Raw genomic sequence first — 57439 nt, 5'->3', positions numbered from 1 at the left:
CGTACTCGCCGGCGCCGGTGGTGACGCCGGAAGTGCACGAACGGGTGATGCGCGAGGTGGTCGATCCGACCGTGCAAGGCATGATCGCCGACGGCGTTCCGTTCACCGGCTTTCTGTATGCCGGCCTGATGATCGACGCCGACGGCGCGCCCAAGGTGATCGAGTTCAATGTGCGTTTCGGCGACCCGGAAACCCAGCCGGTGATGATGCGCCTGCAATCGGACCTGCTGGATCTGATCGAAGCCGCGCTGGACGGGAAACTGCATGCGGCCTCCGCGCAGTGGGACCCGCGGCCCGCGCTGGGCGTGGTGATGGCGGCCGAACGCTACCCGGACACTCCGCGCCTGGGCGATGTGGTCAACAGCTGGGACGTGCCCGATGTGGACGACACCAAGGTCTTCCATGCCGGCACCCGCCTGGATGGCGACCATGCGGTCACTTCGGGCGGCCGCGTGCTGTGCGTGTGCGCATTGGGCGACAGCATCGCCGAGGCCCAACGCAAGGCCTACGCGGAGGTGGCGGGCATCTCCTGGCCCGGCGAATTCCATCGCCACGACATCGGCTGGCGCGCCATCGCGCGCGAGCAGGGCTGAGCCGGTTGCCGAGCGGCGGTACCCAGGCCGCTTGGACGCACCATAGCCAGAACGGAAAACGGATCTGCTAGGCTGCGCCGAACCCACGGAGGGCGCATGTCCAGCTACAGCCAGTTTTCGCTGCTGAAACAACGGCGGTTCCTGCCTTATTTCACCGTCCAGTCGCTGGGCGCCTTCAACGACAACGTCTACCGGCAGGCCATCATCGGGCTGCTGATCTTCCTGGGCGCCAGCACCGAGGAACGCTCGCTGTACGCGATGCTGGCGCCTGCGATCTTCATCCTGCCGTACTTCCTGTTTTCGGCCATTGCCGGCCAGATTGCCGAGAAGCTGGAAAAGCAGCGGCTGATCGTCATCACCACGGCAATGGAAATCGCCATCATGTCGCTGGCGGCGGTCGGCTTCCTGCTGCAGAACATGCCGGTGCTGCTGATCGCGCTGTTCTGCACCGGCGTGCAGTCCACGCTGTTCGGCCCGGTGAAATACTCGGTACTGCCCTCCATCCTCAAACCCGAGGAGCTCACCGGCGGCAACGGCCTGGTCGAGATGGGCACATCGATTTCCATCCTGTGCGGCATGATCGCCGGCGGCATGATCTTCCAGATCGCCGGCCAGCACGGCCCGCAGACGGCCGCCATCGCCATCGTGCTGCTGGCCGTGGCCGGCAACCTGATGGCGCGGCTGATTCCGCGCATGGAAGCCGGCGCGCCGGAACTGAAAATCCGCTGGAATCCGCTGCCCGAATCGCTGGCGGTGCTGCGCATGGCCAAGCGCCAGCTGGCGGTGCGCAACGCCATCCTGGGCGTGTCGTGGTTCTGGTTCTTCGGCACGCTGCTGACCTCGCAGCTGCCGGCCTATGCCGAACTGCACCTGGGCGGGCTGTCCGATTCGGCCGCGCTGTACGTGTTCGCGCTGGCGCTGTTCTCGGTCGGCACCGGCGTTGGCTCGCTGCTGTGCGAAAAGCTGTCGGCGCGCACGGTCGAAATCGGCCTGGTGCCGATGGGCGCCTTCGGCATGAGCGCATTCCTGCTGGACCTGTACTTCGCCCGGCCCGGCCTGGCGCCGGTAGGCGGGCTGGAGCTGGCCGCGTTCCTGCAGCAGCCCGGCAGCATCCGCCTGATCGTCGACCTGCTGGGCATCGGCCTGTTCACCGGCATCTTCGTGGTGCCGCTGTTCGCGTTGATCCAGAGCCGCAGCCCGAATTCGGAGATGTCGCGCGTGTTCGCCGCGCTCAACATCCAGAACTCCGGCTTCATCGTGCTGGCGGCCATCGTCGGCATCGCGCTGCAGCGCGGGCTGGGCTGGACGATTCCGCAGGTGTTGCTGGCGTTGGCCATCGCCAATGCCGTCGTCGCGCTGTACATCTTCACCATCGTGCCCGAATTCCTGATGCGCTTTCTCAGCTGGCTGCTGGTGCGCACGCTGTACCGGCTGCGCCTGCACGGCATCGAGAAGAACGTGCCGGATGAAGGGCCCGCGCTGCTGGTGTGCAACCACGTCAGCTACATGGACGCGCTGATCCTGGCGGCCAGCATTCCTCGGCCGGTGCGCTTTGTCATGTACTACAAGATCTTCAACATCCCGGTGATGAGCTGGATCTTCCGTACCGCCAAGGCCATCCCGATTGCCGGCGCCCGCGAAAACCCGGAGCTGATGCAGCGCGCCTTCGATGAGATCGACGCGGCGCTGGCCAATGGCGAGATCGTCGGCATCTTCCCGGAAGGCGCATTGACCCGGGACGGCGCCATCGCACCGTTCAAGTCCGGGGTCGAGAAGATCCTCGAGCGCCGCCCGGTGCCGGTGGTGCCGATGGCGCTGCGCGGCATGTGGGCCAGCATGTGGAGCCGCCGCAGCGCGCGCGCCGAAGGCGGCCGCCTGGATCGCATGCGGGTACCGCGGCGCTTCCGCGCGCTGGTGGAAGTGGCCGCCGCCGAGCCGGTCGACGGCGCCGGCGCAACCGCGGAGCAACTGGAAGCCAGCGTGCGCGAATTGCGCGGCGATGCGGCCTGACGCTTTGCCTGCGCGGCGGCGTCGGTTAGGCTAACGGCTGGGGAAAGCCATCAACATATCCGTCCGGGGCCGCTCGCCGGCACCGGATCCGAACGCACCTGGATCATCGTCTTGAGCTCTGTACCGCCGCTGCCGCCGCAAGCCACTGCGCCCTATATCCCCAACCATCTGGTCTGGGCCATCCTGACCACGCTGTTCTGCTGTCTGCCGATGGGCATCGTTTCGATCGTCTACGCCGCCCAGGTCGACGGCAAGCGCGCGGCCGGCGATATCGCCGGCGCGCTGGAAACCTCGCGCAAGGCCAAGTTCTGGGCCGTCCTGTCGGCCTGCGTTGCCATCGTTCCGCTGACCTTGTACCTGATTTTCGCTTTCGTCGTTGGCGGCCTCAGCGTACTGGCCGGCTGAATGGCCAGCCACGCACCACCGCCTGGCGCGCGCCGGAGTACCAGGCGACTTATCGCCGGCGTCAACAGGCCCTAGACTACCCCCGCAACCCTTCCTCTCGTCATCACCACACGGAGTATCCCGATGAGCGCCACCCCTCCTTTTCCCGAAGCACAGGCACACGGCAGTATCCCCAACTATCTGGCGTGGTCGATCATTTCCACCGTGCTGGCCACCTGCCTGTGCTGCCCGCTTGGGCTGATCGGCATCGTCGCCATCGTGTTCTCCTCGCAGGTCAACAGCAAGCTCAACCAGGGCGACATCGAAGGCGCACGCCGTTCTTCGGCCAACGCCAAGATCTGGTGCTGGGTGGCGACCGCGCTGGCCATCATCGGCCTGCTGATCAACATCGTCATGTTCGCCACCGGCGGCATGGATGCTTACCTGCAGATGATGCAGCAGTACCAGTAAGCCGCAATGGCAGCTGCGATGCGTCCATGGCATATCGCAGCCCTGGCCGGGGCCGCAATCGCGGTCCCGGCCGGGGTCTGGCTGCTGCGCACCTACGATCCCAACGCCGCCGGCAGTCCGTTCCCGCCGTGCATGTTCCAGGCCTTTACCGGCTATTTCTGCATCGGCTGCGGGCTGACCCGCGCGCTGCACGCGCTGGTGCATGGCGATATCGCCGGCGCGTTTTCGATGAATCCGCTGGCCATGCTGATGCTGCCGGTCATGCCGTTGCTGGTAGCCGCCGCCTACGGCTGGCAACCGCGCTGGCTGCAACCGCTGATGCGGGTGGTCGGCGAACCGAAGTTCTGGCTGGTGGTGCTGCCGGCGTATTGGATTGCCAGAAACCTGCCGTGGTTTCCATTTACTTTGCTGGCACCGGGCTGATCCCAAAGCCGTGTCAGCGGCAAGTCCACCACGCGCTGCGGCGCGCTCTGTTGCATTGGCGCCCTCGTGCTGCAGTGGCGCGGTTTCCATTTACTTTGCTGGCACCGGGCTAACCGCGAAGCCGTATCGGCGGCAGGCTCCCCACGCGCTGCGGCGCGCTTTACCTCATTGGCGCCCTCCTGCTGCAGTGGCGCGGTTTCCATTTACTCTGCTGGCACCGGGCTGATAGAACAGCAGCCGTGTCAGCGGCAAGTCCACCACGCGCTGCGGCGCGCTTCCAAGAACCTGTTCGCGCTCTCCGGCGGCACGCAAGCGGCTACCTTGTGGGAGCGACGTAAGTCGCGATGTGATGCTTCCATCGCGACTTACGTCGCTCCCACAAGGATTCTGTTCGTGCTTTGCATCGTGTTTTGTAGAGCCGATTTGGGCCGGTTGGCCGCTGCTTCGCCCTGCGGCGCGCGGTTGCGAGATCGTGAACACCTTCGTAGTGGCGCGGCTCCCCACGCGCTGCGCAGCAGCTTCCTTTCGCGAAGCGGAGGTCAGCTGACCCAGCCGGCAATCACGAACAGCGCCATCAGCGCCATCCACAACAGCAGGATGCGCCAGACCAGGCTCATCGCATCGCGCAGTTCGGGCAATTCGCGCAGTGTCTGCACCATGCCTTCGCCGGCATATTCCTCGGCTTCCTCATCCAGCTCGCAACGCACGCTGGCGCGCGCCGCGTTGCCCAGAAACCCCGTTTCCAGCTGCCAGGTATTGCCGCCCGCCTGGCGCCAGGCATTGAATACGGTGTCGAAGTTGCCCACCAGCGCCATCGCCAGCGTCATCAGTTGGGCAACCGGCCATTCCAGCACGGCCAGCAACCGGCGCGCCCCCGCCAGCGTTCCCACCGGCAGCAGCATCGAAAACCGGTCTTCGCCGGCCAGCGCGGCCAGGCGATACGCCAACGCGCCCACCGGACCCAGCAGCAGGAACCAGAACAGCACGCCAAACCAGCGCCGCAGCGCATTCTGGAAGACCGCCTCGACCAGCGCCGGGCCGTCGGCGGCGGCCGTATCGGCCTGCGGCCATAGCCGGGCAATGGCTTCCCGGCGCGCCTGCGGCTCGTGCGCATCGATGATGGCTTCGACGTCCACGTCCAGATCGCGCGGGCCCCAGCTATAGACCAGTACCAGGATGCCGAACAGCAGGCCGGGGATGCCGAACAACGGTTCCCGCAACAGCCACTGCAGCAGCGCTACCGCCAGCAGCGGCGGCAGCAATGCCAGCGTGATGCCGTAAGGGCCGCGCCAGAAGCTGCTTTCGGCAGCTTGTCCGTCCCACCAGCGCAGCCATTGCCCATACCAGTGGAACTGCCGGGCGGAGGTCACCAGCGCAGGCGCCACATGCCCCAGCACCAGCGCGACAACCACCGCAATCAGCGTAACGGACATGCGAACCCTCCCTGAACGGATTCTAGCCTGCGCTTGTTAAGGTGAGGTCTGAGCAGGCGATTCGGCGCCGCGACTGCCGACTGCACCGGCGTACCAATGTTCAATCAGCGAGCGCGCGATCGAAATGGCCGGCGACAGCAGGATGCCCTGGCCATCGTCGTGTTGGTCGCGGCGCAGCGCTGCGCCGATTTCTTCGGCGCTGAACCAGCGCGCGTCCTCCAGTTCCACGCCGTCCACCTGCGGCGGATCCGGCTCGGCCTGCGCGGTGAAGCCCAGCATCAACGCGCCAGGAAACGGCCACGGCTGCGCGGCCAGGTAGCGGCTGCTGCGCACGCGCACCCGGGTTTCTTCCAGCACCTCGCGGGCGACCGTCTGTTCCAGGGTCTCGCCAGGCTCGACAAAACCGGCCACGACCGAATAGCGCCGTGCCGGCCAGCCCGGCTGCCGGCCCAGCAGCAGGCGCTGGCCATCGCTGACGGCCACGATCACCGCCGGATCCACCCGCGGATACTGGTCGGCGCCGCAACCGCTGCAATGGCCCAGATAGCCGGCGCGGCGGAATTCGATGGCGCCGGCGCAGATGCCGCAGTAGCGCGTACGCGACTGCCAGTGCAGCAGCGCACGCGCCAGCGCGAACGCGCCGGACTCGAACGCCGGCCACGCCGCGGCCGCGCGCCGCAATCCCACGCGCTGCGGCGCGGTATAGGCCAGCGCATCGCCGGCCACGGCAAACCACGCCACGTCCTGTTTCAGGCCCAGGAAAATCGCCGCACCGGGGCCGCCCCCCAGTTCCGCCCCGCTCGGCGCCTGCAGCGAGCCGTCGGCGTCGGCATAGGCCTGACCCTCCTGGTCCAGCACCAGGATGCGCGCCTGCGGCCACATCGCCGCCAGCGCTGCCGCGTCGTCGCGCAGGTGATCGGCGCGATCCAGCGGGTCGCCGGCAAAGGCGAAACCGGACAACAAGACATCGGAAGGCGGCGAAGTCCCTGTCACGTCTGGCTGCGGCGGGTACGCGGTTAGATGCTGAAACTGCTGCCGCAGCCGCAGGTGGTCTTGGCGTTGGGATTGCGGATCACGAACTGCGCGCCCTGCAGGCTTTCGCTGTAGTCGACCTCGGCGCCCATCAGGTACTGCAGGCTCAGCGGATCCACCAGCAAGGTGACGCCATCGGTGTCCACCGCCAGATCGTCGTCGGCGCGGTTCTCGTCGAACTCGAACCCGTACTGGAAGCCCGAGCAACCGCCGCCCTGGATATAGACGCGCAGCGCCAGCGCCGCGTTGCCTTCTTCCTGAATCAACTCGCGCACCTTGGCCGCAGCCGAAGCGCTGAAGTCGAGCGGACGATCGATCGACTGGTAGTCCGGCGCAGCGCGGCCGGCGGGAAGGGGAACGACAGTAGTCATGCGCATCAGGATGAGGGCAGCGGGCGGTTACTTCAAGCCGGAGGCGTCGCCGGCGCCTTCCTTGGCGGCCGCGGCGGCCCAGCTGAAGGACTGCTCCACCGCCGGCCCGTTCTGCGGCACCAGCCGCGCGATGACCCGGACCGGCTGGAAATCCGCCGGCAGCACCAGATCGCCTTCGACCTGCTGGAAATACTTGAACGAATAGCTCACGCCGGGAGCGTCGTCCTGCTGGCGCAGATCCGACCAGGCCAGTTTTTGCAGCTTGCCGGCGCGGGTGCCCTCGACCGATACCAGCAGGCGGCCGGCGTTGATGGCGCCGCGGTTGAGGTTCTGGGTCAGGGTTGCGGTGAAGTGCCAGGCCTGCTCGGTCTGCGGCTGCAGCTTCAGCTCGTGCACGGTCAGGCCGCGGCGCTGCGCGGTGGCGCCGACAAAGCGCTCGTAGAACGCCACATCGGCGCGCAGGCCGGCGATTTCCTCATCGCGCTCGGCCAATGCGCCCTGCAGATCGCGGTTGGCATCGCGGCTGATCTGGTCCGAACGCGCCAGCGTGGCGGCGCGCTGCTCCAGCGCGTCGATCTGCTCCTGCTGGGCCCGGAACTGGGCCGGACTGGGGGCGTCGCCCGAGGCGGCCAGCACCTGCCACAGGCCCCAGCCGCCGAACAGCAATGCCGCCAACAGCACCGCCCCGATTCCATACAGCCATAGCCGGCCGGCGCTGGTGACGGTCGCGGGGGTGGCCTGATCGCTCATGGCCCATCCTAGCCCGGCCCGGCTGTGGGGGCTCTGAACGGTGGCTGCGCCCCGGAATGGGTTCTCAGGCTTCAGCCAGCGCCGGCGTTTCCTGGAAGGCCGCCGGGCCTGCCGCCGTTGCCTCTGCATCGGCATGCACCAGCCGGCCGGTCAACTGCGCGCCGGCGCTCATCTCGACCACCTGGTAGTGCAGATTGCCGTGGACGCGGGCCTTGGCCGCCAGCTCGATGCGGTCCCTGGCATAGACATCGCCGGTCATGCGGCCGTTGATGATCACCACCGGCGCGCTGATTTCGCCTTCGATGCTGCCCTGTTCGGCCAGCGTCAGCACCGCCTTCTCGCCGTCCTGCGCGACCACCTTGCCCAGGATGTGGCCTTCCACGTACAGCCCGCCGCTGAAGGAGATGTCGCCGCGGATGATCACCTGGGGACCTATCAAGGTGTCGATGGACTGCCCGTCGGGACGGGTGGGCTTGGGTTTGAACATGGTTATTTTCCTCCGGCTGAGGTGGCGAGTTTCCAATCGAAAGCCTGTTCCACAGCCACATCTTCGCCCCGAAGCTGGACCTTGACGCGCTGTGGGGTGAAGTCGGCCGGCAGCATCACATTGCCGTCCAGTTGCTGGAAGTAGCGGAACGAATAGTCCTGCCCGCTGGCGCGCGGGGTCTGCCGCAATTCGTCCCAGCCCACCGTGGCCAGCTTGCCGGCGCGCACGCCCTCGACCGAAAAGCGCATCTGGCCCTGGCTGATGGCGCCGCGGTTGAGGGTCTGGGTCAGCATGATCTGGTACTGCCAGGTGCCGCCGGGTTCGATGGCGAACTCGGCCAGGTGCACGCTCAGCCCCTTGCGCTGGCCGGTGGCGCCGACCAGGCGTTCGTAGAAGGCGACATCGGCGCGCAGGCCGGCGATCTCTTCGTCGCGTTCGGCCAGGCTGGCCTGGATTTCGCTGTTGGCCGTGCGGCTGATGCGCTCGGAGACGGCCAGGGTGGCCTCGCGCTGGCTCAGCTCGCGCACCTGCGCGCGTTGCTCGTCCAACTGCCGGGTGCTCATCTGCAGGCGCTGCCTGACCGACGCCAGCTCCGGCGCAGCGCGCCAGGTCGCCAGGCTCCATGCGGCAGCGATGGTGGCGACCCAGGCCAGGGCAAGCACGGTCGGCAGCCGCCAGCGCCGGCCACGGGGCTGGCGCAGGACAATCTGATAGCGGGAGGGCGGATGGGCAGGCATACGTCGAACGCCGCCGGACGCAGCCGGCAGCCGGATTTGGCGCCTATACTCGTGGGTTCAACAGAGCCGTTGAGTCTATAGGGAATCGCCGGCATGTCCGAAGCACATCTTTTCGTAATTGGGATACTGTTGGCATGGATGGCAGGCATCCGTGTCTACCTGACCGTGTTCGGAATCGGCCTGGCCGGCGCGCTGGGCTGGCTGGAGCTGCCGCCGGCGCTGCAGGCCACCCAGAGCTGGTGGGTGCTGGGCACTTCCGGGGCGCTGGCGCTGACCGAGTTCTTCGCCGACAAGATTCCGGGCGTGGACTCGGCCTGGGACCTGCTACAGACCCTGGCGCGGGTGCCGGCCGGCGCCTTCCTGGCCGCGGCCACGTTGTCGCCGGACGGCGAGCTGGGCGCTGGCGTGCTGGCGACCGGCGCCGGCGTGGCGCTGACCAGCCACCTGCTGAAAAGCGGCTCGCGCGCGCTGCTGAACGCATCGCCGGAGCCTGTCAGCAACTGGGGAGCCTCCCTGACCGAAGACACGCTGGTGCTGGGCGGGTTGGCGTTGGCCTTTTCCTACCCCTGGATCGCGTTGGTGATCGTTGTGGGGGTTTCCGTGTCGTTGGCGCTGCTGGTCTGGTGGGCCTGGCGCAGCCTGTCGCGCGGGTTGAATCGCCTGCTGCAGCCGTCCCCCGGGGATTCTTCCGCCGCCGCCCGCCGTTCCACCCTGCCGCATTGATGCCAATGAAACTTCGCATACAAATCCGTGAACTTCATCGCATAATAGGACCCAAGCTTGGGGAAGCCGCCTGATGTCCGCAATCGATTCCGCGTCACGTCCGCAGGATGAAGCTCCGCGGCAGCGGCTGCGCGCCGAAACGCCGCCGGCCCGTTACTGGCGCCGTTGGGTAGGCGACGCCGCGCTGGTTGACGAGCCGCCTGCTGCGCCGGCGGTTGCCGTCGCTGCGTCCGTGCCCGTGGCCGTATCCGTCCCTGTGCCGGAAGTGCCGGAACCGGCCGCCGCCAGCGACCGACCGGCTACCGCGGACATTGCGACCGCCGTCGCAAAGCCGCAACGGGCGGCGGCCTCCCGCAAGAGCCCAGCCGTTCCGCCGCCCCAATCGGCTCCCGCGCCTGCCAGCGCCCCTTCCCGGGCCGACGGCGGCGGCGGCGAAAAGCCGGACGATCAGACCCCCTACCGCATCCTGGTGGTCGAAGACGACCGCGGCCAGGCGCTATTCGCGCAAAGCGTGCTGCATGGCGCCGGCATGCAGGCCGAAGTGCAGATGCAGTCCGATGGCGTGGTCGCGGCCATCCAGCGCTTCAAGCCGGACCTGGTGCTGATGGACCTGCATATGCCGGGCCAGGACGGCATGACCCTGACCATGCAGATCCGGCAATTGCCCGAATACCTGCATCTGCCGATCGTGTTCCTGACCGGCGACCCCGATCCGGAGCGCCAGTTCGAGGTGCTGGAAAGCGGCGCGGACGATTTCCTCAACAAGCCCATCCGCCCGCGCCATCTGATCGCCGCGGTCTCCAATCGCATCCAGCGCGCCCGCCAGCGCGTGCTGCCCACCGTGCCGCGTGCGCAGGCATTCAACAGCGACACCGGCCTGCCCACCCGCATCGCCGTGCTCAACCAGCTTTCCGAGGCGCTGCAACAGAAAGCCGGCGGCGGCCTGTTCTTCATCGAAATCGCCAGCGCGCTGAGCCTGCGCGAACGCTTCGGCTACGCCAGTTTCGAACAGCTGATCAACCAGGCCGGCCGCCAGCTGGCGCAGAGCGCCGCGCCATACCCGCTGGCGCGGTTGAACGACAACAGCTTCCTGATGCTGGCCCGCGACATGGATGAGGCCACCCTGGAAGAGCACGCCCAGCGCTTGCGCGAGGGGCTGATCCAGCACCCGTTCCAGGTCCGCGATCACGAACCGCTCAACCTGCGCGGGGCGATTGGCTATACCGCGCTGTCGCACGGTTTCCCCGACACCGGCAGCGCTCTGGAGGCCACCGAGCGCGCGGTGCTGCAGGCGCGCCTGAAACCCAGCAACCTGGCCGCCTTCGCGCCGGCGCAGCCGAGCGAGGACGCGCCGCGCATCTCGCTGGAGGACGGCCAGTTCGAGCTGGCCTACCAGCCCATCGTGGCGGTGGCCGGCAGCGGCCAGGCGCAGTACCAGGTGCTGCTGCGCATGCGCCAGCAGGACGGTTCGCTGCTGCCCGCCTCGCAGGTGATTCCGGCCGCCGAAACCGCCGGCGGCATCGCCCAGATCGATCACTGGGTGCTGGAGCACGCGTTGTTCCTGCTGGCCGAACGGCAGGCGCAGGGGCCGTCGATACGCTTGTTCGTCTCGCAATCGCCGCGCACGCTGGCGCGCGAATCGCATGCGCAGTGGCTGCTGGAAGCGCTGGCCGAACGCGGCATCGAAGGCACCTCGCTGGTGATCGATCTGCGCCTGGCCGATGCGCTGATCCACAGCGTTACCCTGCGCCAGTTCTGCCAGCGGCTGATGCCGGCCGGGGTGCAGTTCTGCCTCAGCCAGTTCGAACCGGGCCCGGAAGCCGACGCGCTGCTGACCCAGTTGCCGCTGGGTTACCTGCGGGTGGCCAGCCGCTACGCCAGCGCCCATAGCGATCTGGCGCTGCGCGATCAGCTGCGCGGGATCATCGACCGGGCGCACAACGCCGGCCTGCAGGTCATCGGCCAGCAAATCGAGGATCCGCAGGCGGCGGCGGCCATGTGGATGGGCGGCATCGACTTCATCCAGGGCAACCTGGTCCAGGCGGTCGGCAGCGAACTCGGCTTCGATTTCCACAACGCGGTGCTTTGATGCCGGTACCCAAGCGTGCGCCGGTGACGCCCTGGCTGGCGACAGCGACGGCGCTGGTCACCTTGACCGCACTGGCGCTGTCGATGGCCGGCGTGGCCGGTCCGTGGGCGACGGTCGCCATCGCCGCCGCTGCCGCGGCGTTGCTGCTGGCGGCAATCGCGGCCTGGCAGGCGGGCGCGCTGTCGCAGCGCCTGGCCGGCAGCCAGACGCGTGCGGCGATGGCCGAATCCGAACGCGACGGTTTGCAACGGGAGTTGCAGCGGCACAGCCAGCTCGAGCGGGAACTGATGCTGGCCAAGCAGGCGGCCGAATCGGCGGCAATGGCCAAGGGCGAATTCCTGGCCACGATGAGCCACGAGATCCGCACCCCGCTCAACGGCATCGTGCCGATGCTGGACATGCTCTCGCGTGCGCCGCTGGCGCCGGACCAGCGCGAGATGCTCAACACCGCCAGCGCCTCGTCGCTGCAGCTGCTGCGCATCGTCGACGACATCCTGGACTATTCCAAGCTGGAAGCGAACAAGCTGGAGCTGGAAATCACCGGCTTCAACCTGCGCGAACTGCTCGACGGCGTGCTGCAGCTGATGCATCGGCCGGCCGAGAACAAGGGCCTGCGGCTGAGCCTGCAACTGGACCCGGCGGTGCGGTTGCCGGTGCGCGGCGACCCGGTGCGCTTGCGGCAGGTGCTGAGCAATCTGATCGGCAATGCGATCAAGTTCACCGAGCGCGGTTCGATCACCGTGGTGGTGCGGCGGCTGGGCGAGACCCCGGCCCAGCACCTGCTGCGTTTCGAGGTCCGCGACACCGGCATCGGCATCGACGAACAGGCGCAGGCGCGGCTGTTCCGCTCCTTCACCCAGGCCGATGCGTCGACCACGCGCCTGTACGGCGGCACCGGGCTGGGCCTTGCCATCTGCAAGCGCATCGTCGATCTGATGGGCGGGCGCATCGATGTGGTGTCGGAAACCGACCGCGGGGCGACGTTCTGGTTCGAAGTGCCGCTGCTCAAGGTCATTGGCGATCTGCGCAACAACGGCCATACCCGCGATTATGGCCGCGTGCTGCTGGTCACCCCCGACAGCCGCCTGCGCCAGCGGCTGTCGATGCTGCTTTCCAACTGGGGCCTGCAGCTGACCGCGGTGGAAACCACCCAGGAGGCGCTGGACCGCCTGCGGACCGCCAGCGAACAGGGCCGCGCCGATTACGCGGCGGTGCTGGCCGATGCCAGCGGCATCCGCAGCACCGCGCTCGCGCTGCACCGGGCCATGGCCCGGCGCCCGGATCCCGGCGCCACCCGCCTGGTATGGCTGTATGGCGATGACACTATTCCGACCGAACTGCATGCCGGCAGCACCCTGTTGTCGCGGCAGTCGCCGGATGCGGATCTGCGCGCCGCCCTGCTCGGCAGCCTGGCCGACGACAAGCCCGCCGGCGCGGACCCGACCGAACTGATCGAACTGTTTCATCCCCCCGAAACGGTGCCGCCTTCTGCTGTCCCCCAACCGCCTGCACCGGCGACCGCCACCCCGACCTCCTTACCACCTGCCAATGAAGGCAACGCGATGAACGCGACTGCGGAAAGTTCCCCCGAGGTCAGGCTGCTGCTGGTCGAAGACAATCCGGTCAATCTGCTGGTCGCGCAGAAACTGCTGGGCGCGCTGGGTTTCGACTGCGAAACCGAGGTCAATGGCGATCTCGCCTACAAGCGGCTGTGCGCCGAAACCTTCGACCTGGTGTTCATGGACTGCCAGATGCCGGTGCTGGACGGGTACGCCGCCACGCGCCGCTGGCGCGAACGCGAAGCCGAGCTGACGCCCGGACGGCGGCTGCCGATCGTGGCGATGACCGCCAACGCGATGGCCGGCGACCGCCAGCGCTGCCTGGATGCGGGCATGGACGACTACCTGGCCAAGCCGGTTTCGCGAGAGCAGTTGGAAGGCTGCCTGCACCGCTGGCTGCCGGACAAGCTGCGCCTGGTCCTGCGCAATGCGCCGGCCGCGCCGGCGGCGGCGGAGCCGGAAACTCCGCCCGCGCCGTCACCGCTGAGCCGCGCGCCGGCCGCGCCCGCCTTCCCGGTGCTGGATCAGAGCATGCTGGAGGAACTGCGGGAAATCGCCGGCGACGAAACCACCCGCATCATCGCGCTGTTCCTGGAAGACGCGCCGCGGCTGATCGCGTTGCTGGAAAAAAGCGCCGCGGTTCCCGACCTGGACGCCATGCGCGATGCCGCGCATACGCTGAAATCCTCCAGCGCCAATGTCGGCGCGATGGCGCTGTCGGCGGCCGCCAAGCGGGTCGAACTGGGCGCCCGCGCCAACAAGCTGGACCGCCCGGCGGTTGCGGTCGCGCTGGTGATCGCCGAATACGCGCGCGCGCGCCTGGCGCTGCAAGGCTATGCCTCGCAGCAGCTGGGGCAGCCGCTGGCCGCGTTCGCGGCGGCTCAGTCTTCCAGTTTCGTCAACAGGTAGTTCGGTTCGCCGATACGGTCGATCAGCGACAGCTGGGTTTCCAGCCAGTCGATGTGCTCTTCTTCCGAATCCAGGATGTCGGCGAACAGCTGGCGGCTGACATAGTCGCTGACGCCTTCGCAGTACTGGATCGCCTCGCGCAGCAGCGGCACGCCTTCCATCTCCAACGCCAGATCGCATTCCAGCAGCTCGCGCGGGTTTTCGCCGATGCGCAACTTGCCCAGGGTCTGGAAGTTGGGCAGGCCGTCCAGGAACAGGATCCGCTCGGACAGCTTGTCCGCGTGCTTCATCTCGTCGATCGATTCCTTGTACTCATGTTCGGCCAGTTCCTTCAGGCCCCAGTTCTTCAGCATCTTGGCGTGCAGGAAGTACTGGTTGATCGCGGTCAGCTCGTTGTAGAGCGCCTTGTTCAGGAATTCGATGACTTTGGCGTCGCCTTTCATGGCCATGTTCCGGGTTGCGGGGGACGGCGGCAGGTTAACCCCTTCGCCTGCCACATGGCGTAACGCGAATCGTGTTCACTTCGTGGCGCTCGCGTCGGCGCGCGCCGCTTCGCCCGCGGCAATGCGGCGCGCGGAAGGCTCAGGCGGCCTGGGACAGGTTCAGGATGGGGAAACGGTTGCCGCTATCGCCCTGGGACGGTTCCAGCAGCGCCGCCGCAGTGTCCAGGCAGGTGCCGCAGTTGGCGCCGCAACCGGTACGCATGGTCAGTTCCGCCACGCTGCGGCAGCCGCTGGCGGCGGCCTCGCGGATCTGGCGTTCGGTGACTCCGTTGCAGATGCAGACGTACACGGTGGCGGGAGCGGGCGGCAGGCCGGGTTGGCCTGGGGGCTATTCCATCGCGAATGCGAATGATTGTCAATTGTTGCCGGCTTCGGTGCCCTGGCCGCGTTTACGCGGCGGCCGGTTTCGCGGCCGCGGGCGGCCCCGGGACGGTTCGCCCAGCCGCAGGTCCGGCAACGCCTGCGGGACGGCCTGGTTACCGGCCACGCCACGGGCGAACGGGGCCAGGTGGTTCAGCGCCCGCGCATAGACATGGCGCTTGAAAACGACCACATGCTCCAGCGGGTACCAGAAATCCACCCAGCGCCAGTGGTCGAATTCGGGGGTTTCGGTGGCGTCCAGGCGCAGATGGGCCTCATCGCCGACCAGCCGCAGCAGGAACCAGACCTGCTTCTGGCCGATGCAGACATGGCGCTCGTTGCGGCGGATGGCGCGGTGCGGCAGCCGATAGCGCAGCCAGCCGGGAGTGGCGCCAAGCACTTCGACGTGCTCGGGCAACAGACCGGTTTCTTCACGCAACTCGCGGTACATGGCCTCGACCGGCGTCTCATCGGTGTTCATGCCGCCCTGGGGGAACTGCCAGCCGTCCCGGCGCACCCGGCGCGCCCAGAACACCCGGCCATCCGGACGCATCAACACGATGCCCACGTTAGGTCGGTAGCCGTCCGGATCGATCACGATGCGGACTCCTGAAAATCTACTGTCCCGGACTGTGCCACGGCCGCGACCGGCCCACAAGCGCGCACTCAAGGATTGACAGGCGGCCGAAGGGAAGGAAAAATACGCGGTTCCATTTGCGGCTATGTAGCTCAGCCGGTTAGAGCACAGCACTCATAATGCTGGGGTCGGTGGTTCGAGTCCACCCATAGCCACCATGATTCCCTTGGGAATCAATGTTGTAGAGAAAACCGCCCGCGTGGCGGTTTTTTTGTGGGTGCTTGTTGGAGCGAGCTGGCTGGTTGGGAGCCGGCTTTATGGCGGCTTACGAGCGAGGGCCTTCGTCGTAGCAAAGCAGCGACTGTGAACCTTCGCTACGCTGAAGCTTCCAGCTGAACTGGTCGCTTCCCGGCATCAAAGCGAAGCCGTTAAGCTGAATGGCGACAGGAAAGGTCCCTACTTCCTTGCCAAGAACCATCAAGACCAGTTCCGTGGTGGCAAAAAAATCTCCGCAGCCCCCATCAAATTCGCGTTGCGGGTCGAACTGCATCGATTGCAGCCCAATCTCGACTCGATCCCCTCGTAGAATCGAGTAAACCGTATCTATCTCGTCAAGCTCTTGATCCGACAACTCATACGAGGCGGGAAGCTGGAAGCCTGACGCGCAGAACTTTGCGATTGCGTGCAGTTTCGACAGATATGCCAAATGACCAAAGACCGGGAACATCTGCGAGATCTCGGATTCACCGAGAACTTTAGGTACTCGTGCTACCTGAAAGTCGAAGCAAAGCCATACCGACCGCTTTACAGTAGCTTGCTCAAACCACTCCGCGAAGCCGGTGAGCGCTGAAAGGCTGGCGAGGACCACTGGAAAGGTATCCAGAGGTGTTAAATGGACAGACTGATGTTCGCCTTTGTTCCACCCTCGCTGGGATCAAATTCGGCCCGCAAGCTCAGTGGTAGCTGCTCGCCGTCGCTGAGCACCGCAAGCCCTTTGGCGCCTCGGTAAAGCTTTGAGTTGATCCGAACCGACGGCGCCGTAAGACTGTATCTGTCCCCCGGAATCAGGGTTACCTGCACTGCTTCGTTACGGAGAGGCCGCATGGAAATGCGGCCGGTCAACCCGCGCCCTGTTCCGATCTCATCGAACAGAGGCGATCCCGTCATTCGGAACTCGGCAGCGTCAAACTCAACCGGCACGCCGTAATTGATAGCGTCTCGCAAATTTTCGACGTTGGCCTTCTGCTGGACAGGCTGGATCACGAGCTCTGCCACAAATTCATCACTTGGCTTTGCCGCAGAAAACTTGTAGCTCTCCCGACCATTGACGTAGCCGACCCGCACCGTCAGTCTCTTATCAATGCTTGAAAGATGAGCAGCGCGTTCGCTGGCCACCATTGCGATGGCGCCCGCAAGATCATCGCGGAATACATTCAGACCGGGGCTGCCTACCACTGGCAGGCCCGATACGCCCAAGATCACTCTTGAAACCTTCCCGCGTGACCACTACGGCCGCGTTTTCGGCGCCATGGCCGGACAGTGCACGGTGGCCCGTCCGCGTGGGCGACCGCGTCCCATCCAGCGTGAGTGAACCTGGAACCTTCTAGGCCGCAAAAACGTTATCGCTCGCGCTGAACAATTCATTGGATATGACACGACGTGCCTGCCTATGCTTCGCCTTGAGGTTGAACCATGACAGCTCGTGACACAACGACAGCAGCCGGCAACGCGAAGCCCTGGAACGCCAGCTGGTGGCGTAGCGGAACCGCAAAAAAGGTGCCAGGGACAACTTCCCGAGGCTGCGCCGGGCAGGGTGGTCGCCGGCCGAGACTAATTGTCTTGACACCCCTTTTTGCTGCCGAATCCCTGTAGACATCAATGGTTGAAGTTATGCACAACTACAAATCCTCCTTTGCCGGGTTCAATTCACTCTGGTTTGCGTCATGCCTGGCATTGAGCACGCTCGCTCATGCGGCGGAACCCGCGACTCGCGCCAAACCTTTTGAATGGAAATCCGGCGAGCCCCTGATCAAGCCTCCCGCCGATGCCAAGGATATCCATGGTGTCAAAGACCCGACCATCGTCTACCACGACAACCGATACCATGTTTTCATGACCACGGCCGCGGTAACGGGCTGGGGCATGGCCTATACGAGCTTTGCCGATTGGGACGAAGCGCCGAAGGCGCCCCTGTTCATGCTCGACCAGTCCCCCATCGGGCCGGGTTACCGCGCAGCGCCGCAGGTTTTCTATTTCGCGCCGCAAAAGCTCTGGTATCTGATCTACCAAGGCGGCGACCCGTTGTATTCCACGACCAGGAACCTGGCCGATCCCGGCTCATGGACGGCGCCGCAGCCCTTCTACCCGACCATCCCGGAAAGCATCAAGGACGCCAAGGGCAAGGCGGCCTGGCTGGACTTCTGGAACATCTGCGACGACAAGAAGTGCCATCTGTTCTTCACCGACGACCACGGCAGCTTCTTCCGCGGTGAAACAACGGTGGAGCGCTTCCCCCATGGCTTCTCCGAGCCGGTTATCGTCATGAAGGAAAAGCGCGAGGACATGTTCGAGGCGAGCAACACCTACAAGATCACCGGCACCAACCAGTACTTGACGCTGATCGAAGCGATCGGGCCCAACGGCAGGTACTTCCGGGCCTGGACAGCCGATCGCCTGGACGGCAAGTGGCAACCCACTGCCGACGCCAGGATGAACATGTTCGCTGGCGCAGAAAACGTCAAGTTCAACGGCCGGATCTGGTCCGAAGGCGTATCCCATGGCGAACTGATCCGCGACGGCGTCGACCAGACGCTGAGCATCGACCCCTGCCAGCCGCTGAGATTCCTCTACCAGGGCTTGGACATGGAAAAAGACAAGAAGTACGAATACATCGAACTACCCTATCGGCTGGGTGTGATCAGCGCCACCGCGCCCAATGCCATCAGCGAGTTGTGCAAGAAATGAATGCAGAAAAGCCCTTGAGTGTAGTGAAGAGCAGCGTACTGGCGCTTGCAATGCTGGCGACCGCGCCAGTGTTCGCCGCCGTGACCATCGACATCGATCCGGCCAAGCCTGGTGCCGTCATCAACAAGAACGTCTATGGTCAGTTCGCCGAGCACCTGGGCACCGGCGTCTACGAAGGCATGTGGGTCGGCCCGAAGTCGAACATCCCCAACACCAGGGGCTGGCGTAATGACGTGGTCGGCGCGCTCAAGGAGTTGCATGTGCCGCTGGTGCGCTGGCCGGGCGGCTGCTTCGCCGACGTCTATCATTGGCGCGACGGCATTGGCCCTCAGGACAAGCGCCCGAGCAACGTCCACAGCAATGGCAGCGTAGAACAGATCAACGCCGTCGGCACGCACGAATTCTTCGACCTGATCGACATGCTGGGCGCCGACGCCTACGTCAACGGCAACGTCGGTACCGGCAGCGTGCAGGAGATGTCCGATTGGGTCGAGTACATGACTTCGGAGAGCGGTTCGCCGCTGGCCAGGCTGCGTGCGCAGAACGGGCGCGAAAAGCCGTTCAAAGTCGCCTACTTCGGTATCGGCAATGAGCTGTGGGGCTGCGGCGGCAACATGAAGCCCGACTACTACGCGAACCTGTACAGCAATTACGAAGCGTTCCTGCGGGCGCCCGCGCAGTCCAGACCGAAAATGATCGCCAGCGGCGGCAGTGGCTTCGACACCACGTGGACCGACGTCCTGAGCAAGGAACTGAAGGGTCGCACGATCGGCATCAGCGTCCATCAGTACACCATCGCAGGCGCCACTTGGGAGGACAAGGGCGCGGCCCTCGGCTTCAAGGAAGGCGAGTGGATCTCGATCCTTGCCAATACCTTGAAGATGGATCAGCTGATCAAAGATCACGTAGCGGTACTGGACAAGACCGATCCCGAGAAGAAGATCGGGATGATGATCGACGAGTGGGGCACCTGGTATGACGACGCCGACAAGGGCGCCAGAAGCGCGCTGTTCCAGCAGAACTCCCTGCGCGACGCGCTCGTGGCGGCGCTCAACTTCCACATCTTCCATGAGCACGCGGAGCGGGTGCCCCTGACCACCATCGCGCAGATGGTCAACGTCCTGCAGGCGATGATCCTGACCGACAAGGAGAAGATGGTCCTGACCCCGACCTACTACGCGTTCCAGATGTATGTGCCGTTCCAGGATGCCACGTCGCTGCCGCTGGCAATCAAGGACAATACCCGCTACACCCTGGGCGAAGTGACCATTCCGGGCGTGAGCGCTTCGGCGGCGCGCGCCAAGGACGGCAAGCTGTACCTGGCACTGGTCAACACCGATCCGCACAAGCCGGTCGATGTCGCCGTCAACGTCGCCGGCACGAAGGTCAAGGGCGCGGTCGGCCGCGTGCTGACCGCCGCCGCAATGGATGCGCACAACTCGTTCCAGAATCCGCAGGCCATCAAGCCGGCGGCGTTCAGCGCGCGCGCCGCAGGCGGCAAGCTGTCGATCAATGTGCCTGCCAAAGCCGTGATGGTGGTCGCTTTGAAGGAGTAGTCGCCTCGCGGTCACCTTCAGCATGCGCGCCCCGAACGCGAACGCACATCTTGTATCCGCTTTTGGACGCTCAACTCCTCATGAAGAAAACAACCCGCTCCGCTGTCGTTCTCTTGTCCGCGTTGGCTGCACTGCCGGCGACGTCACTCGCGCTCAACCCGGTTATTCAAACGATGTACACCGCCGACCCGGCCCCCATGGTCCATGACGGCACGCTCTACCTGTTTTCCAGCCACGACGAAGACGTCGGGGAGCCCAACAACTTCAACATGAAGGACTGGGTGCTCGCCACGACGACCGACATGGTGAACTGGACCCAGCACGGCGCGGTCGCCTCGCTCCGGGACTTCCCCTGGGCCGCCAAGGAGATCTCCGGCTGGGACGGTTTTGACAACGGCGCCTGGGCTCCCCAGGCGATCGAGCGGGATGGCAAATGGTATCTCTACGGCCCGGTGCAAGGCCGGGGCATCGGCGTGCTGGTGGCGGATAATCCGCTCGGGCCCTACACCGATCCCCTCAAGAAACCGCTGATCGCCGGCCATGCCGGCGGCCTATACGACAGCATCGATCCGACCGTTTACATCGACGACAACGGCCAGGCCTACCTTTACTGGGGCAATCCCAATCTGTGGTCGGTGAAGCTCAACAAGGACATGATTTCCTACGACACCAGCGTCGGGGAGAACGGCATCATCCGCCATCCGATGACCGTCAAGGCCTTGGGCGAGCGCAACCCTCCGGACACGCAAGGCACTACGCTGCCAAAGCCTGCTTTGCGCGGCACGTCATACGAAGAGGGTCCCTGGCTCTATAAGCGCAAGAATCTCAATTACCTGTTTTTTGCCGGGGGTCCGCTCCCCGAGCATCTCGCCTACTCCACCGGCCCCACACCTGAAGGCCCGTGGACCTACGGCGGTGTCGTCATGGTCCCGCAAAACGCCTTCACCAACCACCCGGGCGTGATCGACTACAAGGGCAAGACCTACCTCTTCTACCACAACGCCGAACTTCCGGGAGGCGACGGCTTCAAGCGTTCGGTGGCCGTCGATGAGTTGACGTTCAACCCGGATGGCTCGGTCCCGATGGTGCAGCCAACCAAGGAAGGGCCGGCACCGATCGCCACGCTCGATCCCTACCTGCGGGTCGAAGCCGAGACCATCGCTTGGTCTTCCGGCGTCAAGATCGAGCCCAGCAGCGCCGGCGGCCAGAATGTACGAGACATCCACGATGGGGACCACATCCGGTTGCGCAATGTCGATTTCGGCGCAACCGGCGCGCGCGCCTTCACGGCCAGCCTCTCCAGCACGGCCAAGGCCAAGCAGGCCACCGGGGCGAAGATCGAGATTCGTCTTGGCAAACTCGATGGCCAGTTGATCGGCACGCTGCCGGTCTCGGGAACCGGCGGCGAATGGAAGCCGCAATCAGCCCGGATCTCCGGAGCCTCCGGCATCAACGATCTCTTCTTCGTGTTCCGCGGCGCGGCCGGCGAAGAACTGTTCAAGTTCGATCACTGGCAATTTTCCCAGCGCGACCTGGCCGCGGACAGTGCCTCTGTCGCGTCTGAGCCCCTTCCGGCAGCACCGGCGGATCCTGCCCACAATCCACTTATCTGGGCCGACGTCCCGGACATCGCCATCATCCGCGTAGGAAAAACCTACTACATGAGCAGCACGACGATGCACATGAGCCCGGGCCTCCCGATCATGAAGTCCACGGACCTGGTCAACTGGAGCATGGCCTCCTACGCTTATGAAACCCTCGCCGACAACGAAGCCCTCCGCCTCGAAAACGGCAAGAACGCCTACGGTGCCGGCTCCTGGGCCAGCAGCCTGCGCTACCACGACGGCGTGTTCCATGCCTCGACGTTCTCCGCCACCAGCGGGCGCACCCACGTCTACACCACACGCGATCCGGATCGCGGCCCGTGGAAAGAGACGAGCTTCGAACCCGTGCTGCATGACCACAGCCTGTTTTTCGACGACGACGGCCGCGTTTACATGGTCTACGGCGGCGGTCGCATCACGCTCGTCGAGCTGAAACCCGATCTGTCCGGAATCAAGCCCGGCGGCGTCAACAAGGTCCTCATCGAAAACGTCAACACCCTCTTCGGCGACGACCTGGGCGGGCTCAATGGCGAGGGCTCGCAGCTCATCAAGATCGACGGCCGCTACTACCTCTTCAACATCGCCTCGCCCGGGAGCCGCTGGGCGCGCACCGTCATCGTCCACCGCGCCGACGCCATCGATGGTCCCTACGAGGGCCGCATCGCGCTCGATGATCGCGGTATCGCCCAGGGTGGCCTCATCGACACCCCGGAAGGCAAATGGTATGCCTATCTTTTCAAGGACAACGCCGCCGTCGGTCGCATCCCCTATCTGGTGCCGGTGACCTGGAAGGACGGCTGGCCCGTGCTCGGCGAAAACGGCAAGGTGCCGATGACGCTCGACATCCCCGCCGGCGGGCAGGGCGTCTCAGGCGCCTCCGGCATCGTCGCCTCCGACGAATTCGACCGCCGGCCCGGTGCTCCCGACCTGCCCCTCGCCTGGCAATGGAATCACAATCCCGAACCGCGCGACTGGTCGCTCACCAAGCGCCCGGGTTATCTGAGTTTGGTCACCAGCCGGATCGTTTCCTCGCTGCCCGAGGCCCCCAATACCCTCACCCAGCGCACCTTTGGCCCTGACAGTTCCGCCACCACCCGCATCGACGTGAGCGGCATGAAAGACGGCGACTGGGCCGGCTTGGCCGCTTTTCAGAAACAGTATGGTTTTGTTGGCGTAAAGATGAGCGGCGGCGCCAAATCTCTCGTCATGGTGAGCGCCGACTCCGACCATCCCGAGGAGATCGCCTCCATTCCCCTCTCCGGCAAAACCGTTCACCTCAAGGTCGAATGCGAATTTGAGCCCGCGCCCGAATTCGCCCGCTTCTCCTACAGCCTCGACGGCAAATCCTGGACCCCCATCGGCCGTCCCTCGGCCCTTGCCTACACCTTCCCGCACTTCATGGGTTATCGCTACGCCCTCTTCTATTATTCGACCAAGACCGCAGGCGGCCGTGTGGACTTCGACTACTACCGGATCGGGCAAAGCGGCGGCTCGCGCTGACCTGCGCCGGACCGGCCATGCCGCACTCGGGATCAATCGCTTTTCAGCAGGTAGCGGATGTCGTGCCGGTAGACCTGCCCCGGCCGCAGGATGGTGCTGGGAAAATCCGGCTCGTTGGGGGCGTTGGGGAAGCTTTGCGGTTCCAGGCAGATGCCGTGGCCCAGCTGCGGGTGCGCCTGGTCCAGCTTCTGGCCGGCATAGAACTGCAGCGCCGGCTTGTTGCTGCTCAGCTGCAGGGTGATGCCGCTGTGCGGCGAATGCAGTTCGGCGCTGCATTGCCGTCCTGGTTCCATCACCAGGCAATGGTCGTAGCCTGCGGTTATCGCAAGCTGCGGGTGGTCCGCCGGCTCGCCGATCTGGCGGCGCTGACGGAAATCGAACGGCGTCGCGGTCACCGATGCGATTTCGCCGGTCGGGATCAGCGCGGCATCGGCAACCGGCAGGTAGCGATCCGCCGGCACGGTAAGCCATTGCTGCGCGGCCGGAATCCTGGGGTCGCCGGCAAGATTGAAATAGGCATGGTTGCTCAGGTTGACCGGTGTGGGCGCATCGGTATGCGCCTCGAACAGCAGTTCCATGCTGTTGCGGTGGACACGGAACGTGGCGGTGACCTCCAGTGTGCCGGGGTAGCCTTCCTCGCCTGCCGGCGATCGATAGCCCAGGCGTAGTTCCGTTTCCGAGCCGTCCAGCCGCCGCCAGACGCGGCGCCCGAAGCCGAGCGTGCCGCCATGCAGATGATTGCGGCCTTCGTTGGCGCTCAGAAGGTAGCGATGGCCATCGAGTTGGAACTGCGCGCCGGCGATGCGGTTGGCGAAGCGTCCTACGATGATGCCAAGGTTGGCGGTGTCGCGCCGGTAGGCTTCCAGCGTGGGCAACCCCAGCACCAACTCCGTACGCCCGTTGCGGGCGGGGAAACTGAGGCGGCGCAGAATGCCGCCGTACTCAAGCACTTCAGCCTGCAGGCCATCGGGCTGGCCCAGGACAAACGCGTGGATCGGTATGCCATCGAGATGGCCGAACAGGCTTCGTTGAATCACCGGGACTCCATGGGCAGGATGGCGGCAGGAAAGCGCCGAAGCGTTGATGCGATGCCGGGCCGCCGCCGCGCGGCTTCCTGCGGCGACCGACCGGCGCCGGCACGCCGCCATGATTGCTGCAGAACGAAGGTGCTGGCGGGACGGCCCAGCGCCAACGTTACCGATTTCATTCCAGCGTCAGGACGAATCCCCCGCGCGCCGGCACTTCGATCTGCAGCTTTTTATCTTCTCCCAGGCGTACCTCTTCGCGACGGAACGACAACGGCCCGTCGCCGTCGGCGATCAGCGTTCCCGCGGAAGCTGCGCCTGCCAGCTCCGACAGGTCCAGCTGCAGCGTCGTGCTTTCGGCTTCGGCATTGATGCCGGCCACGTACCAGCGGCCATCGCCTTGGCGGGCGAACACCGCCTGCTTTCCGGGATAGCCGGCGATGTAGCGGCTGTCGTCCCACACCGAAGGTACACCGCGCAGGAACTCGCGCACGTAGTCCGGCGCCTTGGCCATGCCTTCCGGGATTTCGGGGTAGTGCTGGATGCCGGAGACGAACAGCACCGATTGCGCCAGTTCGAAGGCCGGCGTGGTGCGGCGTTCGATTTTGTTGATCCGGTCCAGCACCATCGGCGTGAAGTCCATCGGATCGAATACATTGCGCGTGAACGGCAGCATCGTCGCATGCGTCGGGGCCTGATCGGCGTTGTGCTGATCGAAAGTGATGAACTCCAGCCCGCGCACCGCTTCGACCGTCATCAGATGGGGATAGGTCCGTTGCCAGCCGCGCGGCAGCGTGGCGCCATGGAAATTGAGCAGGAAGCCGTACGGCGCGGCGTCTTCCATGATGTCCAGGTAATAGCCGATCACCGACTGGCCGTCGCCGCCGAAGAAATCGATCTTCAAGCCGGCCACACCCATCGCCTTGAGGCGGTCGAATTCGCGGATCCGATCGGCACGGGTCAGCATGCGGTCACGCGGGGTCTGGTGAGACTGGTTCCAGTCGCCGGCGGAGTTGTACCAGAGCAGGATCGCCACATCCTTGCCGCGCGCATAGTCGATCAGTTCGCGCACGCGCTCGTAGCCGATCTGGCTGTCCCACATCGCATCGATCAAGGTGTAGCGCCAGCCCATGTCGGCGGCGTAGTCGATGAAGCGCTTCTGCACCTCAAAGACCGTCTGGTCATCGCCCAGCAGCGGCCAGCTCCACGATGCCTTGCCGGGAACAACAGCGCTTGCCGGCACGTGGCTGGGCGGATCCGCCAGGTCGGTGCCCAGTGTGGATTCGGCGATGGTCTTCAGGCTGCCGATGGCGATGATGCGCCACGGCGATTGCCACGGCAGCGGGAGCTCGGGATTGACCGGGCCGTTCTGGAAGTTTTCGCGCGGATCGGGAAAGCCGATCCGGTATTCGCCCGCGGCCTTGCCATCGAGCAGGCGGCTGCCGGCGTGGCCGCGCGACAGGCTGCCTTCGCTCAGCAGCAGCCAAGTGTCGCCGCTGCGGAACAAGGCCGGGTATACCCAGCCGGTGCCAAGCGGCGATGGCGTGCCGACCGCGACGTCCTGCAGGTAATACTCTTCGTAGGAGGGATTGGTTTGCGCAAAGCCGGTCTTGGCGACCGACATCGGCTGCAGCCAGGCGCGCGCATCGTCGGGAAAACGGAAGGCGGTGGTTTCCTCGCGCAGGCGATGGACGCTGCTGTCGGCATCGGGGAAGCGGTAGCGGAACGCAACGCCGTCGTTGGATACCTGGAAGACGATATCGAGCCGCTGCCCGGCGGCGGTGCGCCAATGGAATTCGCGGCGGTTGCCCAGGTATTCGTGGTGGCGACGCTTGCTGGTCAGCAATTCGTAGCTGTCCGTAACCGTGGTGACGGCGCCGGCTTCCTGCAACTGCAGGCCGCGGGAAAAATCCGCGTCTTCCAGCACCAGGCCCAACGGCGCCGGCGCCAGGACTTCCTTGCCTTCGCGTGCGATGGCGTAATGCGGGGTTCCCTGCGCATCCAGCGTTACCGCTACCTGCAACCTGCCGTCAGGACTGGCGACCTGGCCCAGCGTGCGCGCAGCTTCTCCGGCCGCCGCCGCAGGCCCGGCCAGCGTCAACGCCAGTGCCAGCGATACGACGATGCGCGAGCCGCCGCGATACAGCGCCCGCCCGAACGGGAGCAATGGATTTTCCACAGGGGCGGCGACAGGCGGTATCCGCACCTTGTCCGATTGCATCGCCATGGCGGCGGTCTCACAAGGATGTTTCATCAGGCAACTCCCAAAGTCAGGCGGCGGGTTCGTTCGAACACCCGCTGCAACAGGCAGAACAGCAACAGCAGCACGCCGATGGCGATGCGCGTCCACCACGAACTCAACGTGCCTTCGAACGCAATCAGGGTCTGGATCAGTCCCAGCACCAGCACGCCGACCAGGGTGCCGGCCACGTAGCCGCGGCCGCCGGACAGCAGCGTGCCGCCGATCACCACCACCGCAATGGCATCCAGTTCCAGCCCCAGCGCATGCAGGCCGTAGCCGGACAGCATGTAGAAGGTGACCACCACCCCGGCCAGCGCCGAGCAGAAGCCGCTGAGCGCATATACCGCAATCCGGGTGGCGGCAACCGGCAATCCCATCAGCAGCGCCGACGATTCGCTGCCGCCAATCGCATAGACGGTGCGGCCGAAACGGGTGGCGTGCGCCAGCACGATGCCGGCGGCGACCGCCAGCAGCGCGATCAGCGCCGACAGCGACAGCGAATATCCGCCACCGACCGGGATGCGCAGATAGGCGACGGCGGTCATAAGCGGGTGATCGATGCTGATCGAATCGACGCTGATCAGCGTGGCCGCGCCGCGCGCCAGGAACATCCCCGCCAGCGTCACCACAAACGGCTGCAGCCGGAAACGCTGGATCAGCAGGCCCATGGCGGCGCCGTAGACGGTGCCCAGCGACAGCGCCAGCGCTATCGCCGCCAGCGGGTGCCAACCCTGCCGCTGCACCAGCGCCGCCAGCAGCACGGTGGTGAAGGCGATCACCGCGCCCACCGAAAGATCGATGCCGCCGCTGAGAATGACGAAGGTCATCCCCACGGCGACAATGCACAGGAAGGCATTGTCGATCAGCAGGTTCAGCATCACCTGCGGCGACAGGAAGCCCTCGTACAGCACCCCGCCGGTCGCCGCCATCGCCACGAACAGCGCCACGGTAACGGTCAGCGGCAGATACTTCGGATCGAAACGTCGCCGCTGCATCGGCTCCTGCTGGCGGCCGGAGGCCGCCGTGCGGGCGCTTTCGTTGCGCGCGTTCATCGCATTTCTCCGCCCGCCGGACGGCGCCGCAGCAGGCCGCGCATGCTGGCGCGGAAATCGGCCGACTGCAGCAGCATCACCACGAACACCAGCGCCGCCTTGACCATCAGATTGATCTGCGGCGGCACGCCAATCGAATAGATGGTGGTGGTCAGGGTCTGGATGATCAACGCGCCCAGCACGCTGCCGGCCAGGCTGAAGCGCCCGCCGGTCAGTAGCGTGCCGCCCAGCGTCACCGCCAGGATCGCGTCCAGTTCCAGCAACTGGCCGGCGTTGTTGGCATCGGCGCTGCGCACGTTGGAACTGACCAGAATGCCGGCCAGGCCGGCACTGAACGCGCAAAACACATACAGGCCGATGGTGATCGCGCGCGCCGGTACGCCGGCCACATGCGCGGCCAGCGGGTTGCCGCCGATGGCGCGCACGAACAGGCCCAGCGCGGTGCGGTTCAGCGCCACGTACAACAGCCCGCAGACCGCCGCCACCACGAACAACGAGAACGGCAACCCCAACAGGTAGCCGTTGCCGAAATAGAAGTACGGTGGGTAGTAGATGGTCAGGATCTGGCCGCCGCTGATCAGCTGGGCAATGCCGCGGCCGGCCACCATCAGGATCAGCGTGGCCACGATGGGTTGCATGCCGGCCCTGACCACCAGCAGTCCGTTCCACAGCCCGCACAGCGCCGCTACCGCCAGCGCGGCCGCGACCGCCAACGGCATCGGCAGGCGGCTGCCGGCGCCTTCGCCACCGGCGATCATCCATGCCGCAACGGTAGCCGAGATTGCCAGCACCGCGCCCACCGAAATATCCAGCCCGCGCGCGGCGATCACCAGGGTCATGCCCAGCGACACCAGGATCAGCGGCGCGGCGCGGTTGCCGATGTCGATCAGGTTGCCGTACAGATGGCCCTCGCGCCATTGCAGCGCCAGGAAACCAGGATTGAGCGCGCCGTTGCCCAGCAACAGCAGCAGCAGGGTCAGCGCCGGCCAGAACAGCGGGTGCGCCAGCGCGCGCCGCGGCCAGGAGGTTCTGCCAGGGTCGCGTTCGACGGCCATCGCCTATTGCCCCGCGATCAGTTCGAACACCGCATCCTCGCCGCAGCCGCCGGGCAGTTCGCCGGCCTTGCGGCGGTCGCGCATCACCGCGATGCGGTCGGATACGCGCAGCAGTTCCTCCATCTCGGCGGATACGAACAGCACCGCCATGCCGGTACGCGCCAGCCGCAATATCTCGTTCATGATTTCCTGTTTGGCGGCAATGTCGATGCCACGGGTGGGCTCGTCCAGCATCAGCAGCTTGGGTTCGGTGGCCAGCCAGCGCGCCAACACCACCTTCTGCTGGTTGCCGCCGGACAGCAGCGCAACCGGCGTTTCGATGCTGGCGGTCTTGATGCCCAGGGCGTCGACGAAACGGCGTGCGATGTCGTTCTGCGCGGCGCGCGAAAGAAAACGCCGCCATCCCCGCCTGGCCTGCAGCGCCAGCACGATGTTCTCGCGCACCGACAATTCGGCCACGATGCCTTCGGTCTTGCGTTCTTCCGGGCACAACGCCAAGCCGTGCGCCACCGCATCGGCCGGACCGTGCAGGCGCACGGCCTGGCCGCCGATGCGCAGCGTGCCGGTTTCGGCCCGATCCAGGCCGAACAGCAGCCGCGCCAGTTCGGTGCGGCCGGAGCCCAGCAGGCCGCCCAGTCCCAGCACTTCGCCGCCGCGCAACTCCAGATCGGTCGGCGCCAGCTGGCCGCGCCGGCCCAGCCCCTGCGCCTGCAGCACCATCTGGCGCGGTACATCCGCTTCCGCCGCCGGCCGCGCCGCCGGCGCCGCGGCCATCTCGCGCCCGACCATCGCCGCGATCAATGCCGCATGCGGCAGGTCCGCGGCCGCGTACTCGCCCACGCAGCGGCCGTTGCGCAACACGGTGATGCGATCGGAAACCGCATAGACCTGATCCAGAAAATGAGTCACGAACAGGATCGCCATGCCGCGCTCGCGCAGGCGGCGGATCACTGCGAACAGTTCCTCCACTTCGTGCTCGTCCAGGCTGGAGGTCGGCTCATCCAGAATCAGCACGCGCGCCGACACGCCCAGCGCGCGCGCAATGGCGACCATCTGCTGCACCGCCACCGGGTACTCGCCCAGCAGGCGATCCGGATCGATGCGCAGATTCAGTTCTTCCAGCAGTTCGCGCGACTGCCGCCGCACGCTGCGCCAGTCGATCAGTCCGCTCCAGCGCTGGCGCGGAAAACGGCCGGCGAACAGGTTCTCGGCCACCGACAGGTTGGGGCACAGGTTCACTTCCTGGTAGACCGTGCTGATGCCCAACCGCTGCGCCTGTACCGGACTGGCCGGCGCGATTGGCTGGCCCTGCAGTTCCAGCGTGCCGCTATCGGCCGCCAGCACGCCGGTCAGCACCTTGATCAAGGTCGACTTGCCGGCGCCGTTCTGGCCCATCAGCGCATGCACTTCGCCCGCGCGCAGGCACAGGTCCACGCCCTCCAGGGCCGCGATGCCGGCAAAACGCTTGCCGATGCCGCGTGCCTGGAGAACGTGGGAGGAGCCTGGGGGGGAGGGACCTGCGTTCATTGGCGTTGCCCGCGCCGTTCAGTAGCGGCGGGTCGGGAAGACTTCTGCGGCCTGTTCGCGGGTGAACACCGATTCCTCCACAACGATGCGCTTGGGCAGCGGCCGGCCTTCGCGCACCGCATGGATCGCATCGACCAGTTGCGGACCCAGCAGCGGGTTGCATTCGACGGTGACGTTGAGCTTGCCGGCCATCATCGCCTCGAACGCACCGCGCACCGCATCGATGGACACGATGACGATGTCCTGCCCCGGCTTGAGCCCGGCTTCCTCGATGGCCTGGATGGCGCCGATGGCCATGTCGTCGTTGTGCGCGAACAGCACATCGATACTGCTGCCCTCGGCCTTGAGGAACGCCTCCATCACTTCCTTGCCCTTGGCGCGGGTGAAATCGCCGCTTTGCGAACGCACCACCTGGAAGCGCGGGTTGGCGGCAATGACTTCCTTGAATCCCTTCATGCGGTCGTTCGCCGGCGCCGAACCCACGGTGCCCTGCAGTTCGACGATCCGCACCGGCTCCGTGCCGTCCTTGAGCGGCGACTGTTCCAGCAGCCAGCGCGCGGCCTTGCGGCCCTCCTCGACGAAATCCGAACCGATCAGCGTCACGTACAGCGAATCGTCGGACACCTTGACCGCGCGGTCGGTCAGGATGACCGGGATGTTGGCGGCCTTGGCTTCGCGCAACACGGTTTCCCAACCCGACTCGACCACCGGCGAAAACGCGATCACATCCACGCGCTGGGCGATGAACGAACGCAGCGCCTTGATCTGGTTTTCCTGCTTCTGCTGCGCATCGGAAAAGCGTAGCTGGATGCCGGCCTCCTGCACCGCCGACTTGATCGATTCGGTATTGGCGGTGCGCCATTCGCTCTCGGCGCCGACCTGGCTGAAACCGAGCACGATGCGCTCGCCTCCGGCCGGGTTCTTTTCGCCGGAGCACGCCGCCAGCATCGCCATCAGGCACGCCGCGGCAACCGCAAGATACTGCTTCATTGTCCCCACCTCCTATCACAATCACGCTGGCGGCAGATGCGGCACCGGCGGCACCGCAGGCCTGCCGCCCACCCTCCCAGGCGGGCGTGCGGGTCAGTTATTCGGTCATGCGCTGGTATAGGCGGTCTTGACCGTCGTATAGAACTCTACTGCGTAGCGGCCCTGCTCGCGCGGGCCGTAACTCGATGCCTTGCGGCCGCCGAACGGCACATGCGGGTCGACGCCCGCGGTCGGCAGATTGACCATCACCATGCCAGCCTGCGCATGGCGCTTGAAATGGGTGGCGTACTTCAGCGATGTGGTGGCGATGCCCGCGCACAGACCGAACTCGGTGTCGTTGGCCAGCGCCAGCGCGTGCTCGTAGTCGTCGGCGCGCAGCACCGCCGCTACCGGGCCGAACACTTCCTCGCGGGCGATGCGGTGCTGCGGCTGCGCGGCGATCAACGCCGGGCTCAGGTAATGCCCGGGCGTGTCGAGCTCCAGCAGTTCGCCGCCGTGCAGCAGTTCGGCGCCTTCGCTGCGGGCGATTTCCAGGTACGACAGATCGGTTTCCAGTTGGCTGCGGCTGGCGACCGGGCCGATGTCCACGCCCTGCGCCAGCGCATTGCCCACTTTGATCTGCTGCAACCGCTTGCGGGTGCGGGCGATGAACTCGTCATACACCGGCGCCTCGACGATCAAGCGGCTGGAAGCGGTGCAGCGCTGGCCGGTGGAGAAGTACGCGCCGTTGACCGCGATCTCCACCGCCTTGTCCAGATCGGCATCGGCCAGCACCACCAGCGGGTTCTTGCCGCCCATTTCCAACTGGATCTTCAGCCCGCGCTCGGCGGCCTGCTTGAGCAGGCGGTTGCCGGTGGGCACCGAGCCGGTGAAGCTGAGCGCATCGATGCCGCGGTTTTCCACCAACGCCTGGCCGACCACGCGGCCGCTGCCGATGGCCAGATTGAACACGCCCGCCGGAAGCCCGGCGCGGCTGAGGATTTCGGCCAGCGCCCAGGCGCAGCCGGGCACGATCTCGGCCGGCTTGAACACCACCGCATTGCCGTAGGCCAGCGCCGGGGCGATCTTCCAGGCCGGGATCGCCAGCGGAAAATTCCACGGCGCAATGATGCCGACCACGCCGACCGGTTCGCGGGTGATTTCGACATCGACGCCGGGGCGGGTGGAGGCCAGCTTCTCGCCGGGAATGCGCAGCGCCTCACCGGCGAAGAACTTGAAGATCTGGCCGGCGCGGGCAGCCTCGCCGATGCTTTCCGGCAGCGTCTTGCCTTCCTCCTGCGCCAGCAGCCGGCCCAGTTCCTCCTTGCGCGCCAGGATCTCGCTGCCGACGAAATCGAGCGCATCGGCGCGCTGCTGCGGCGAACTCAGGCCCCAGGCACGCTGTGCCTGCGCGGCCGCGGCGATCGCCTCATTCACCTGCGCGGCATTGAGCGAACCGTATTCGCCGACCGGACTGCCCAGATCGGACGGATTCTCATCGGCGGCACTGTCGGCGCCTGCAATCCATCGACCATCGATGTAGCTCTGGAAACGTTGGCTCATAACGGAAAGATCCTGTTCATAGCGGGCGTACCGTACCCGGTTCAAAGCCGCCCGGCACGCGCGCCAGCGGATTGCGCAGCGGCGCGCCCAACGCGGGCAGATCGATTTCGAAGCAGTCGCCCGGCTCGGCGCGCACGCCGTCGGCGAAGCTCAGCGTGGCGGTGCCGAAGAAGTGCAGATGCACGTCGCCGGGGCGGCGGTGCGCGGCGTACTTGAAATGGTGGTATTCCAGATTGGCCAGCGAGTGGCACATGTTGGCCTCGCCGGTCACGAAGGGTTTCTCCCAGATGACCTCGCCGCCGCGCCGGATCCGGCTGCTGCCCTGCAGATCGCGCGGCAGTTCGCCGGTGCGCAGTTCCGGCCCCACCGCGCAGGCGCGCAGCTTGGAATGGGCCAGCAGCAGGTAGTTCTGGCGTTCGGTGACGTGGTCGGAAAACTCGTTGCCGATGGCAAAGCCAAGCCGGTACGGCGTGCCGTCCGGGCCGATCAGGTACAACCCCACCAGTTCCGGCTCCTCGCCGCCGTCCAGCGCGAAATCCGGCGACGGCAACGGCGCGCCGGGCGCCACCATGATGCTGCCGTCGCCCTTGTAGAACCATTCCGGCTGCGCGCCGGCCTGGCCAGCGGCGGGGATGCCGCCTTCAACGCCGGCCTGGAACATCTTCATCGAGTCGGTGAGCGTGCCGCTGCTGGCCTGCTGCTGCAGGTTCTGGTGCATCGCATCGCGCGCGGCCGCGCTGCCCAGGTGGGTCAGCCCGGTGCCGGTGACCCGGCAGTGCGCCGGGTCCGGATGGGCCAGCGGCGACAGCACCCGCCCCTGCGCCAGCGCTTGCGCGTAGTCCAGGCGCTGTTCGCCCAAGGCGGCGCTGGCCAATGCCTGCAGCGGCTGGCCGGCGGCAATGGCCGCGCTGGCCAACGCGTAGGTGCTGTCGAAGCCGGACAACAGGCGGACGCTGCCGCCATCGGCGTCGACCGCGCCGGTCCGCGCGACTCCGGAATCGTCTATCAGCTGGATCAGTCGCATGCGCTCCGCCCACCGGTGAAGTTGGCGCACACCGGCCCGGGCCCAGCCTGGGTCAGTGTGCCCCGCTATTCTGCGTCCAGGAGAGATAGCCAACAAATGCAATTTTGGGCTTAACCTATACCCATACTCATATGGGATGACCAGCCTGATGTCGCAACAGAGCAAGCCCTGGTTCGCCCGCGCCCGGCTCAAGACCCGCCAGCTGATGCTGCTGCTGGCCATCGATGAGGAAGGCAACATCCACCGCGCCGCCGACGCGCTGAACATGTCGCAACCGGCCGCCTCCAAGCTGCTCAAGGATCTGGAGGAGATGATGGAGGTCACGCTGTTCGAGCGGCTGCCGCGCGGCATGCGGGCGACCTGGTACGGCGAGATCATGATCCGGCATGCGCGCATCGCACTGTCCAGCCTGGGCGAGGCCGGCCGCGAAATCGACTCGCTGAAGGCCGGCTACACCGGCAACGTCAGCGTCGGTGCCATCGCCGGCCCGGCGATGACGCTGTTGCCGATGGCCATGAGCCGGATCGCCGATGAATACCCGCTGCTGCGGATGTCGCTGCTGATGGAAAGCAGCGACGTGCTGCTGGAGCGGCTGGCGCAGAACAAGCTGGACATCCTGATCGCGCGGCTGTTCGCCCGCCACGACAAGCGCAACCTGCATTACCAGGCATTGGCCGAAGAACAGGTCTGCGCCATCGCCCGTCCGGGCCACCCGATTCTGGAAACCGGCACCCCGTCGCTGGACCAGCTGGCCGCCGCGGCCTGGATCCTGCCGCCGGCCGGCAGCGTGCTGCGCCACCGTTTCGAGCTGATGTTCCAGAGCGTCGGGCTGGACCCGCCGCGCCGGATCATCGAGACCTCGGCGCTGGTATTCCTGACCAAGATGCTGGAACAGAGCGACCACCTGGCGGTGGTGCCGGTGGACGTGGCGCGCCATTACGCCGATCACGGCATCGCCGCGATCCTGCCGGTGGAACTGTCCTGCAAGATGGACGCGTTCGGCATCATCACCCGCACCGACTGGCTGCTCTCGCCCGGCGCGCAGATCATGCTCAAGGCGCTGAAGGATGCGGCCGCATCGGTTTACGGCGTGCAGTTGCCGATGGAGGAAGTGCCGGTGTGATCGCTGGTCGAATAGCCTTGTAGAAGCGACGTGAGTCGCGATGGCGCTTTCATGGGAAAGCCTCATCGCGACTCACGTCGCTCCTACAGGACAGATATCATTCGCGAAAAGACTTGCGGGCACTCAACTCCAGCCCGCATCCACCACGAATTCCTGCGCGGTGCAGGCGCGCGCGTCGTCCGAGGCCAGGAACAGCACCATCGCCGCGATGTCCGCCGGCACCACCTTGTCGGGCAGGCACTGGTTGCGCTGCAGTTCGCGCTCGCCGGCTTCGTCCAGCCATAGCCGGATCTGGCGTTCGGTCATCACCCAGCCCGGGGTGACGATATTGATGCGGATGCGCTCGGCGCCCAGTTCGCGCGCCAGTCCGCGGGTCAGTCCGTCGACCGACGATTTGGCGGTGGCGTAGGCCGGATAGCCCGCGGTCTTGGTCTGCCAGCCGGTGGAACCCAGATTGACGATGGAACCGCCGCCGAGCCGGCGCATGCCGGGCACCACCGCCTGGATGGCGAAGAACGCCGGACGCTGGTTGATGGCCATGCGCCGGTCCCAGTACTCCGGAGTGACCTCGGCCAGCGCGTGGCGGTCGTCGCTGCCGACATTGTTGACCAGCACATGGAAATCGCCGAGTTCGCCGGCCGCATCGGCTATCGCTGCCTGCAGCGCCGCCACATCGGTCACGTCGCAGCGCCACCACCACGGGCGCGGCAATCCGGCGTCAGCCAGGCGTGCGACCAGTGCCGCGCTGTCGTCCTCGGCAATGTCGATGAAGGCGACCGCCGCCCCCTGGCGCACGAAGGCCTCGACCAACGCTGCGCCAATCCCGGAACCGCCGCCGGTGATGAAGACGCGGCGCCCACGCAGGCTCGGGTAGACGGTGGCGGACGCTTCGGAGGCAGGGTCGAACTGGGCGGTCATGCGGTCGGTTTCCGGTGTCGGGCGGGCGGAGGAAATCAGATATCAAAAACAGTATTGGTATCTTCAATTATTTTATTTTTGCAATATCAATATGCCTTGTAGGATGACCGCCGTAAAGCGGAATCCGGGTCGGCGCTGCGAATGGATGCCGGGCTCCCTTCCCAATCTTCACCACAGGATCTGGCAAGCATGGGCGCTCCAAAGAAGCCGGCATCACGCAGCCAGGCCTGGTTCGGCCGCGACGGCAAACAGGGTTTCTACTACCGCAGTTGGCTGAAGAGCGCCGGGCACCCGCACGACATGTTCGATGGCCGGCCGGTCATCGGCATCTGCAATACCTGGTCGGAACTGACCCCGTGCAACGGCCACTTCCGCGAGCTGGCCGAACACGTCAAACGCGGCATCTACGAAGCCGGCGGCTTCCCGCTGGAATTTCCGGTGATGTCGTTGGGCGAAACCCAGATGCGCCCCACCGCGATGCTGTTCCGCAACCTGGTCAGCATGGACGTTGAGGAATCGATCCGCGCCAACCCGATCGATGCGGTGGTGCTGCTGATGGGCTGCGACAAGACCACCCCGGCACTGCTGATGGGCGCAGCCAGCGTCGATCTGCCCACCATTGGCATCTCCGGCGGCCCCTCGCTGTCGGGCAACTGGCGCGGCCACCCGCTGGGTTCGGGCACCGGCGTGATCCAGATGTCGGAAATGGTCCGCGCCGGCGAATTGTCGCAGCCGGATTTCAACGAGGCCGAGGCCTGCATGCAGCGCTCCAAGGGCAGCTGCATGACCATGGGCACCGCCTCGACGATGGCCAGCATGGTCGAAGCCCTGGGCATGTCGCTGCCGGAGAACGCAGCCATTCCCGCCGTCGATTCGCGCCGTTACCGGCTGGCGCAGCTGAGCGGCCGGCGCATCGTGCAGATGGTGCGCGAGGACCAGCGCATGTCGCGGGTACTGACCCGGCAGGCGTTCGAGAACGCAATCCGCGTCAATGCCGCGATTGGCGGCTCGACCAACGCGGTGATCCATCTGCTGGCGCTGGCCGGACGCATCGGTGTGGATCTCAAGCTCGACGACTGGGACCGGCTGGGTTCCAAGCTGCCTTGCCTGCTCAATCTCAAACCCTCCGGGCAATACCTGATGGAGGATTTCTTCTACGCCGGCGGCCTGCCGGCACTGATGCGCGAGATGGCCGAACACCTGCACCTGGACGCAGCCACTGTTAGCGGTAACACGATTGGCGAGAACATCGCCGATGCGCCGTGCTGGAACCGCGACGTGATCCGGCCGCTCAGCGAACCGTTCAAACCCGAGGCCGGCATTGCCGTGCTGCGCGGCAACCTGGCGCCCGACGGCGCGGTGATCAAGCCGTCGGCGGCTTCGCCGCAGTTGCTGCGGCACCGCGGCCGCGCGGTGGTGTTCGAGAACATCGAAGACCTGCACGCGCGCATCGACGACGAGCAGCTGGACATCGACGCCAGCTGCGTGATGGTGCTGAAGAACTGCGGCCCGCGCGGCTACCCCGGCATGGCCGAGGTCGGCAACATGCCGCTGCCGCCCAAGCTGCTGCGCCAGGGCGTGACCGACATGGTGCGCATTTCCGATGCGCGCATGAGCGGCACCGCCTACGGCACCGTGGTGCTGCACACCTCGCCCGAAGCCGCCGCCGGCGGCCCGCTGGCGCTGGTGCGCAATGGCGATTTCATCGAACTCGACGTCCCCGGCCGGCGCCTGCACCTGGACATCAGCGACGAGGAAATGGCCGCACGCCGCGCCCAGTGGCAGGAGCCGCCGCGCCCGGCCCGCGGTTGGTACAAGCTGTACGTCGACCACGTCCAACAGGCCCACCTGGGCGCCGACCTGGACATCCTGGTCGGCGGCAGCGGCGACGCCGTGCCGCGCGATTCGCACTAGGGCGTGCCGCCGGTTTCCGCGCGCACGCCCTGCTTGCGATGGTCAGGCGGCAACCCGGTTACTTTTCTGTCGCCTCAACCGCAATGGCGTCAACCGGAGCCTCAAAGGCAATGAAAAGAACGCAGGGCTCCCCTTCTGCGCAGTCGGCTTCATGCGGAAGCCGGGCAGGACCGTACGCATATGAGCCAGGCCTCAGGACCGTTCGCTCATGGCCGTTGTAGGTGACGTGCAATTCGCCTGAAACCAGGACCATGCGCTCCGCCGACGTGTGCCAGTGGGGAGGAATCGAGGAACCCGCCGGTACCTTGAAAAACACGTCCGCGTTTTCCTTGGCCGGGTCGCCGTGAAGCACGGCAATTGCGCAGCCCTCGGGGAGAAAGTCCGGGCAAGGCCCCCACTGGAGCTGCGAATCCTGATGGGTCCATGCCAGTGCGGTTTGTCCCGCATTGTCCTGCGCAAGGACGGAGCTGGCCGGAAGGATGAGCAACGATGCCGCCAGGTACAGGTGCCGATACATATGTCACCTCCTACTTGTGGTGCGGGGGAGCTCATCTTGCCCCCTAATGGCCGACATAACCAGCGACCCGCCGGCGCATCCAGTGGGACGCGCGCCCGATGGAATGGCCGGGCGCCAGCCGCCTCGACGGCCCCTGTTGTCTATGCCTGAATTGAGCCGGCGCGTCCTCGATACGGAACCGGCTTGAACGAATGGCTCGGCCGAAAGCTAGCGCAACTCCTTGCGGATCATGAGCTTGAGACCAGACCAGATGTCGCTGACGGCGCAGACCTTGATGTCGACGAATCCGAGGGGAAGGCAGACTTCTCGGATTGTGTCTTCGGTGATGTCGGTTGGAACTTTGGAAGCCTTTTTGGGCCAGGAAACCCAAACGACACTATCCGGCCTGATGTCCTTACGGAGGGACGCCAACTCCCGCTCCAGCACCGACCGGTCAACGGCAAAGACATGAACCAGGTCCGCCGATTTCGTAACCTTTCCGGTAATAAGAACCCCGGGTGGAAGAGGTGCAACCAACTGCTCATAGTCGCTTGGCGCGTGCCGAGTGACGAGCGTTGATCCGGCAGAAATGCCGAGCTTCTTGGCCAGGGGAGTGCCTGAATAGCCGGAAAGGTTCGTCATGTGACCTGACACCTGAACTAAGCCGACCCGTGGTGGGGCAGCGGATAGGTGCGTGCTAGCGTAGCGTAAAGGCACCTGGCCGGTGCCCCGATACGGGTTCGGCTCGAATCAACTGTCAGCGCACATCGCTGTACCGGGCAAGACGCTCCTCCAAGTAGATGGGCAAGTCAGCCTCCCGCACGGAAAAAGCAACATGCTGATAGGAACGCTCCTGGGGCGGCATGCCTTCCATTGCAGCCAGCCAAGTACCGCCGAGCACAAAGAATTTCTCGCGGGACAGCGAATAGTTGCGGCTGGCACTGTCATAAACCTCGCGCGCTCCAAGCCCCTCGCACAAGAAGGTGGCCATGCGGTCGAGGTCCCGGACGATAAACGTGATATGGCTGATACCTTCCATGGGCCCAACGCCTTGAATCAAGCCGGCCCGCGAAGCGGGTTCTGCTTGAGTTGTTAGGCAGCATGGCAAGAGCATCGCACGACGCAACTCCATGAAAATCTCTTGGGCAGGCTGAAAACAATCTGCCGGCGTGAAGCTGCCTGGACCAAATGAGTCTGAGAAAACATCAGAGATTGCCAGGGCGATCTCATCGATGCCGTAAAAAGCCGGAGCTCTAGCGGTGATCTTTGCAATTTGATCGTCAAACTCGTCCGAGGGCGCTCCCTCGTTGATGAGATTGTACGGATCCCAAGCGCGGATGATGGCGCCGATGATCTCCAATGCCTTTTCGTAGTCGCGACGATCTTTCACTGCTGCCTAATGCCGGCCATAACCGGCGGCCAACTCGTGCGCGCCAAGGGCGCGTGCGAGTTTTCCGTCCGTGTTGATGGCGTTGTTGGGCTCGGTGCATCGATGCATGCACGGCTCCGGAGATGCTGTGGCATTCTTCCTAAGCATAGGGGCTCGTTGTGGGCTCGCCTGCGCTGTTCGTCCAGATGTCGTCCGGGAGCGAACGGTCGCGGTGACAGACTCGATCATGGTTCGGGTAGGTGATTCTGTCGACAGGCGCCCGCGTGCCGACGATTAGACAACGCGTTACGTTGCCGCTGCGGTTCTCGAGACAATGGCCGACAGGTATCCCCGCGCGAAATGTCGCCGCGTCCCCAGGTCGCAGCAGCGTTTCGGTGTCGCCCTCAATCAGTGTGATCTCGCCTTCAAGGACATAGACCAATTCGTCCTCGGCACTGTGCCAGTGCTTGATAGATGAGCGAGATCCCGGCTGCAGAAACTCGACGAAGGCGCCAAACTGAGTAAGACCACCTGCCTCGCTGATCCAAAGAATACGGTTCGGTTCGCTCGCGCCCTCAGCCAGGCTTTCCTCTGCAATGAAGCGATCCGGAGTAATCGCGGTCATATCCACGCCTCAACAGATGTCATTTCCGTTCCTTTGAAGCCCAATGCCTGAACTAAGCCGACCCGCGAAGCGGGTCGGCTTGAATGAACTGTCAGGCTGCATCGCCGTTTGTCCAGTGCCATGTGACGTCACCTGGAGCGACAATGGACTCAACGACGGCCCGAATGCCTTGAACCAATGATGCTGCCTCCATGTACGGCGGCTTGTCGCGGCCGAACATCTTGCGCGGAAAGCGCCGCAAGGACAGAAGCCAACGATCCTTGGAGCCATCCACGTTGCAGCAGTGAACCGCAAACTCCGAGCCCGTGTCCGGCGAGTACTCAATGAACCAACCCCAATCCTCAAAGTTTGGATAGCTAGTTGGAACACCACGTTTAGCCAGCTCTTGCGACAGCCAAAAAGCCAGTTCTGCGCCGTAGACACCGGGATTGACTTGGCAATCCTCTGGCAGCACCGGAGAGAATTGCTCGGACTTGAACTCCACAACGTCGCGAATCGTGTCCATGCGGCCTAACGCCTACTAGACCGCAAAGTGCGGCATAAACCAGATTCTGATGAGGTCCGTGTACTGCGTCAATTGCCGGAATGGCCTCGATATCAATGGCTTGTGGACGAGGTAACCGCACCGGTGCCCCGGTTGTCTGGTCAATATCCGGCGCGGCTGCCGTCATAACGTTTATGGCGGCAATGGCGCCGTTGTATCGGGTGATGTCGCGGCCGATGGGAAGGCCGCAGCTCGAGCGCTGTTCTCTGCAACTTCAGGAGAACATTGGGCGATCTTGACCGGCTGGCATCCTTCGGCCCCTGGTTCGGGGCTGAAGGCAAAACACGGCGCCACCTTGCGCGGGCTCGCTGCCCGCCCGGTTCAAGGCGGTCAGCGGACCCTTGGCCGCGTTGAAGTACCGGGTCAGGCGGGTACGCATGTCAGGCAGACAGCCATCGGGTATCGGCGACGGCACCTGCAGTCCGAATTCGCCGCGGTACTCCTGCCCGGCATCCAGGTCCGGCGGCTTGCCCTGTTTGATGCTGCGTACCGCGCGTTCCGGACCACGCAGGCGAAACTCTTCTTGAAGGACGACCAGCTTCGCTGTTGGCGGCCCGCCGAATGTCTCCAGCACTGGCCGTCTGCCCGACGGTATGCCGCATCCCTGCGGCACCGGTGCGCGGCTCAGTTGGCCGGCTGGTAACGCAGGCTCAGGCCGTATTCGCGGCCGGGCCGGTTGTACCAGGCGATCGTTTCGTAGTCGCGGTCGAAGACGTTGTTGGCACGCGCCTGCAACGTCCAAGACGGATTGATCGCATATTCCACCCGCAGGTCCAGCGTGGCATAACCGCCCAGTCGCTGGGTGTTGGCGGCGTTGTCGTAGCGCTCGCCTGCGGCGTTGAAGGTCAGCCCGGTACGGAAGGCGCCGAAGCTGCGGTCCACATCGATGCGCGCAGTGTTGCGTGCGCGGCGCGCCAGCAACTTGTTGTAGTTGGCATCGTTGGAACGGTTGCGCGGGTCGACATGGCTGAACTGGGTGGACAGGTCGAAGCCGGCCACGCGCGCCTCGAAGGTCAGTTCGGCGCCGCGCAAACGCGCTTCTTCGGCCTGGATCAGATTGAAGGCGCTGTCGTAGCCGATCAGATCATCCACCTTGGTCTGGTAGATGTTGAACGTCCAGTTCCAGCGCTCGGCGTATTGGGCCAGGCCGACGTTGACGCTGGTGGACTCTTCCGGCCCCAGATCGGGATTGCCCGAGAACGGGAAGTACAGTTCGTTGAAGCTGGGCGCGCGGAAGCCGGTGGCCACGCTGGTGTTCAGGCGCAGGCCGTGGGCGAAATCCAGGCCCCAGCCCAGGCTGCCGGTGGTGTGGTTGCCGAACTGCTCGTTGTCGTCGTTGCGGACGCTGGCCTGCAGGCGCTGGCGGCCGACCCGGCCCTGGTATTCGACGAACAATGCCTTGTTGTCGCGGTCATCGACCGCGTAACCGGTGGTGCTTTCGATGGCGTCTTTCTGCCAGTCGGCGCCGGCGCTGAGCAGGTGCTGCTCGGCCAGGGAGAAATCGGCCTGCACCGAGGCGGTATCGCGACGGGTGTCGAAGGTGCTGACGTAGGCGCGCGGGCTGCCCGCCTGGGCGAAGTAGTTGTCCGACTTGTCGTAGGCGCGGCCGGCCTGGACGGCGACGTTGATGCGTTCGGTGGGCGTCCAGCTCAGCTTGCTGCCGAACACCTGCTGGATGTTCTCGGCCTCGTTGCCGCCAAAGATGCTGCCGTCGAACTCGTTGAACGCGCTGGCATGCAATGCGTTGGCTTCCAGCCGCAGCGTGTCGGTGAAGGTGTAGCCGCCGCGCAGGTTGACGGACCTGTTGCGGTAACCGTCGCGGTCGGGCTCGTCGGCGAAGCAACCCTGGAAGGTGGCGGCCGAGCCGCGGCAGGCGTTGATGCCGTCGGTGCGCTGGTAGGCAAGGTCGGCGCCGAACCAGCCGCGCTCGTTGCCGCCGCCCACGCCTGCGCTGGCCTCGCGCAGGTTGTGGCTGCCGATGCCAACGCGGAAGCGGGGACGCAGCGCGCCGCGGTCGCGGCGGGTGAAGATCTGGATCACGCCGCCGATGGCCTCCGAGCCGTACAGGCTGGAACGCGGCCCGCGAACGATCTCGATACGGTCGATCTGATCGATCGGAAGATCCTGGAACGACGCCAGTCCGGCGGTCGCCGAGCCCACGCGGATGCCATCGACCAGCACCAGCACATGGTCCGAATCGGCGCCACGGATGTTCAACGTGGTCAGCTTGCCGCTGCCGCCCTGGTTGGAGAACGACAGACCGGCCCTGCCCTTGAGCAGGTCCAGCAGCGAACGCGCCTGGGTGCGTTCGATTTCCTCGCGGCCGATCACCTGCGCCGGCACCAGGCTGTCGCGCAGCGCGACCTCGGTGCGGGTGGCGGTGACGATGATTTCGTCCAGATCGGTGGTCGCGGCGGCGGCCATCGCCAGCCCGGGCAGGCCCAGCGCCACGGCCAGGGAAAGGGTGCGGAGGACCGGAGAACGGCCCGGAATACGGTACTGCATGAGGTTCAACTCCATCGCGCAAATGCGCAGCAAGCCAGTGGAGTTGCCAGACGAAGGAAAAAACAGCGGACAGCGCAGCGCGCGGCACGCCACGACGCCCTCCGCATCGCAACCATGGAGGATCCGCCGTTCCCCGGCACAGGTCCGGAACAATCGGCGATTCCATGCTCCAGGCCGGTCTCCGGGCTTGCGAGCGAGTGCGGCGCACTCGGCCGCGGCGCCTTCCCGTGCGATGCACAGTGGCGGATGCCGCGGTTGGACTCGCTTACCGTTGCGGGGGCAGCGCCGGAATCGCCTGTCGGCTCACCGGCTTCCCGTTTCAACCCATTGGCGAGTGCCGCCGGGTCACCTGAAGCGCGGCGATTATAGAGCCTGTTGCGGCTTTTGGGACGGCGCTGCCGCCACGTCAGTCTTCGCCGGCGTCGTCGGGCGAATCGAACAGGCTGGGCGAAGGCGCGTCGTCGTCGTCCTGCATCTGGGTGGTGGTGACCGGCCCGGCGGCGGGCCGGCCGCGCGGTGGCGGCAGCAGCGCAGTGGCCGCGTCATAGGCCTGCAGCAGTTCGCCGCGGCGGTCGTCGGGCAACTGCTGCCAGTGGCAGTCCAGCAGCGCGCCTTCCAGCGCATACAGCAGGTTGAGGCTGGGGCGGAAGCCGGCGCGCTTGACCCGCATGAACGCTTCCACCGAACCGACCGCGGCCAGATCCTCGTGCGATCGCAAACCCACCTGGCGCAGCCATGCGGCGGATTTGGGGCCGATGTTGCGCAGCTTGGCTGCGCTCACGTCAGCGCATCCACGTAGATCTGCGCAATGGCTTCCAGGCCCTGCTGGTCGGCTTCGTCGAAACGGCCCACGCGCGGGCTGTCCAGGTCGAACACGCCGACCAGTCGGCCATCCTTGACCAGCGGCACCACCAGTTCCGAACGCGAGGCCGCATCGCAGGCGATGTGGCCGGGGAAGGCTTCGACATCTTCGACCCGCTGGGTCTGACGGGTGCGCGCGGCGGCGCCGCAGACGCCCTTGTCCAGCGCAATGCGCACGCAGGCGGGCAATCCCTGGAACGGTCCAACCACCAGTTCGGCGCCGTCGTAGAAATAGAATCCGGTCCAGTTCAGATCCGGCAGCGAGTGATAGACCAGCGCGGCCAGATTGGCGGCGTTGGCGATGCGGTCGGTTTCGCCCGCCAGCAGCGCGCGCGCCTGGCCGGCCAGCTGCGCGTATTGTTCCGGCTTGCTGCCGGTCAGGGTTTGGGCGGCGAATGACATCCGCCGATTCTAGCGCTTATTGATCGGAAACGAATTCATCGGGAATCGACCGGTTCTGCTTGTTGTTGTCAACGCGGAGAAGAGATGAAATCGGACAGCACGGATGATTCTCCGCATGCTGCGCCGACTATCATGCCGACGATGTTCCGCAACGAGAATCCGATGAACGAGACAAGACCGGCCGGCGGCCGCTGGCGTGCCGGCGGCGCCGGAACGGCGTTGAACGCCGGTACCGAAGGCATCCGCGCCCATGCGTAGCGTGTTCGTCACCGGCACCGATACCGGCGCCGGCAAGACCCTCGCCTCGACCGCGCTGCTGCACGCACTGCGCGCGCGCGGCCTGCGCGCAGTGGGCATGAAGCCGGTCGCCAGCGGCTGCGCGCAGACCTGCGATGGCTGGCGCAATGAGGACGCGCTGGCGTTGTTGGCCGCCAGCGACCCGCAACCGGCCTACGGCGATCTGAATCCCTATGCGCTGCCGCTGCCGCTGGCGCCGGAAATCGCCGCCGGCGAGGCTGGCGTGTCGGTGCAACTGCCCGCAATCGCCGCCGCCTTCGACAGATTGCAGGGCAAGGCCGATACCGTTGTGGTGGAAGGCGTCGGCGGCTGGGCAGCGCCGTTGTCGGCCACGCTGGATCAGGCCGATCTGGCGCGGCAACTGCAGTTGCCGGTGGTGCTGGTGGTCGGCCTGCGCCTGGGCTGCCTGAATCATGCGCGGTTGAGCGCCCGCGCCATCGCCGCCGACGGTTGCCGGCTGATCGGCTGGATCGCCAGCGAAGTGGACCCGCTGATGGAACGCCGCGACGAGAACTTCGCGCTGCTGGGCGCCCGCATCGATGCCCCGTGCTGGGGCCGGCTACCCTACCGCCGGGCGCCGGATGCGCGCGCGCTGTCGGCCTGTCTTACGCTTCCGGATTGAGCGCAGCCGGCGTTCGCGCGCGGCCGTTCCAAAGTCCGGGCATAAAAAAACCCGGCAGCGGGAGGGAGCTGCCGGGTCGGATTGCGCGGAGGGAGGGGAGCCGCGCAAAGACGGGTATTGCCTGGATTCGTTTACTTGGCCTTGGCCGGCTTGGTCGCCTTGGCGACGGAAGCCTGCACGCTCTCGGTGGCGGTTTCGAACTGGCTCTTGGCCAGCTGGCCCAAGGCTTCGCTGGTCTTCAGGGTCAGGCCGAACACTTCCTGGCCGGCCGCAACCAGACGCTCGGTGTTGTCCTTGGCCACCTGCAGGCCCTTCGGCCACAGGGTCTTGTAGGCTTCCAGGTCGTGGGTCTCGACCAGTTCGCCGAAGAAGGCGGCGGTGGCGTCGATGTTCTTTTCGAAGGTCTTCAGCTGGACGCCGAACACGGTTTCGGCATTTTCCAGGGCCAGACGGTTGGCGCGCGCAGCGGCAGCGGCGAACTGGTGGGTAAAGGTGCTGAAACTGTCGTTGAACTGGGCAGACATGGCGTACTCCAATGGGATTGCCGATTTGTGCGTTGCAGCATAACCCCATCTTTGTTGCAGCGCAACAACAACCGCCACCGTTTCCGACGAACGGTCGATTCCTGTTCAGATTCAAAGGCTTGCCGTCACCGCTCCCAGGCAGGCGACCTACCGGAGTGGTGCCGGCACCGTTGAGCCGCTTGACCAGCCATCGGGCCGTTGAGAGCCGTCGCTCCTACCGGAGGGCGCATCGCAACCCCGGCCTGCAAAGCATTCCTGCCGCGGCCCTCAACCGCGGTAGCGGCTGCCGGCGGTGCAGGTTTCATGCACCACCACTTCGCTCAGCAGCGGCAGCTGCGGTTTCAGCTGTTCCCAGATCCACACCGCGATGCGCTCGCTGGTGGGGTTCTCCAGGCCTTCGATGTCGTTGAGGTAATGGTGGTCCAGGCGTTCGTAGATCGGCTTGAACACCGCCTTGATGTCGGCGAAATCCATCACCCAGCCGGTATGCGGATCCAGATCCCCGGAGACGTGCAGCTCGATGCGGAACGAATGCCCGTGCAGGCGCGCGCACTTGTGCCCGGCCGGCACGTTGGGCAGCCGGTGCGCGGCTTCGATGGTGAAAACCTTGAAGATGTCCATGCCGCCATTGTCCGCCCTGCGTGCCGGTGGCCGCAATCGTCAGCGGGCAATCCTGGCGGCGGCCGGCGCAAAGCTGATGCGCCTGCGTTCACCGATGCGGTCCCGATCAATCTCGCCTTCCACCAGCTCATAGCCCAGCAACGCAAAAACCCGCGGGCCGATGAACAGCGGACGGGCGTTGCCGTACCAGTCCACGCAACTGGCCTTGCAGGCGTCGTCAACCGCAACCGCCGCCGAAGCATCCAGCTGCCCCATGCGCGACAGACGCAGCGCCCGGGCGCGCAGATACAGCACCGACGCCGATTCGCCCAGATAGCGCTGCATGCCCTTCGGCGCGTGCCCGACGATGGGCAGGCCGACGATGCCTTGCGAGGCGTCCTGCCGCTTGTAGAAAAAGCCATGCGTCCGCGTCTCGCCCTGCGCCGCATCGTTCTGCACGAACGTGGCCGCCAGTGCGGCGCGCTGGTCCAGCCGCATGCTGGTGAAATGCAGATCGCGGCCGGCGCTGCCCACCAGGATAGCGTCGCTGCCCAAGGCTTCGATGCGTTCCACCGCGTGGCTGAGCACCAGGGCCTGCGGCGGCGCGCGCCCGGAGAAGCGCAATGCATAGGCGACCGCGCGGGCATCGGGATCGTGCTCGCGTCCCCAGCGGGCTTGGCCATCGCCGGCATAAATCAGCCAATCGCCGATGAAACGGTTCTGCGGATCCTCGCCCGATATCGGCGGCAAGGGCAGGTAGTCCGCGCCCTTGGCCGCGGTGCTGCCGTCGCCAAAGTCCGACAACCGCACCCGCAGCAGGGCGGTATCGCCCTCGGCGGTTTCCGCCGCCCACATGCCCTCGCCCTTCGATTCCGTGGTGAGCAGCACATTGAGATAGCCGCCGGCATCCTGCAGGAACGACAGTTGATCGACCGGACCGCCGCTGGTCTTCAATGCGGAGGGGGCGGTGCCATCCAGCGGAATCCGGAATACTGAAGACCGGTTCGGCTGTCCGTGATCGCGATACTGGGTGGTCCAGACAAACACCGAATCGGCCGAAACATAGAAAACGCGCCCTTCCGGCCCCAGCACGGCAGTCGATTCGCAGCGCATTTCACGTTTCGACAGATCGCAACGGGTCACCGTGTGCAGGGCGATGTCGTCCTCGTAAGGGTCCAGCGCATCGTCGGTCCGATAGATGCGCGTCGCCGGCAGGATGCGCTTGAAATCATCCGGCGTGGAATGAGGATGCCAGCGGCGCAAGGCCGGATAGAAATCGCGGCGTTCCAGCCGCCAGGGCGCGATCGACAGCGGCGTGTAGAAGATCAGCTGATCGCCGATCAACCGGCTGGCGTAGTTGCGCGACGAATAGTAGTCGTTGCTGCGCAGTTGATAGGTGTCGCGGTAGCTCAGCCGGCCGGCCGCGTCGATATCGAACAGGCCAACCTCGGTACCGCCACGTTCGTAGCTGTAGCCGATGACGGCGATGGTATCGCCGGCGATCAGCATTTCGTCGTACCAGGCGCCGCCGGGGTTGGCGCTGGGCGCGTAGGCGTCAAGCACCGATACCGGCTGCAGCGCGTCGCCACCGATCCGCACCGTGAACAGGCGCCCCCGACGCAATACCACCAGATGCTCGCCGTGCTGCTTGACGATGCCGCCTTCGTCCACGCCCTGGGTCTGGACGTTGGTGATGGACTCGGCAGCGCCTTCTTCCAACCGGCTTCCGGTCACCTGGATGCTGTCCAGCGAGGGGCTTCCGGCGTAGGCGTCGGCAGCTGCCGCTACCGGCGCCGGCATCGGTGCCATCGCAACGACGGCTTCCCGTTCTCGACCACGCTGTTGTTGCTGCGCCTGCCATCGCTTCAGCAGCTTCTCGAATGCGGCTTCGCTGGCGAAGGCCTGCATCGTCTTTTTCGGCGAAGCCTCACCGGTTTCAGCGGCCTGGCAACTGCCGACCATCAGGCACAACACCGCCAAACCCAATCCGTGCATGCGCATGGCAACCCTCCCCGGTCCGATACGCGGCCACCCATGGACGCGCTTCAATCTAGCAAACGCTCCAGAAGGGGAAAGGGGTTGCTGCCGACATCCGTTCTGCATGACAGCCGCTTGGGGGACCATCCGGTCGCGCTTCCCGGATCGCAATAAGGGACCGCGCGCGGCTCCCGCTTGCCGAAAACGTCCGCAGGCCCAATAATCGCGCCCTTAAGCCAGCAGCCGTTTTCATCCGGGTCCGCCAGCGATTTCTCCTTCTGTCAGGAAATCGCCATGAAAACCGCCGTACTGCTGGCCGCCTTGCTCGGCCTGCTCGCCGTCGATACCGCGAGCGCCCACACCCCCTACCTCGCACCCGCCAGCTTCGAGCCGATGCACGGCGGCATGGTCACGCTGGACGCGGCCTTCGGCGAAGAATTCTTCGTGCCGGAAGTGGCGTTCGACCACAGCGAGTTCCGGGTCACCGCTCCCGACGGCAGCACCGCACCGATCGACAACGTGCAGCGGCTCAAGACCCGCGCCGTGCTCGAGCACCATCTGGCCGCCGGCAAGGGCACCTACCGCTTCAGCACCGGCCCGCGCCTGGGCGCGATCTTCCGCACCTGGGAAGTGGACGGCAAACAGGAAAGCAGCCGCGACCCGGCCAAGCCGCTGCCGCCGGGCGCCAGACTGCTGGCCCATTACCAGTCGCTGTCGGTTTCGGAGGCCTACATCACCGCCGGCGCGCCGACCCAGCCGGCACTGAAACCCTACGGCAAGGGCCTGGAACTGGTGGCGCTGACGCATCCCAGCGATCTCTACGTCACGGAAAACTTCGAGTTCCGCATCGACTACAACGGCAAACCGCTGGCAGGGCAGATCGTCGAAATCTTCCGCGCCAGTGGGGACCGCGCCAGTCAGAAGCCGGTCGCCACGCTGACCACCGATCCCCAGGGCAAGGCCAGCTTCGCGCTGGAATCGGAAGGCGTCTACCTGGCGTTGATTCGTTACCGCGGCAAGGCCCCCGACGGCGCCGCCGCGCCCATGCACGGCTACAACTACACGCTGAGTTTCCGCGTACTGGAACAGTGACGCCATCACTCTCTCTCTCGACACAATAAGCAAGAGGAAATTCGATGAAAAAGCACCTGTTGGGAATGGCCCTGGGCACGCTGCTGGCCGCCGCACCGGCGATGGCGCAGCAGGCACAACCGAATCGCACGCGCGGGCCGCAAGCCGAACCGGCGGCCGCGGCCTTTCTGGAACAATTCGACAGCGACCGCGACGGTGCCGTCAGTTGGGAACAGTTCGTGCAGTTCCGCAAGCAGCGCTATGCCGACACCGATGAGAACGGAGACGGCACGGTCGATACGGAGGAGTACGCCAGCGAACACCTGGTGCGGCTGGACCGCCGCCTAGAAACCGCCCGCCAGGGACAGGTCGAACAGACCCGGGTGCGCTTCAAGGCGCTGGACAAGGACGGCGACGGCTTGATCAGCCGCGCCGAATACGACGCTTCGGGCGAGCGCGCCTTCGCCCATTTCGAGAAGAGCGCGGGTCAGGCGGAACCGTCGCGCACGCAACGCCGCAGCCCGCTCAACATGCCCAGCACCCACAGCCGCACCGGCATGCTGGAGATCTACGATGCCGACGGCGACGGCAAGGTAACCCGGGCCGAATACGATCGTGGCCGCGATGACGCCTTCGCCCGCACCGACACCGATGGCGACGGCCGCTTGGACGCGGACGAATACCTGGCCGAGTTCGAAGACCGTCTGGACCGGCGCATCGCCAGTACGCGCGAATCGTCGACTCAGCAGGCGCATGTGCGCTTCAAGGCGATCGACAGCGACCACAATGGCCGGATGACATGGGACGAATACGCCGCCTCCGGCAAGCGCGTGTTCGAACGCGCCGACGGCAACGGCGACGGCATCGTCGATGCGCGCGATCCGGCACCGTCGCAATCGCACGGACGCACATCATCGGCCGCGCCGCCGCGCGGCAGCGACGCGCGCTGATTCCCGGCCACTGGAGCCCGACATGAAGTGTGGCTGGAAAGCTGCGCTGTGGCTGGTGGCTGCCTGCGCATGGAGCGCGCAGGCAACCACACCGCAGCGCTATCAACGCGAAGACGTGCTGGGGACCTCGTTCGAGATGATCGTCGCCGGCGACGATGCGCACGCGGGAGCGGCCGTGGACGCAGCGCTGGCCGAGATTCAGCGTCTGGAGGCGGTGCTCAGCACTTGGCGTAGCGACAGCGAACTGGCGCACTTCAACCGCGGCCGGTCCGATGGCCAGGTATCGGCCGATCTGCGCGCGGTGCTGGCCGCTTGCGAACACTGGCGCGAAGCGAGCGAAGGCGCCTTCAGTTGCCGGCTGGGCGGGCTGCAAAACATCTGGCGCAATGCCGCCGACAGCGGCCTCAGCGAATTGCCGGACCGCATCGCGCTGCGCCAGCGCGCGCGCGCTATTGCACGGATCGAATTCGATGCCTCGGCCGAAGCGCTGGCGCAGCCGCCGGAACTGCAATGGCAGGTCGACGGACTGGCCAAGGGCTACATCCTGGACCAGGCGATGCAGCGCGCACGCGCGGCGGCACCGCAGGCCGGCGGCATCAAACTGGATATCGGCGGCGATGCGATCCACTGGGGCGAACCAGCGCCCGGGCAGGCCTGGCGCGTGGCCATCGCCGACCCGGCCGCACCACGCGACAACGGCCCGGCCATCGCCACGCTGGCGCTGCGGTCGCAAGCGCTGGCCGCCAGCGGTCACCGCAGCCGCGGCTACCGCATCGGCCGCCGCCACTACAGCCATATCCTCGACCCGAGCGAAGGCTGGCCGGTGGCCTATGCGCCATCGGCCACGGTGGTCGCCGCCGATGCCGCCAGCGCCGACGCGTTGGCCACCGCGCTCAGCGTGATGCCGATCCGCGACGGGCTGGCGCTGGTCGAAAGCCTGCCCGGCACCGAAGCGCTGATCGTCGGCGAACGTGGCGTCGCCTTCGCCAGCAGCGGCTGGCATGCGCTGCTGGCGACCGATGGCGGCGAGCCGGCAACCGAACCGGAACGGCTGGCGATCGACTACGAGATTCCCGCGCAGGCCGGCGAACGCTACCGCCGCCCCTATCTGGCCCTGTGGATCGCCACGCCGGACGGCGAACCGGTGCGGCAGTTGCTGGTGCTGGGCGACCGTTCGCGCTGGCTGCACGAACTGCCGCAATGGTGGCGGCACTACGGTCGCGACGACGAGGCTGCGGTACATGGCATCGCCCGCCCCACCCGCGCGCCCGGACAGTATTCGCTGGGCTGGGACGGACGCGACGATTTCGGCCGCGCGCTGCCGCGGGGCGACTATTTGCTGCAGGTCGAGGCCGCGCGCGAGCATGGCGGCCACGAGCGGCTGAGCCTGCCGTTCCGGCTGGACGGCACGGCCGTGCTGCAACAGACGCAAGGCCGGCGCGAGGTTGGCCGCATCGAATTGCGAACCGCACCCGGCGCCTGGCCATAGCGCGGCCCGCCCGCTTCCCCCACCCAGCGAACGTATCGGCCGGCAACCCCGGCCCTCCGCAGCCAGGAACAACGCCTGTCCATCGCAGGCGCGCAGACATTCCTTTCATCACAACTGCGGAGTACTCCATGAAGCAAACCCCCACCCTGCTGGCGATAGCCGTCGCCAGCTGCCTGTCGATACCAGCGCAGGCCGAAACCACCGCCGACGATGCGCGTACCTTCGACCCCATTGAGGTCAAGGGCGAGCGCAGCGAACGCGCATCGGCCAACCAGAACGTCACCGTGCTCGACGCCGACGACATCGAGAACGAGATGGCCCAGGGCATGGAAGACCTGATCCGCTACATCCCCGGCGTCAGCATCGTCGACCTGGGCCGCTTCGGCGACAACGGCTTCAACATCCGCGGCCTGGAAGGCGACCGCGTGGCGATCTCCGTCGATGGCCTGAGCCTGGCCGAATCGCTGGAAACCACGGCGGCCTACGAGTTCTTCCGTGCCGGCCGCGGCGGCATCGACACCGACGCGCTGAAGCGGGTGGAAGTGATCAAGGGCGCCGACGCGATCAGCGCCGGCAGCGGCGCGCTGGGCGGCGCGGTGATGTTCACCACCAAGGATCCGGCCGACTACCTGAAGGCCGAGGGCAACGATACCTACATCGGGTTGAAGTACGGCTATACCGGCGCGCGCGACGAAAACATGGGCACGCTGACGCTGGCCAACCGCACCGGCATCGTCGAATCGATGCTGGTGTTCACCCGCCGCGATGGCCATGAAGCCGAATCCTGGTACGACACCACCGTCGAGCGCAGCGGCACCGGCCGGCGCACGCCGGATCCGATCGACAGCCAGAGCGATCACCTGTTGGCCAAGCTGGATATCGTACCCAACCAGGCGCACCGCTTCGGCCTGGTGTGGGAACGCAGCCGCGCCGACAACCGGGTCGAAAACCTGTCGCGGGTCTATGCGCCCGGCTACCTGGAGCGCTGGGGCGACGACAGCAACGACCGCGACCGCTACGGCCTGCGTTATGTGTGGAAGGCCGGCAACGCCGCCTTCGACCAGATGCAGGCGCAGGTCGACCGACAGCAGACCGACAGCCGCGCGCTGACCACCATCCTGGCCGGTTCCGGTTGCCCCGGCGCCACCACGCCCTGCCTGCGCAGCGAGGATCGCGCCACCGAGCAGACGCTGGATCGGGTGGCGGTGGATTTCTCCAAGGATTTCGCCGGCGTGCATGCGCTGATCTACGGCGCCGCCTGGCAACGCCGCGAAGTCGACTTCACCGCCGTCGATACGCGCTGGCGCAACGACGGCAGCGTGGCGTCGGTGACGGTGGATCCATCGCAGGTACCGCATACCGATGTCGATGCATGGAACCTGTATCTGCGCGACCGCGTGAGCCTGCTCGACGGACGCCTGACTGTCACCGCCGGCGCCCGCTACGACCGCTACGACTACTCGCCCGACCTCGGCCCAACCTTCGATGACGATACCGGTACCGTGCGCGATGTCAGCTTCTCCGCGCCGACCTGGCAGGCCGGCGCCAGCTTCGAGTTCGTGCCGGATCACTCGCTGTGGGCGCAGCTTGGCCGCGGCTTCCGCGCGCCGACGGTCGGCAACCTGTACGCGCCGACCACCACCTCCACGGTCACCGAAGTGGCCACCGGCAACGAAGCAACGGCATGGAGTGCGGTGGCCAATCCCAACCTGGAAGCGGAGAAGAGCCTAAATGCCGAGATCGGCTACCGCTGGCAGACCGAACGCATGCAGCTGGGCGTATCGCTGTTCCGCGACAAGTACGACAACTTCATCGAAAGCGCGCAGTTCGTGCAGAACCCGGACGTGGAATACCAGATTTGCGGTTTCAGCGGCTGCAGCACTTCTTTCGGCACCACCTACACGATGCCGGCCAACTACGGCGAAGTCACCGTCAAGGGCGCCGAACTGGAAGGCCGCTGGCTGCTGGGCGAGGCCTGGCAGCTGCGGCTGGCGTACTCCCATGCCGAAGGCGAGAAGAAGAACGGCGACCCGCTGGAAAGCATCAGTCCGGATCGCGGTGTGCTGGGCTTGCAGTACCTGGCCCCACAAGGCCGCTGGAGCATCACCGGCAACCTGACCCATGCGCTGGCCAAGAAGATGAAGGATGCGCAGCTGAGCGAAACCGGCGACTTCTTCCAGACCACCACGCCCGACTTCCTCAGTGAGGCCTACACCGTGTTCGATCTGTTCGGCAGCTACAACGTCAGCGACCACCTGCGCGTCAGCGCCGGCGTCTACAACCTGTTCGATGAGCGCTACTACCTGTGGTCGCGCATCCGCCTGGTCAACGAGGGCACCAATACGCTGTACGGCTACGTCACCGGCGAAGGCATCGGCCGCTACAGCGAACCGGGCCGCAACCTGCGACTGACGGTGTCGTATCGGTTCTGATCCGGCCAATCGGTGCGCGCTCCTGCGGTTCAAGACGGCGGAGCGCGCGCCGCAAAAATTTCTTCAACCAAGGCAGGGAACGTCTATGTGGAAGCCGTTGGCAAGCGTTCGGGAAAAACATCCGAAGCGCGGTTTCTGTAGGTTTTTTTCGAGTGCCGGCAATCTTTGCAGAAGTCGGTGGCCATGGCGTTGCGAGACCGTACGCGGCATGGATGCCGCGTAAGAGCTTACATGGGTGAGGCAAGTGTTTGCGAAGCACGGCTTCGCGCGCAGCCGAACGCCCGTCATCTGCGATGGCGGGCCGGGCCCGCATAGCGGGTATTTACAGCGTGTCTCGCAACGCCATGGCCACCGGCTTCCATGTGGACCTTTCCTCTCGTGAGGGAAGAAAAAAAACACCGGCTGCAGCAGCGTCGATGACGCCGACCGCAACCGGTGTTGGATGCGACCGCACGCGCCGGTGAACCGGCGCGTGCGTCCTGCTCAGCTGGCGCTGCGGCGCGGGCCGCCGCCGCCGCCATTGCCCTGACGGCCGGCAAAGCCGCCCGGCTTGCGGGCGCCGTCGCGCTGGCCGCCGTGCTTCTTCGGGCCGGCGTGGGCGTGGCGCGGGGCGTCGGCGTGCGGACGGCGGGCGTGCTTGCGCGGCGCCTGGTTGCCGGCCGGGCGTTCGCCCGCAGGATTGTTGTTGCCCCAGCGGATCGGCGTCTGCGGCTCGAAGCCGGGTACGTCGCGGATTTCCACTTCGCGCTTGAGCATGCGCACGATGGCGCGCAGCAGCTTGGCCTCGTCCTGGGCCACGATGGAGATCGCCTCGCCCTGCGCGCCGGCACGGCCGGTGCGGCCGATGCGGTGCACGTAGTCCTCGGCCACCATCGGCAGGTCGTAGTTGATGACCCGCGGCAGCTGGTCGATGTCGATGCCGCGTGCGGCGATGTCGGTGGCCACCAGCACGTTGATGCGGCCGCCCTTGAAGTCCTTCAGCGCGCGCAGGCGGGCGCCCTGCGACTTGTTGCCGTGGATCGCCGCGGCCTTGACGCCGCTCTGTTCCAGGAATTTGGTCAGCTTGTCGCAACCGTGCTTGGTGCGTCCGAACACCAGCGTCTGCACGCGGCTGTCGGCAGCCAGCAGGTGCAGCAGCAGATCGCGCTTGCGGTTGCCGTCGACCGGATGCACGCGGTGCTGGATGGTATCGGCCACGGTGTTGCTGGGGGTGACCTGGATCTGCTGCGGGTTGTGCATGAACTCCAGCGCCAGCTGCTTGATGCTTTCCTCGAACGTGGCCGAGAACAGCAGCGTCTGCCGGCCGTTGCCGACGGCGCCCGGCCTGGGCAGCTTGGCCAGGATGCGCTTGATGGCAGGCAGGAAGCCCATGTCGAGCATGCGGTCGGCTTCGTCCAGCACCAGGATCTCGATACCGGACAGATCCACGCTGCGGCGATCGATGTGATCGATCAGCCGGCCCGGAGTGGCCACCAGCAGATCGACGCCGCGGCGCAGCGCGTCCAGCTGCGGGCCCATGCCGGCGCCGCCGTAGATGGTGGTGCTGGGGATGCGCAGGTACTTGCCGTAGCCGCGCAGGCTGTCGTGCACCTGCACGGCCAGTTCGCGGGTGGGCGCCAGGATCAGCGCGCGCGGCTTGCGCGGGCCGCTGCGGCTGACTTCCTGCGGCGAGGTGGCCAGGTGCTGGATCAGCGGCAGGCCGAACGCGGCGGTCTTGCCGGTGCCGGTCTGCGCGCCGGCCAGCAGGTCGTGGCCTTCCAGCGCCAGCGGAATGGCCTGGGTCTGGATGGGGGTGGGCTGGGTGTAACCCTCGTCGTTGAGGGCACGCAGCAGGGCGGGCACCAGCCCGAGATTTTCGAAAGACATGCGGTAAAGCTCCAAAGTCGGCCGGCCGGGCACACATGCCGACGCTCGCACAAGCCTGTGCGGAAACGTTCGACGCGAGATGCGGTGCGGCCGTTACTCGAAGCGTTCCCTGAAACCGCGCTGCGAGAGGTGTTGCGGAGACCGCCAAAGCGGCGGTTCCGAGTTTGCGCAACGAAAGAAGTCGGAGCGGAGCGGGCGCGGAATCCCTGGGGAATTCCGGCGACGGCGGACCATTGGGGAAACAAACGGCCGCTGGCAAACGGCGCGCACTGTAACCGATCTTGGACCGCCGCGGGGAAAAACCTGCCGGCGGCCGGCCGCGGCGTTCATTTGCGGCAGGCCGGAACGGCCGCCGCCAGCGCGCCCGCCCTGCCGTATCATGGCGGCATTCCCGAGGGTGCTGCCGCCGCCATGAGTCTGCGTGTCCTGCGTGTCAATGGAGTTCCGACGCCCGCGAGCGGGGCGTCCGGCGGCGACGGCGGCCTGTCGCAGGAGGGCGGCTGCGCCGGTTGCCAGGTCCGGCACCTGGCCATGTGCGCGGCGCTGCCGCTGGAGCAGGCGCGCGAGCTGGAGGCGATGGCCGGCGACATCACGCTCAGCGCCGGCCAGTTGCTGGCGCGCGAAGGCGACAACCGGCGCGGCGTGTTCACCGTCACCGCAGGCGCCTTGCGCCGCATCCGCCTGCTGCCGGACGGGCGCAGGCTGGTGGCCGGTTTTCTGATGCCGGGCGACTTCATCGGTTTCAGCGGCGCCACCCGCTACCGCCATTCGATCGAGGCGATCGTCGACAGCCAGCTGTGCGCGTTCGCCACCCGCGACATGCGCAGCCTGTGCGAACAGCACCCGCAACTGGAACGCGAACTGCTCGATCGCGCCTGCGTGGAACTGGACGCCACCCGCGACAAGCTGATGTCGCTGGCACGGCTGAACCCGCTGGAACGGCTGGCCGGCTTTCTGCTGGACATGGCCGCACGCCGCCGCCGCCGTGGCTGGAGCGATACCGAAGTCACGCTGCCGATGACGCGCTCGGATATCGCCGACTACCTCGGCCTGACCGTGGAGACGGTCAGCCGCAGCTTCACCCGGCTGCGCCAGGAAGGCGCCATTGCCACCGACGATCCGCACCATGTGCGCCTGCTGGATCCCGCGCGGCTGGAAGCGCTGGCCGAAGCGCGCGGCTGAGGTCTGTGGGAGTGGCGCCGGCATGCCGGCACGACTCCTACAGCCGCGTACGGCGGTTTCGATGATTGGCGGGAAGGCCCGAAAGATGGCAATGGCGGGTCAAGACCTGAGGTATCCCCACAAATTCTTCTTCGCCCACTTCCCGGGGAGCTCGACTTCGGCGAGAGTCGCCGGCCGTCA

52 protein-coding genes, 1 tRNA gene and 1 riboswitch (1 of these 54 cut by a window edge) are annotated in these 57439 nt (G+C 65.9%); of the genes, 20 read left to right on the top strand and 33 right to left on the bottom strand.

The window, feature by feature from the left end:
• From purD to CRO39_RS05260, 5 genes are all read left to right on the top strand, one after another.
• Positions 1–593, top strand: partial view of a phosphoribosylamine--glycine ligase gene (gene purD, locus CRO39_RS05280; protein ID WP_097120848.1) — the end only. The gene continues 694 nt to the left of window position 1, outside the view; the window shows 593 of its 1287 coding nt (coding positions 695–1287); its start codon lies off the left edge, out of view; it ends in the stop codon at positions 591–593.
• 96 nt (positions 594–689) lie between these two features.
• Complete coding sequence (locus CRO39_RS05275; RefSeq protein ID WP_097120847.1) at positions 690–2603, top strand: MFS transporter; 1914 nt, start codon at positions 690–692, stop codon at positions 2601–2603.
• Between the two features lie 111 nt (positions 2604–2714).
• Positions 2715–3008, top strand: a complete 294-nt coding sequence (locus CRO39_RS05270; protein ID WP_238394494.1) for a CD225/dispanin family protein — start codon at positions 2715–2717, stop codon at positions 3006–3008.
• A 123-nt stretch (positions 3009–3131) separates the two neighbouring features.
• Positions 3132–3458: a CD225/dispanin family protein gene (locus tag CRO39_RS05265; protein WP_097120846.1), complete on the top strand. Its 327-nt coding sequence runs from the start codon at positions 3132–3134 to the stop codon at positions 3456–3458.
• Between the two features lie 18 nt (positions 3459–3476).
• Positions 3477–3881, top strand: a complete 405-nt coding sequence (locus tag CRO39_RS05260) for a DUF2752 domain-containing protein (RefSeq protein WP_097120845.1) — start codon at positions 3477–3479, stop codon at positions 3879–3881.
• A 539-nt stretch (positions 3882–4420) separates the two neighbouring features.
• On the opposite strand, the gene CRO39_RS05255 is transcribed toward CRO39_RS05260, so the two are convergent.
• The 6 genes from CRO39_RS05255 to CRO39_RS05230 all read right to left on the bottom strand — a co-directional run bounded on the left by CRO39_RS05255 (position 4421) and on the right by CRO39_RS05230 (position 8691).
• Positions 4421–5314 carry a cobalamin biosynthesis protein gene (locus CRO39_RS05255; RefSeq protein WP_097120844.1) on the bottom strand — a complete coding sequence of 298 codons (894 nt, stop codon included), beginning with the start codon at positions 5312–5314 and terminating at the stop codon, positions 4421–4423.
• Between the two features lie 36 nt (positions 5315–5350).
• Complete coding sequence (gene nudC / locus CRO39_RS05250; RefSeq protein ID WP_244904253.1) at positions 5351–6274, bottom strand: NAD(+) diphosphatase; 924 nt, start codon at positions 6272–6274, stop codon at positions 5351–5353.
• 56 nt (positions 6275–6330) lie between these two features.
• Positions 6331–6717 (bottom strand): iron-sulfur cluster insertion protein ErpA, encoded by a 387-nt coding sequence (gene erpA, locus CRO39_RS05245; protein WP_097121292.1) that lies wholly within the window; start codon positions 6715–6717, stop codon positions 6331–6333.
• Positions 6718–6744: 27 nt separating this feature from the next.
• A complete protein-coding gene (locus CRO39_RS05240) occupies positions 6745–7467 on the bottom strand; it encodes a DUF6776 family protein (protein ID WP_097120843.1) in 723 nt (240 codons plus the stop codon).
• 64 nt (positions 7468–7531) lie between these two features.
• The gene (locus CRO39_RS05235) at positions 7532–7954 is read right to left on the bottom strand and encodes a bactofilin family protein (protein WP_097120842.1); all 423 of its coding nucleotides are present in this window, start codon (positions 7952–7954) and stop codon (positions 7532–7534) included.
• Positions 7955–7956: 2 nt separating this feature from the next.
• Positions 7957–8691 carry a DUF6776 family protein gene (locus tag CRO39_RS05230; RefSeq protein ID WP_097120841.1) on the bottom strand — a complete coding sequence of 245 codons (735 nt, stop codon included), beginning with the start codon at positions 8689–8691 and terminating at the stop codon, positions 7957–7959.
• Positions 8692–8784: 93 nt separating this feature from the next.
• Here CRO39_RS05230 and CRO39_RS05225 point away from each other — a divergent pair, with 93 nt between their 5' ends.
• The 3 genes from CRO39_RS05225 (at position 8785) to CRO39_RS05215 (ending at position 13971) form a co-directional block, all read left to right on the top strand.
• The gene (locus CRO39_RS05225; protein ID WP_097120840.1) at positions 8785–9414 is read left to right on the top strand and encodes a DUF4126 domain-containing protein; all 630 of its coding nucleotides are present in this window, start codon (positions 8785–8787) and stop codon (positions 9412–9414) included.
• Between the two features lie 73 nt (positions 9415–9487).
• Positions 9488–11503 carry an EAL domain-containing protein gene (locus CRO39_RS05220; RefSeq protein WP_097120839.1) on the top strand — a complete coding sequence of 672 codons (2016 nt, stop codon included), beginning with the start codon at positions 9488–9490 and terminating at the stop codon, positions 11501–11503.
• Positions 11503–13971, top strand: a complete 2469-nt coding sequence (locus CRO39_RS05215; protein WP_097120838.1) for a hybrid sensor histidine kinase/response regulator — start codon at positions 11503–11505, stop codon at positions 13969–13971. The genes CRO39_RS05220 and CRO39_RS05215 overlap by 1 nt, the downstream gene beginning before the upstream one ends.
• Here the strand turns inward: CRO39_RS05215 and bfr are convergent.
• The 3 genes from bfr to CRO39_RS05200 all read right to left on the bottom strand — a co-directional run bounded on the left by bfr (position 13944) and on the right by CRO39_RS05200 (position 15432).
• Positions 13944–14414 carry a bacterioferritin gene (gene bfr / locus CRO39_RS05210; protein ID WP_097121291.1) on the bottom strand — a complete coding sequence of 157 codons (471 nt, stop codon included), beginning with the start codon at positions 14412–14414 and terminating at the stop codon, positions 13944–13946. The genes CRO39_RS05215 and bfr overlap by 28 nt on opposite strands.
• A 139-nt stretch (positions 14415–14553) precedes the next feature.
• A complete protein-coding gene (locus CRO39_RS05205; RefSeq protein WP_097120837.1) occupies positions 14554–14763 on the bottom strand; it encodes a (2Fe-2S)-binding protein in 210 nt (69 codons plus the stop codon).
• A gap of 66 nt (positions 14764–14829) precedes the next feature.
• Entirely contained in the window at positions 14830–15432 is a 603-nt protein-coding gene (locus CRO39_RS05200; protein ID WP_097120836.1) for an RNA pyrophosphohydrolase, read from the bottom strand.
• A gap of 120 nt (positions 15433–15552) precedes the next feature.
• Here CRO39_RS05200 and CRO39_RS05195 point away from each other — a divergent pair.
• A tRNA-Met gene (locus CRO39_RS05195) sits at positions 15553–15629 on the top strand.
• 107 nt (positions 15630–15736) lie between these two features.
• Here the strand turns inward: CRO39_RS05195 and CRO39_RS05190 are convergent.
• Positions 15737–16279, bottom strand: coding sequence for a hypothetical protein (locus CRO39_RS05190; RefSeq protein ID WP_097120835.1), 543 nt, complete (start codon positions 16277–16279; stop codon positions 15737–15739).
• 20 nt (positions 16280–16299) lie between these two features.
• Positions 16300–16893: a hypothetical protein gene (locus tag CRO39_RS05185; RefSeq protein ID WP_141400720.1), complete on the bottom strand. Its 594-nt coding sequence runs from the start codon at positions 16891–16893 to the stop codon at positions 16300–16302.
• Between the two features lie 408 nt (positions 16894–17301).
• Between CRO39_RS05185 and CRO39_RS05180 the strand changes: the two genes are divergently transcribed.
• The 3 genes from CRO39_RS05180 (at position 17302) to CRO39_RS21065 (ending at position 23035) form a co-directional block, all read left to right on the top strand.
• A complete protein-coding gene (locus CRO39_RS05180; RefSeq protein ID WP_097120833.1) occupies positions 17302–18375 on the top strand; it encodes a glycoside hydrolase family 62 protein in 1074 nt (357 codons plus the stop codon).
• 23 nt (positions 18376–18398) lie between these two features.
• Positions 18399–19931 (top strand): alpha-N-arabinofuranosidase, encoded by a 1533-nt coding sequence (locus tag CRO39_RS05175; RefSeq protein ID WP_238394505.1) that lies wholly within the window; start codon positions 18399–18401, stop codon positions 19929–19931.
• A gap of 80 nt (positions 19932–20011) precedes the next feature.
• Positions 20012–23035: a family 43 glycosylhydrolase gene (locus CRO39_RS21065; RefSeq protein ID WP_202926246.1), complete on the top strand. Its 3024-nt coding sequence runs from the start codon at positions 20012–20014 to the stop codon at positions 23033–23035.
• A gap of 32 nt (positions 23036–23067) precedes the next feature.
• On the opposite strand, the gene CRO39_RS05160 is transcribed toward CRO39_RS21065, so the two are convergent.
• The 8 genes from CRO39_RS05160 to araD1 all read right to left on the bottom strand — a co-directional run bounded on the left by CRO39_RS05160 (position 23068) and on the right by araD1 (position 33492).
• A complete protein-coding gene (locus CRO39_RS05160) occupies positions 23068–24072 on the bottom strand; it encodes an aldose epimerase family protein (protein WP_238394497.1) in 1005 nt (334 codons plus the stop codon).
• A 166-nt stretch (positions 24073–24238) separates the two neighbouring features.
• A complete protein-coding gene (locus CRO39_RS05155) occupies positions 24239–26314 on the bottom strand; it encodes a glycoside hydrolase family 97 protein (RefSeq protein WP_238394498.1) in 2076 nt (691 codons plus the stop codon).
• On the bottom strand, positions 26314–27297 hold the full coding sequence (gene yjfF / locus CRO39_RS05150) for a galactofuranose ABC transporter, permease protein YjfF (protein WP_202926250.1): 984 nt from the start codon (positions 27295–27297) through the stop codon (positions 26314–26316). The genes CRO39_RS05155 and yjfF overlap by 1 nt, the downstream gene beginning before the upstream one ends.
• 53 nt (positions 27298–27350) lie before the next feature.
• On the bottom strand, positions 27351–28409 hold the full coding sequence (locus tag CRO39_RS05145) for an ABC transporter permease (RefSeq protein ID WP_097120830.1): 1059 nt from the start codon (positions 28407–28409) through the stop codon (positions 27351–27353).
• A gap of 3 nt (positions 28410–28412) precedes the next feature.
• Positions 28413–29936 (bottom strand): sugar ABC transporter ATP-binding protein, encoded by a 1524-nt coding sequence (locus CRO39_RS05140; protein ID WP_097120829.1) that lies wholly within the window; start codon positions 29934–29936, stop codon positions 28413–28415.
• An 18-nt stretch (positions 29937–29954) separates the two neighbouring features.
• A complete protein-coding gene (locus tag CRO39_RS05135) occupies positions 29955–30926 on the bottom strand; it encodes an ABC transporter substrate-binding protein (RefSeq protein ID WP_097120828.1) in 972 nt (323 codons plus the stop codon).
• A gap of 105 nt (positions 30927–31031) precedes the next feature.
• The gene (locus CRO39_RS05130; RefSeq protein WP_097120827.1) at positions 31032–32468 is read right to left on the bottom strand and encodes an aldehyde dehydrogenase family protein; all 1437 of its coding nucleotides are present in this window, start codon (positions 32466–32468) and stop codon (positions 31032–31034) included.
• 16 nt (positions 32469–32484) lie between these two features.
• The gene (araD1, locus tag CRO39_RS05125; protein ID WP_097120826.1) at positions 32485–33492 is read right to left on the bottom strand and encodes an AraD1 family protein; all 1008 of its coding nucleotides are present in this window, start codon (positions 33490–33492) and stop codon (positions 32485–32487) included.
• Between the two features lie 136 nt (positions 33493–33628).
• On the opposite strand from araD1, the gene CRO39_RS05120 reads away from it, so the two are divergent.
• A complete protein-coding gene (locus tag CRO39_RS05120) occupies positions 33629–34615 on the top strand; it encodes a LysR family transcriptional regulator (RefSeq protein ID WP_238394499.1) in 987 nt (328 codons plus the stop codon).
• A 123-nt stretch (positions 34616–34738) separates the two neighbouring features.
• Here the strand turns inward: CRO39_RS05120 and CRO39_RS05115 are convergent, their stop codons facing one another.
• Entirely contained in the window at positions 34739–35533 is a 795-nt protein-coding gene (locus tag CRO39_RS05115; protein ID WP_097120825.1) for an SDR family NAD(P)-dependent oxidoreductase, read from the bottom strand.
• Between the two features lie 189 nt (positions 35534–35722).
• Between CRO39_RS05115 and CRO39_RS05110 the strand changes: the two genes are divergently transcribed.
• Entirely contained in the window at positions 35723–37447 is a 1725-nt protein-coding gene (locus CRO39_RS05110) for an IlvD/Edd family dehydratase (protein ID WP_097120824.1), read from the top strand.
• A gap of 58 nt (positions 37448–37505) precedes the next feature.
• Here CRO39_RS05110 and CRO39_RS05105 read toward each other — a convergent pair whose 3' ends face one another.
• The 9 genes from CRO39_RS05105 to CRO39_RS05065 form a co-directional block, all read right to left on the bottom strand.
• The gene (locus CRO39_RS05105) at positions 37506–37964 is read right to left on the bottom strand and encodes a cupin domain-containing protein (RefSeq protein WP_097120823.1); all 459 of its coding nucleotides are present in this window, start codon (positions 37962–37964) and stop codon (positions 37506–37508) included.
• A 207-nt stretch (positions 37965–38171) separates the two neighbouring features.
• Positions 38172–38585, bottom strand: coding sequence for a DUF3052 domain-containing protein (locus tag CRO39_RS05100; RefSeq protein ID WP_097120822.1), 414 nt, complete (start codon positions 38583–38585; stop codon positions 38172–38174).
• A 115-nt stretch (positions 38586–38700) separates the two neighbouring features.
• Positions 38701–39333: a VOC family protein gene (locus tag CRO39_RS21280; RefSeq protein WP_274382247.1), complete on the bottom strand. Its 633-nt coding sequence runs from the start codon at positions 39331–39333 to the stop codon at positions 38701–38703.
• 139 nt (positions 39334–39472) lie between these two features.
• Complete coding sequence (locus CRO39_RS05090; protein WP_097120821.1) at positions 39473–39937, bottom strand: cupin domain-containing protein; 465 nt, start codon at positions 39935–39937, stop codon at positions 39473–39475.
• A 91-nt stretch (positions 39938–40028) separates the two neighbouring features.
• On the bottom strand, positions 40029–40442 hold the full coding sequence (locus CRO39_RS05085; protein WP_097120820.1) for a hypothetical protein: 414 nt from the start codon (positions 40440–40442) through the stop codon (positions 40029–40031).
• A gap of 253 nt (positions 40443–40695) precedes the next feature.
• Complete coding sequence (locus tag CRO39_RS05080; RefSeq protein WP_097120819.1) at positions 40696–41055, bottom strand: hypothetical protein; 360 nt, start codon at positions 41053–41055, stop codon at positions 40696–40698.
• A 50-nt stretch (positions 41056–41105) separates the two neighbouring features.
• Complete coding sequence (gene btuB / locus CRO39_RS05075) at positions 41106–42986, bottom strand: TonB-dependent vitamin B12 receptor (RefSeq protein ID WP_097121286.1); 1881 nt, start codon at positions 42984–42986, stop codon at positions 41106–41108.
• A 155-nt stretch (positions 42987–43141) separates the two neighbouring features.
• A riboswitch (cobalamin riboswitch) is annotated at positions 43142–43354 on the bottom strand.
• 38 nt (positions 43355–43392) lie between these two features.
• On the bottom strand, positions 43393–43767 hold the full coding sequence (locus tag CRO39_RS05070) for a TfoX/Sxy family protein (protein ID WP_097120818.1): 375 nt from the start codon (positions 43765–43767) through the stop codon (positions 43393–43395).
• On the bottom strand, positions 43764–44249 hold the full coding sequence (locus CRO39_RS05065; protein ID WP_097120817.1) for a GAF domain-containing protein: 486 nt from the start codon (positions 44247–44249) through the stop codon (positions 43764–43766). The genes CRO39_RS05070 and CRO39_RS05065 overlap by 4 nt, the downstream gene beginning before the upstream one ends.
• A gap of 250 nt (positions 44250–44499) precedes the next feature.
• Here CRO39_RS05065 and bioD point away from each other — a divergent pair, with 250 nt between their 5' ends.
• Positions 44500–45168, top strand: coding sequence for a dethiobiotin synthase (gene bioD / locus CRO39_RS05060; protein WP_097120816.1), 669 nt, complete (start codon positions 44500–44502; stop codon positions 45166–45168).
• A 131-nt stretch (positions 45169–45299) separates the two neighbouring features.
• On the opposite strand, the gene CRO39_RS05055 is transcribed toward bioD, so the two are convergent.
• The 3 genes from CRO39_RS05055 to CRO39_RS05045 all read right to left on the bottom strand — a co-directional run bounded on the left by CRO39_RS05055 (position 45300) and on the right by CRO39_RS05045 (position 48293).
• Entirely contained in the window at positions 45300–45692 is a 393-nt protein-coding gene (locus CRO39_RS05055) for a phasin family protein (RefSeq protein WP_097120815.1), read from the bottom strand.
• A gap of 267 nt (positions 45693–45959) precedes the next feature.
• A complete protein-coding gene (queD, locus tag CRO39_RS05050) occupies positions 45960–46313 on the bottom strand; it encodes a 6-carboxytetrahydropterin synthase QueD (protein ID WP_097120814.1) in 354 nt (117 codons plus the stop codon).
• A 39-nt stretch (positions 46314–46352) separates the two neighbouring features.
• Positions 46353–48293: a beta-propeller domain-containing protein gene (locus CRO39_RS05045; protein WP_097120813.1), complete on the bottom strand. Its 1941-nt coding sequence runs from the start codon at positions 48291–48293 to the stop codon at positions 46353–46355.
• A gap of 270 nt (positions 48294–48563) precedes the next feature.
• Here CRO39_RS05045 and CRO39_RS05040 point away from each other — a divergent pair, with 270 nt between their 5' ends.
• From CRO39_RS05040 to CRO39_RS05025, 4 genes are all read left to right on the top strand, one after another.
• Positions 48564–49361 (top strand): DUF4198 domain-containing protein, encoded by a 798-nt coding sequence (locus tag CRO39_RS05040; RefSeq protein ID WP_097120812.1) that lies wholly within the window; start codon positions 48564–48566, stop codon positions 49359–49361.
• 44 nt (positions 49362–49405) lie between these two features.
• On the top strand, positions 49406–50290 hold the full coding sequence (locus CRO39_RS05035) for an EF-hand domain-containing protein (RefSeq protein WP_097120811.1): 885 nt from the start codon (positions 49406–49408) through the stop codon (positions 50288–50290).
• 22 nt (positions 50291–50312) lie between these two features.
• Entirely contained in the window at positions 50313–51779 is a 1467-nt protein-coding gene (locus tag CRO39_RS05030) for a DUF2271 domain-containing protein (RefSeq protein WP_162125658.1), read from the top strand.
• Between the two features lie 128 nt (positions 51780–51907).
• Complete coding sequence (locus CRO39_RS05025) at positions 51908–54211, top strand: TonB-dependent hemoglobin/transferrin/lactoferrin family receptor (RefSeq protein ID WP_097120809.1); 2304 nt, start codon at positions 51908–51910, stop codon at positions 54209–54211.
• A 483-nt stretch (positions 54212–54694) separates the two neighbouring features.
• Here CRO39_RS05025 and CRO39_RS05020 read toward each other — a convergent pair whose 3' ends face one another.
• On the bottom strand, positions 54695–56077 hold the full coding sequence (locus CRO39_RS05020) for a DEAD/DEAH box helicase (RefSeq protein WP_097120808.1): 1383 nt from the start codon (positions 56075–56077) through the stop codon (positions 54695–54697).
• 411 nt (positions 56078–56488) lie between these two features.
• Here CRO39_RS05020 and CRO39_RS05015 point away from each other — a divergent pair, with 411 nt between their 5' ends.
• Positions 56489–57259 (top strand): Crp/Fnr family transcriptional regulator, encoded by a 771-nt coding sequence (locus tag CRO39_RS05015; RefSeq protein WP_097121285.1) that lies wholly within the window; start codon positions 56489–56491, stop codon positions 57257–57259.
• The last annotated feature ends 180 nt before the right edge of the window (positions 57260–57439 follow it).

Origin of the sequence: Pseudoxanthomonas wuyuanensis (genome assembly GCF_900215535.1) — a bacterium.
GTDB lineage: Bacteria > Pseudomonadota > Gammaproteobacteria > Xanthomonadales > Xanthomonadaceae > Pseudoxanthomonas_A > Pseudoxanthomonas_A wuyuanensis.
This window is presented reverse-complemented; position numbering and strand designations above follow the sequence as displayed.

Coding starts and splice junctions, on each gene's coding strand:
- CRO39_RS05090 (WP_097120821.1), bottom strand. CDS start 39,937: ATGACCGCGATTACTCCGGATCGCTTCATTGCAGAGGAAAGCCTGGCT.
- CRO39_RS05180 (WP_097120833.1), top strand. CDS start 17,302: ATGCACAACTACAAATCCTCCTTTGCCGGGTTCAATTCACTCTGGTTT.
- CRO39_RS05120 (WP_238394499.1), top strand. CDS start 33,629: ATGACCAGCCTGATGTCGCAACAGAGCAAGCCCTGGTTCGCCCGCGCC.
- CRO39_RS05235 (WP_097120842.1), bottom strand. CDS start 7,954: ATGTTCAAACCCAAGCCCACCCGTCCCGACGGGCAGTCCATCGACACC.
- btuB (WP_097121286.1), bottom strand. CDS start 42,986: ATGCAGTACCGTATTCCGGGCCGTTCTCCGGTCCTCCGCACCCTTTCC.
- CRO39_RS05040 (WP_097120812.1), top strand. CDS start 48,564: ATGAAAACCGCCGTACTGCTGGCCGCCTTGCTCGGCCTGCTCGCCGTC.
- CRO39_RS05065 (WP_097120817.1), bottom strand. CDS start 44,249: ATGTCATTCGCCGCCCAAACCCTGACCGGCAGCAAGCCGGAACAATAC.
- CRO39_RS05155 (WP_238394498.1), bottom strand. CDS start 26,314: ATGAAACATCCTTGTGAGACCGCCGCCATGGCGATGCAATCGGACAAG.
- CRO39_RS05015 (WP_097121285.1), top strand. CDS start 56,489: ATGAGTCTGCGTGTCCTGCGTGTCAATGGAGTTCCGACGCCCGCGAGC.
- CRO39_RS05265 (WP_097120846.1), top strand. CDS start 3,132: ATGAGCGCCACCCCTCCTTTTCCCGAAGCACAGGCACACGGCAGTATC.
- CRO39_RS05030 (WP_162125658.1), top strand. CDS start 50,313: ATGAAGTGTGGCTGGAAAGCTGCGCTGTGGCTGGTGGCTGCCTGCGCA.
- queD (WP_097120814.1), bottom strand. CDS start 46,313: ATGGACATCTTCAAGGTTTTCACCATCGAAGCCGCGCACCGGCTGCCC.
- CRO39_RS05145 (WP_097120830.1), bottom strand. CDS start 28,409: ATGGCCGTCGAACGCGACCCTGGCAGAACCTCCTGGCCGCGGCGCGCG.
- CRO39_RS05220 (WP_097120839.1), top strand. CDS start 9,488: ATGTCCGCAATCGATTCCGCGTCACGTCCGCAGGATGAAGCTCCGCGG.
- CRO39_RS05225 (WP_097120840.1), top strand. CDS start 8,785: ATGTCCGAAGCACATCTTTTCGTAATTGGGATACTGTTGGCATGGATG.
- CRO39_RS05045 (WP_097120813.1), bottom strand. CDS start 48,293: ATGCGCATGCACGGATTGGGTTTGGCGGTGTTGTGCCTGATGGTCGGC.
- CRO39_RS21065 (WP_202926246.1), top strand. CDS start 20,012: ATGAAGAAAACAACCCGCTCCGCTGTCGTTCTCTTGTCCGCGTTGGCT.
- CRO39_RS05130 (WP_097120827.1), bottom strand. CDS start 32,468: ATGAGCCAACGTTTCCAGAGCTACATCGATGGTCGATGGATTGCAGGC.
- CRO39_RS05240 (WP_097120843.1), bottom strand. CDS start 7,467: ATGAGCGATCAGGCCACCCCCGCGACCGTCACCAGCGCCGGCCGGCTA.
- araD1 (WP_097120826.1), bottom strand. CDS start 33,492: ATGCGACTGATCCAGCTGATAGACGATTCCGGAGTCGCGCGGACCGGC.
- CRO39_RS05100 (WP_097120822.1), bottom strand. CDS start 38,585: ATGACGAACCTTTCCGGCTATTCAGGCACTCCCCTGGCCAAGAAGCTC.
- CRO39_RS05020 (WP_097120808.1), bottom strand. CDS start 56,077: ATGTCTTTCGAAAATCTCGGGCTGGTGCCCGCCCTGCTGCGTGCCCTC.
- CRO39_RS05115 (WP_097120825.1), bottom strand. CDS start 35,533: ATGACCGCCCAGTTCGACCCTGCCTCCGAAGCGTCCGCCACCGTCTAC.
- CRO39_RS05110 (WP_097120824.1), top strand. CDS start 35,723: ATGGGCGCTCCAAAGAAGCCGGCATCACGCAGCCAGGCCTGGTTCGGC.
- CRO39_RS05260 (WP_097120845.1), top strand. CDS start 3,477: ATGCGTCCATGGCATATCGCAGCCCTGGCCGGGGCCGCAATCGCGGTC.
- CRO39_RS05255 (WP_097120844.1), bottom strand. CDS start 5,314: ATGTCCGTTACGCTGATTGCGGTGGTTGTCGCGCTGGTGCTGGGGCAT.
- CRO39_RS05230 (WP_097120841.1), bottom strand. CDS start 8,691: ATGCCTGCCCATCCGCCCTCCCGCTATCAGATTGTCCTGCGCCAGCCC.
- erpA (WP_097121292.1), bottom strand. CDS start 6,717: ATGACTACTGTCGTTCCCCTTCCCGCCGGCCGCGCTGCGCCGGACTAC.
- CRO39_RS05025 (WP_097120809.1), top strand. CDS start 51,908: ATGAAGCAAACCCCCACCCTGCTGGCGATAGCCGTCGCCAGCTGCCTG.
- bfr (WP_097121291.1), bottom strand. CDS start 14,414: ATGAAAGGCGACGCCAAAGTCATCGAATTCCTGAACAAGGCGCTCTAC.
- CRO39_RS05085 (WP_097120820.1), bottom strand. CDS start 40,442: ATGGACACGATTCGCGACGTTGTGGAGTTCAAGTCCGAGCAATTCTCT.
- CRO39_RS05215 (WP_097120838.1), top strand. CDS start 11,503: ATGCCGGTACCCAAGCGTGCGCCGGTGACGCCCTGGCTGGCGACAGCG.
- CRO39_RS05055 (WP_097120815.1), bottom strand. CDS start 45,692: ATGTCTGCCCAGTTCAACGACAGTTTCAGCACCTTTACCCACCAGTTC.
- bioD (WP_097120816.1), top strand. CDS start 44,500: ATGCGTAGCGTGTTCGTCACCGGCACCGATACCGGCGCCGGCAAGACC.
- CRO39_RS05105 (WP_097120823.1), bottom strand. CDS start 37,964: ATGTATCGGCACCTGTACCTGGCGGCATCGTTGCTCATCCTTCCGGCC.
- CRO39_RS05035 (WP_097120811.1), top strand. CDS start 49,406: ATGAAAAAGCACCTGTTGGGAATGGCCCTGGGCACGCTGCTGGCCGCC.
- CRO39_RS05140 (WP_097120829.1), bottom strand. CDS start 29,936: ATGAACGCAGGTCCCTCCCCCCCAGGCTCCTCCCACGTTCTCCAGGCA.
- yjfF (WP_202926250.1), bottom strand. CDS start 27,297: ATGCAGCGGCGACGTTTCGATCCGAAGTATCTGCCGCTGACCGTTACC.
- CRO39_RS05135 (WP_097120828.1), bottom strand. CDS start 30,926: ATGAAGCAGTATCTTGCGGTTGCCGCGGCGTGCCTGATGGCGATGCTG.
- CRO39_RS05275 (WP_097120847.1), top strand. CDS start 690: ATGTCCAGCTACAGCCAGTTTTCGCTGCTGAAACAACGGCGGTTCCTG.